Raw genomic sequence first — 56888 nt, 5'->3', positions numbered from 1 at the left:
ATATCCGTTTAAACCCTTTAATAGGATCTAGCTTTTCTAATTTCGGTTTGATGATTTCTGTTGAAAAGAGAAAGCCAACTTGTAAATAGTTACTGATAACGCCTGCCAGCATACCAACACCAAGGATTGGCATGAGAAGGAGCCCTGTTTCCTGAAGCAATTCCACGAATAGTTGATGAATATTAGATGTGCTAACTTTCATTAGCATGGTTGTTGAATAAAAACGTTCAATGAGCGCAATAATACGCTCTTTCATAAAAGGCCCAATAAAAAAGAATGATAAAAAGATTAATAGAAATGAGATGGCTGTATTGACGTCAGTACTTTTGGCAACCTGACCTTTTTTACGTGAATCTTGTCTCTTTTTCGGCGTTGCTTTTTCTGTTTTTTCACCTGCGAAAAATTGCAAGTCTAGTCTAAGTCTTGTCATCATGACGAACCACCGACCAATGCTAAGAAATTCCTCATGGTGAGTACAATCGTATCAAATGTATTTTGGACAACCCCGAAGATGACGCCCATACAGATGATGATCATAACAAAACTCACGCCCATTTTAATAGGAAGTCCGACAACAAAAACGTTCATCTGCGGTACTGTTCGTGCCACAATGCCCAGTGCCAAATCGACCAAAAACAAGCTGGCAACGACCGGTGCTGAGATTTGAAAGGCAATGATGAACATTTGGTTGAAGCTTTTTGCAATAAAATAAGCAAAGGATTCACTGCCGAAATTCAGTGCGTACTGATCAATTGCAATATATTGAAAGCTGTAAAAGATTCCATCAAGCAGCAGGTGGTGTGCATTGGTTGCTAGCATCAATAGCAATGTGACCGTATAAAAAAACTGCCCCATCAGCGGCGTTTGCGCGCCTGTTTGCGGATCAATCACATTGGCAATCGCAAAGCCCATTTGAAAATCAATAAATGAGCCGGCAATTTGAACAGCGGACACCATGATATATGCAATCAAACCAAGCAGAAGTCCGACCATTGCTTCTTTCACCGCAAGCATCATATAAAGACCGTCTATGTCGAGTGCTGGCGGTTCCTTAATCGTGCTAAAACTAATCACGGCTAAAAACAGCGAGAATCCAACTCTGTGTACAGCTGGGATCGTTCTATGCGCTAAAAGCGGTACTGTCACAAAAAAAGCGGTGATCCGAATAAAAACTAATAGAAATGCAGGGAATAATTCTATGATTGACATCGCTCGTTAACCTGCAAATCGATCTAAATTCGAGAACAGCTCTGTCGTAAAGGACACAATGGTTGACAGCATCCATGGACCAAACACAACAAGCCCGATAAGAACTGCAACAATTTTAGGAATGAACGCAAGCGTCTGTTCTTGAATTTGGGTTGTCGCCTGAAACACACTGACAATCAGTCCCACAATAAGAGCGAGCGCTAGAAGCGGCCCACTGACAAGCAATACCACATACACTGATCTTTCAGCCATCGTAATGACAAATTCTGAACTCATGTTTTAAGCACCTACTCTAAAAGCTTTGCAGCAAAGATTTAACAATCAAATACCATCCATCGACTAAAACAAATAACAATATTTTAAAAGGGAGCGATATCATAACCGGCGGAAGCATCATCATCCCCATTGACATCAGGACACTTGCGACCACCATGTCAATAATTAAAAATGGAATAAAGATCATGAAACCAATTTGAAATGCCGTCTTTAATTCTGAAATCGCAAAAGCGGGTACCATCGCCGTTAACGGAATATCTTTTATCGATTCAGGTGTATCCATTTTTGCGTAACTAAGAAATAAAGCCAAATCCTTCTGTCTCGTATGTTTACTCATAAACTCTTTAATGGGCACTTCGGCTTTTTCATATGCCTGATTGAGCGTAATGTCATCATTTAAAAGCGGCGTTAGCGCCTCTTTATTAATCTCTGAGAACGTGGGTGCCATGATAAAAAATGTGAGAAACAAAGCAAGCCCTACAAGCACTTGGTTTGGCGGCATTGAGTTGGTTGCAAGTGACGTTCTAACGAATGAAAGTACAATCACAATTCGTGTGAAACACGTCATTAAAATGAGAATGCCTGGTGCAACCGAAAATACGGTTAAAAGTAAAAGAAGACGGACAGACGTGCTAATATTCCCTGCACCGCTGGAATTAAATAAATCGATAAACTCATTCATTTTGTTTCGGGCCTTTCTTTCTGACTTCTGATTGGGTCTTTTTCAATTCGGCTAGCTGCGCCTTCAAATTGGCTGAAAAAGAAGAAGTGGTTGGCTGATTTTGTTTCTTTATCTGAGATGTGAATTTTTGAACGATTTTTGGTAAATCTGTTTTGCTTTCCATCGCTTCTTCATATTGTTTCACAATCGCTTCACATTCTTGTTCATCATCAATTTCTTTTAGCAGCTGGATTGAGTCCGCTACTCCGACAACTAATACTCGTTTGCCCACTTTGATAAGCTGGACTGAACGGTTTTGGCCAACCGTCGTTCCGCCAATATTTTCAACATAGCGAAATGGTTTAAGTAAGCGGTTTTGCTTACCAACAAATCTCACCAATCCATATATAAGCAGGATGACAAAAAGTAAGGCACCAATCATTTTGACAAAATCCATAATGGAGACAGAAGAAGAGGGAACTTCTTCTGCCGGATTCGTTTGATTGTTAGTGGTTGTCTTTTCTGTATCCTTTTTGCTGCCCTTCTCTTCTTTGATCCAGTCATTCACTGTGCCATTTTCAGGATCTTTCGTTTCAGCAAACAGTGAGGCAGGCTGTATCGTCAAGAAAAGCATAAAACTGATCATTGCTATACATATCAAACGTTTTTTCAACAAGTCTTACACCCTTTTTTAGCCTAACGTTTTATTAATTGCTTCAAGTACACGGTCTGCCTGGAACGGCTTCACGATAAAGTCTTTTGCACCTGCTTGGATCGCGTCAATAACCATTGACTGCTGCCCCATTGCAGAACACATGATGATCTTTGCAGAAGCGTCAATTTGTTTAATTTCTTTTAGTGCTGTGATCCCGTCCATTTCTGGCATTGTGATATCCATTGTGACAAGATCAGGAGATGTTTCTTTAAATTTTTCAACAGCTTGAGCGCCGTTTTCTGCTTCTCCTACTACATCAAATCCGTTTTTTACAAGAATATCCTTTATCATCATTCTCATGAATGCTGCATCATCTACGATTAATACCTTAGTAGCCATTTACTTATTCTCTCCCTATATGTTTGTTTATTTTAAATTAGAAAGTCTTTCTGACTGACTTAAAATATCAGTCACACGAACACCAAAGTTCTCATCAATGACAACGACTTCCCCTTTGGCGACGATTCGTTTGTTCACTAGAATGTCTACTGGCTCACCAGCAAGTTTGTCCAGTTCAATGATACTTCCTGCTGAAAGTTCAAGGACTTCTTTGACACTGCGCTGAGTTCTTCCAAGTTCCACCGTAATAGAAAGCGGAATATCCATCAGCATATCAAGATTTCCAAGGTGGTTTGTTGTATGCTGAGGCTCACTGAACGCTTCAAATTCAACAGGCGCTACATTGACAGGTGCTGCCGGCTTTGGCTTCGCCTGTCTTTTCGGCGGAGCAGCTTGCTGCGCTGGTGCAGACTGCGTTTGAGGTGCTGCCGGCTGAGGTTCAGGTGTGCTCACTTGCGTGTCTTGAACCGTCTCTTCCTCTTGCGCTGGGTCTGTTAATTCTGCGATTAAATCTTTCGCAAATGTAATAGGATAAAGCTGCATAATATTTGAATCAATGAGTTCACCTATTTTTAATCTGAAGGACACTTTGACAAGCATTTCTGCAGCTGGGATCCGGTCTGTTCCTTCTCCTTCTTTCACATCAAGTAATTCGACGCGAGGCGGAGAAATATCAATCTTTTTATTAAAGACCGTCGACATGGATGTCGCAGCAGAACCCATCATTTGGTTCATCGCTTCTTGAACTGCACTTAAGTGAATCTCACTTAAAGAAGGGTCAGCATTTGTCCCGTCTCCGCCCATCATTAAGTCCGCAATGACTGCTGCATCTGTTTGCTGGACGACAAGCAGGTTACTTGCGCTGAAGCCTTCCGTATAATTCACTTCAATCGCGACATACGGATGAGGAAATTCCTCATTCAACATACTTTTTTGAATCACTGTAACAGTTGGAGTGGTAATCTCCACTTTTTGATTTAATAGGGTTGAAAGTGCTGTAGCAGAGCTGCCGAATGAAATATTTCCGATTTCTCCAATAGCATCTTGCTCCATTGCAGAAAGGACTGTATCAGGCTCTATATCGTCATTGCTACCTCCTTTAAGGAGCGCATCAATTTCGTCTTGTGATAATTTACTTCCGTTATTCTCCATCTTCTTCACCTCTTATGTCGTGATCTAGAATTTGAATCGCCTGTTTCCGATTCACGCGGCCGGCCTGTCCCAAGAATTTCGGTTTATTTCCGACCATAACAGTAAGAGGCGCATTTACTGGTTTGTCCAAGGCAATACAATCACCAATTTCCAAATTCAAAAACTCTTCCACCGTCATTTCCGATTCCCCTAGCTCTGCGACTACCGGTATCTTTGCCGTCATAATCCGTTTTTCAATGGCCTTTGTTTCTTGTTGTTTTGGTTCATTTCGTTCAGACTGCATCCAGTAGTGTACAGACAGCTTTGGAATAATAGGCTCTAATACAACATGAGGAATACATAGGTTAATAACCCCGCTTACCTCACCAATTTGTGTATTAAGAGAAATGACGACAACTGTTTCGTTTGGTGACACCATTTGAACAAACTGGGGATTTACCTCGAAATCTGCCATTTCAGGCTCGATGTCGGTTATGGACTGCCACGCTTCTCTGTAATTTTCCAAAGCTCCCTCAAACATGTTTGAGATAATCTTTGTTTCGATTTCTGTAAGTGATTCTGTCTTATTATGACTAATGCCTATCCCGCCCATCAGCCTGTCCATCATGGCATAGCCGATTGTTGGGTTCACTTCAAGCATGATTCTTCCTTCAAGCGGGCTGACATAAAATAAGTTTAATAATGTCATATTAGGAATCGAACGAATAAATTCTTCGTATGGTACCTGGTCAACCGAGCTGACAGTAATTTGAATATATGATCTTAGTTGAGCTGAAAAGTGCGTGGTGAGCAGTCTAGCGAAGTTATCATGAATCCTTGTTAAACTTCGAATCTGGTCTTTCGAAAAGCGCAGTGCACGCTTAAAATCATACACCTTCACTTTTTTCGTCGTTTCTTCTTTTTTCAGCTCTTCTGCATCCATTTCACCAGTAGATATGGCGGATAATAATGCATCGATCTCATTCTGGGAAAGCACTTCTCCTGACATTTCTTCACCTCCATCGTGTCAATTAATCGCCTCTATTGCAGATTAAAGGAGGTTATATATACTTCTTTCACCTTGCCATCTTGCAAATAGTTATTCACTTTGTTTTTAACTAGTGTTTTAAAATGTTCTCTGCCTTTTTTGCCATCAAGTTCATCTGCATTCGTGTCTGATAAAATGTCGATTACGGCGTCTTTCACTTGAAAACTTCTTTTCTCAAGCTCTTCTTTTGCTTTTTCAGAGTCCGTTTCAATATTCAATACAAGTTTGACGGCATTTCCTTCAGACTTTAAATTAGTAATGATCTCAGGAATTTCAACAGAAGCTTTTACGACTTCATCTGCTGTTGGCTCTTTTTCAGCTTTTGCTTCGTCTGAGCCATTCACAAGAAAAATGATGCCTGCTCCTATTCCGCCGATGGCAATAATCATGATTAGCATTACTACGACTAATTTCTTCTTCATTCAAATTCCTCTATTCCTTGATTCAATGAAATAACTTGGATTTTTCTGTAGAAAGAAATGATTTTCTCTTGAAGCTGATCTTCATTTTCTTTCACAACGAATTTCTTTCCATTGGCTAATGTAATGGTCGTGTCTGGAAAGCTTTCGATTTGCTCGATATGGAGAGCGTTCAGCATAAATCCTTTGCCATTCAATCTTGTCACTTCAATCATATTAAGCAGAGAAGCGATCATCCGCTCCCCCTACCTCCTATCGTTTCAGATTCACAAGCTCTTGCAGGATTTCATCAGATGTTGTGATCGTCTTTGCATTCGATTGGAATCCACGCTGCGCGATTATCATTTCAGTAAACTCGTCTGTTAAATCAACGTTTGACATTTCAAGTTTCCCTGTTTGAAGTTCACCTGTTCCTTGACTTCCAGGAGCGATGGCATTACTTGGCGCACCGGAACTGAGTGTTTGGCGGTATAGGTTATCCCCAACTTTATCTAATCCTCCTGCATTACTGAATGACACAAGTGATACTTGCCCAACAGTACGAGAAACGTTGTTCTCAACAACAGAAACGGTCCCATCTGGCCCAACACTGACACTTGACACATTGTCTCGTGGAATGTTGATTTTTTGCCCATCCATGCCAAGTAGATAGTTTCCATCAGGTGTTGCCAAATCCCCATTTGAATCAGGTTTGAAGTTCCCTGTTCTTGTAAATAGGATTTCACCTTGCTTTTGAATACGGAAAAATCCATCTCCATTAATATAGAAATCAAATGGTTCGTCTGTATTTTGAGAAGAACCTGATTTCATGATTTTATCAATAGAAGATAAAGATGATCCTAAACCAATTTGTTTAGAGTTGATTGAGCCAGAGTTGTTCGTTGGTCCACCTGAGCTTGAAATTGTTTGACTGACCATATCTTTAAAAGTGATACGGCTTTTTTTGTATCCGTGTGTATTGACGTTGGCTACGTTGTTGGCTACCACATCTAATTTTGATTGGAAGTTTTTCATTCCGCTAATTCCTGAGTAAAGTGAGCGTAACATTTATTTTCCTCCTCGAATTACTTCGTTTTTTCTCCAACTGCTGTAACATCCCAAGGGCTGATTTTCGTTCCATCTTCTAAATACAAGAAGTATTCATTGTTTATGTTTTTAACAGACTTCACAGTGCCTGATATCTCTTTATCATCCAGTTTGCCCGATACTTCTTTACCAATCCAACCTACATATGTCGTAAACGGATCTTGGTGTGCAACAAAAGTAGACATGAGCTGATTCAGCTTGGTGATAGAATCGTTCATATTGGTTTGCTGTTCTAAAGATGAAAATGTTGCAAGCTGTGTGACAAACTCACGGTCATCTAGTGGGTTTGTCGGATCTTGGTTTTGAAGCTGTGTCAGCAATATTTTCAAGAATTGATCTTTGCCGAGCGTATCTGTTTTCTTTTCTGCTTTTGAAGAAATGTCTGTTTGTGCGACTGTTCTATTCGTAGCATCAACTGTTGCCATTAGATTTCCTCCTCTTCTTCATCTGACCCAACAAGAGCATCCAGTACATCTTGGAATTCTGCTTCCTGTTCATCAGGCTTTTGGAAATTCTGCCCTTTTGACTGTTGCTGCTTGTTTTCTTCGTTAAATTGTCCAAATAACGGCTGCTCATTTGATTGAAGCGGTATATGGAAACGGTCCACTTGAACCGACATATTCGGAAGCGCCTGCTTGAGCTGCGGAAGGTGATGCTCTAGCAGTTCTTTTGCTGCCTGTGTCGAAGCTGTAATTTTACTCGCATACATACCATTTTGCTTCGTCAGCTGAATCGTGATAAATCCGAGATTTTCTGGATTTAATCGAACTGTAAAGCGTCCGCTTGAGTTGCCAAATGGCGTGAATTTCATTTGCTTCCACGTATTTAGAATTTGCTGATCAACCGTTCCCGGCTTTTCATCAGTTGTTTGTGTCTGTTGAACAGGAGCTGCTGATTGCAGTTGAAAAAACTGCTTATGACCTGGCAACAGCGTATGAGTGATCGTTTTTTCAGAAGCAGGTGCAGCAGTGCTTTGTCCTTTGACAACTTCCTTTTTGATGAGCCATTCAAGAGAGTTAGCCCCTTTTGCAGGAGTAGCAAGAGTAGATTCTTGTCTTGGAGAGACCAATTCTTTTAACTCTCCTAAAGCAATCTTCAACTCTTTGTCTGACCCTTTTGCATTTGCCATCATATGGTCGATTAACTGATTAAAGTGTTTCAGCTCACTTTGAGACATCGAATTCAGCTTTGGTGCTGAACCCTGCGAGAAAAACTGCTCTTTTACTTGCTGAATCAGTTTCTCATCTACTCCATTTTTTGAAAGAAAGTGAATGAAGTCTTGACCCTTTGCTTCAATATCTTGCAGTAGCTTTGCATCAAAGCTGAGCGGTTGTTGATTGAGCAGTTGATATATGAAAAAGTGGACTTGTATGAGCTGCTCACTATGTTCAGAAGCTGGCTTATCCGTTTGATCACCGTAAATGGATGATTCCATTTTTTGAAATAGCTCTTCTAGTGACTTGAGATCAGACGAATCAAGCGTTTGACCTTGAAGTGTTTGAAGCGCGCTAAGAAGGTCTCCGTTGATGCCTTCTTCAGGCGATTGCATCCATTTTTCAATGATTTGCATCGCATCATTGATGGAAAGAGTGGCACCCGCTTTCTCAGCATCCACAAGGCCGCTTTGTGCACCTGCCCCGCTAAGTAATTGTTTAAACAACCCGCTTGCAGATGCCGCGCCGCTCCCCTTTGGTCCCGAGAGACCTTGAGACGATTGCTGTAAGGCTCCAATATCCAATAGCTTCACTTATTGTCCACCCCCATTTTCACTTTCTTCTTTTTTAGCAAGCTCTTTCGTAAACGTAGCTGCCTTCTGAGGTGTTAGTTTTGCTAATATGTCTGTTAGTTTATTTTTGCTCAGCTCTTCGAGGATCTTCAATGCCTCTTTATCACTTAATTCTGATAAAATTTTGGCGGATTTCCCTGCGTCCATGCTTTCATAGATACTGGCAATCTTCCCTTTCGGTTTCTGGTTAGAGGCTGCTGCCCCATCAGAAGTTGTCCCTGACGCATTATTACCTGATGTATCGCTCGATGAGCTGCTATTTGATGAACTGTCATCCGCTGACTTCTCATTCGCATCATTTTCAGATGTTTTTTCAAGTGAACTGATTTTTTGATTCAGTCTTTTAATCTCTTCATCACTTGTTTTTAAGTCTTTTTGTGCAATTTCAAGTTCATTCTTTTGCTCTTTAATGGTCTTTTTCAGTTCCTTCAATTCTGCATCGCTTTGATCATTATGTGAAGATGACGTTTTTGAGGTGTCATCTGAACCAACCAAACTGCTAACGCCCGGAATGTTCTGGAGCGGTTTCTTTAGATCAAAACCTGCCATAGAAAGGATTGTGCCAGCCACTAATACAAGCACAATCAATGGGATGATGACAATAAACAAGATCCATTGAAATTTACCGCCGCTTGATTCTTTCGTTTTTTCCTTCTTAGGCATTCATCTCGACTCCTAATGTCCTTGAAACATGAATTGGCTGATAGAGATATCATCCATTTCTTTCATTTCAATGGCCTTATGTTCAAGGGAAAACTTTTCGTACTGCTTTTCTTTCATTTTTTCAAACTTTTTAAACTCGATGTTTTTTTCAGTTAAATCAGATTGTTTTTCATTCATTTGATGGCGTTTCATGATCACAAGCTGCTGATAATGCTGAATCGTGTTATCTAAATTGGTCACAAATTGCTGATAATGACGCATTTCTTGAACACTCATACCACTTCTCAGCTTTTCTTCTTTGCTTTTTTCCATTAATTCTTTTTTACTCATATTTTCATAGAGTTTTTCAGCTACTTGCTCAAATGCCGAAACGGATTGTTGGTACGCTGCGAGTGACTTGTCTTTTTCACTTTCTTTCAGTTCTAAGAGCTTTTGAAATTTGTATTGATATCTCACTGTTTTCGTCAATCCTCTCTATTCATCAAACCGAGCAATACATTCACACTGTCTTCAATAGATACAGCCTCTTCTACATCCTGCTTCAAAAATGAAATCAGATGAGGATAAGCCTGCATGGCATCATCAATGTCTTTCGAGGAGCCTTTTTTATATGCTCCAATGTTAATGAGGTCTTCAGCGTTTTGATAAGTGGATAAAAGCTGGCGGAACCGGTTAGCCGCCTCCTTGTGATCATGACTTGCGATATTGCTCATAACACGGCTGATACTTTTCAGAATATTGACAGCAGGAAATTGTCCTTTGTTGGCTAAAGCACGATCAAGTACAATGTGGCCATCTAATATCCCCCTGACTGTATCAGCGATTGGCTCATTCATATCGTCACCATCAACAAGCACTGTGTAAAACGCTGTGATGGAACCAAGCTGATTCGTTCCAGTTCGTTCAAGTAATTTTGGCAGTATAGCGAACACTGAAGGTGTATAACCTTTTGTCGTTGGCGGTTCGCCAGTTGCAAGACCGATTTCCCTTTGTGCCATAGCGACCCGTGTAACAGAGTCCATCATGAACATGACATTTTTTCCTCTGTCTCTAAAATATTCCGCAATAGCTGTTGCTGTATAAGCAGCCTTCATTCTCGTCAGTGCAGGCTGATCAGAAGTTGCGACGACAACAATCGATCGCTTTAGTCCTTCGGCACCTAAGTCCTTTTCAATAAACTCACGAACTTCACGGCCACGCTCTCCAACAAGGGCAATGACATTGAGGTCTGCTTCTGTCTGCTTTGCAATCATCCCCATTAAGGTACTTTTTCCAACACCACTTCCGGCAAAAATACCGATCCTCTGACCTGTGCCGACTGTAAGCAGACTGTCGATCACTCTGACACCAACGCCCATTTTTTCACGAATAGGCGGCCTGTCCATCGGGTTTGGAGGTGACTGATCTGTCGAAACAGGTGCAAGTCCCTTTGGCAGCATACTGCCGTCCAGCGGTTCACCGAAGGCATCAACAACTTCGCCAATTAACCCAGTCCCAACTTTGACCTTCAGCGACTCACCTGTCGCTTCAACTAGACTTCCTGGTGAAATATTGGATGCTTCTACATAAGGCATGAGCAGAATATTTTCATCTCTAAACCCTACGACCTCTGCTTTTATTGGATCGTGCTTACGCCCCTTTTTATGAATGAGACACACGTCTCCGATAGAACTTTCCGGCCCCTTCGATTCAATCATCAGTCCAACAACTCGATTGACTTTACCAAATCGTTTATAAGGATCTGCGGTTTCAATCGTTTCTTTTAACACATCGATGTTCATTTGTGATCACCTGAATCAATGACTTCTAGTAGCTTTTCTTTCAACTGATTCATTTGTGTATCAACACTCGCTTCCACTTTTCCAAAGCTTGTTTCTACGTAACAAGTCCCTTTTGGCGCTTTTTCATCCGAGTAAATGGCAAGGTGTGTATCCTTTTGAAGGATTCTGATTAATTCGTCTTTATACTCCATCACATGATCGTAATGTTCAGGGTCAACATAGATGGAAATATCGTCATATTCTTTCACTTCAGAAATGACCTGCTTCACGAGAGCCAAAAATTGATCTTTCGTGTCCTCAGCCGAGTACCAAACACGTTTGGCGAGTTCAAAAGCCAGTTCCACAATTTTTTCTGCGGAGCTTTCAATTTTTTCTTCGTAATCCTGCTTGGCAAGACTGACAATGTCATTTGCTTGATCAAGAATTGATCGGTACTGACTCATCGCATCTGCTTCACCCTTTTGGAAGCCATCTTGGTAACCTGCTTGTTTCGCTTCTTCAATGAGCTGCATTCTTTCTTCTTCAAAATCAGCGCGGCGCTGATTGATTTCAGCCATTGTTTTTTCAAGCTCACTATTTGCTTGTTCTACTATACGGCTTGCTTGATCTTCAGCATCACTTAGTACAAGCTGCGACACTTCTGTTTCGTTAACAAGCTCTTCTTCATGATGTTCTTTTTTGAACTCCACTTGCTGCAAAGGAATTGTTTGCCGGCCTTGCTCAGGAATAACAGATGTTTCATGTTTGATAATCCTAGACAATGATATCGTCTCCTCCGCCTCGAGCTATGACGATTTCTCCAGCTTCCTCGAGTCGTCTTACGATGCTGACAATACGGGTTTGTGCTTCCTCGACATCTCTAAGCCGGACAGGTCCCATAAACTCCATTTCTTCTTTGAACGTCTCGACCATTCTCTGTGACATGTTGCGGAAGACAATTTCTTTGACCTCTTCGCTTGCCACTTTGAGTGCGAGCAACAAGTCATCATTTTCAACATCTCTGATCACGCGCTGAATCGCTCTACTGTCAAGAGTGACAATATCTTCAAAGACAAACATACGTTTCTTAATTTCATCAGCAAGCTCAGGATCTTGAATTTCAAGAGTGTCTAAAATGGTCTTCTCAGTCGCACGGTCTACACCATTTAGTACTTCTACAACCGCTTCGACTCCGCCCGTTTGCGTATAGTCTTGCGTAAAGGTTGAAGAAAGTTTTTGTTCAAGAATGCGTTCCACTTCATTGATGATCTCTGGAGATGTGCGATCCATTAAAGCAATACGTCTCGCAACCTCTGTTTGTACTTCCTCACCTAATTCAGATAAAATCTGCCCTGCTTGAACTGGATCTAAGTAGGAAAGGATGAGCGCAATGGTTTGTGGATGCTCATGCTGGATAAAGTTTAAGATTTGTTCTGGGTCAGCCTTTCGAGCAAAATCAAACGGTTTCACTTGAAGTGAGGATGTTAATCGGTTTAAGATACTATCCGCTTTGTCCTCACCAAGCGCTTTTTCAAGCACTTGTCGTGCGTACATAAGACCGCCTTGTGATATGTAGTCCTGCGCGATGGCGATGCTGTGAAATTCTTCAATGATTTCATCTTTTTTAGCAGTATCTACACTTCGTACATTGGAAATTTCCAATGTTAATTTTTCTATTTCGTCTTCAGACAGATGTTTGTATACAGATGCTGACACCTCTAGCCCTAAGGAAATCATTAGGATTGCTGCTTTTTGTCTGCCTGTTAGTCGATTTGAATCTTTTCTCGACATGTGTATTCCTCCTAATCCTCGGACAGCCAGCTGCGTAGCAATTTAGCAAAGTCTTCTGGTTTATCTTTTGCCATTTTTTCAAGCTGATTTTTCCTCACCATTTCTTCTGTTTCTGGTTCAGTGTCGATATCAGGAACATGGATTGGTGTATGTTCATCAAACTCAAACTCTTCTTCCTCTTCTTTTCTGCGTTTACGCACAAGAAGAATAATAAGAGCGATAATTGCAAGTAGTAGCACACCGCCTACAATATAAACCCAAATTGGAATATTGTTTGATGGGTTTTCTGCTGCAGTTTGCTGTTTACCGTCTAATTTTGATACAGATAAAACAATTTTGTTATCTAAGTCCGCTTGAGTGAGCACTTGACCATTTGTGTATTCTTTATCAATTGACGTGCTAATGATCGTTGAAAGAATCTTTTTAATATCATCTTGCCTTTCAGCTGTTAAAGAGTTCACATCGTTTGCAGTTGGTGGTTCGACCAATGCTTGAATGCCAACATCTCTAATTTTATAAGGGCTCTCTTTAATATCTTTATGAATGCGGTTGACTTCATAGTTGATACGATCTTCGCTCTTTTCGTAATCTCCGCTACCATTCGCTCCATCGGCGCCTTGATAGTTTGTGACATCATCGTCGCCTGTTCCAGCGGTTCCACCAGCTGCTGCACCATTTCCTGAATAAGTTTCAGCAATCTTTTCAGCACTGACAGCGATGCCTTGCATGTTTTCTTTATCAACTGGTTCTACAAGATCTTCTTTTCTTTTCTCTTCAGTAAAATCAATGTCTGTTGTGACCGATACAGCCACTTTTTCTTGACCCATCATTGTTCCGAGCAGCTGTTGAATTTTTCTTTGAAGGTTCTTTTCAATTTCTTCTTTTTTCTGCTGCTGTGCATCCATTCCACTTGCATAGGAATCGGAACTGCTGTTTAAGTCGTAGTAGTTGGAATCTTGGTCCATAATGACAATGTTTTCTGTCTTTAAATTCGGCACACTTTTTGAAATAAGATGATAAAGGCCTTTTACTTGCTGCGGCGAGAGCGTGTAGCCACGTTCAACTTGCAGCACAATGGATGCTGATGCATTACTTTGCTCTTCTCCAACAAAAACGGAATCTTTTGGCAGGTTAATCATAACTTTTGAATCTTTAATCCCATCAATCGTATTGATTAGATTGGATAGTTCTGTCTGAGTTGCGTCTACTTTCAGAACATCAAATTCATTATCTGTTAAACCGAAGCCGGAATTGTTCGCAAAGAAGGAGTAATCAATATTCCCTGTCTTAGGGAGACCCTCAGATGCGAGCGTTACTTTTAAAGTGTCGGCCTGCTTTTCTGGAACGAGAATCGTTGTTCCATTATTCGCAAGTTCCGATTTAACGTTTTTGCCATCCAGTTCCTGTTTGATTTGCCCAGCTTCTGCCTCAGACAAATCTCTAAACAATGGAACCATTTTTTCAGAAGAAGCAAAGATGCTAACAACCGTAATAATGATTGCTAGGGCAGCAACGCCGCCAATCATAAGTATTTTTTGTAATTTTGATCGATTTCGCCAAAACTCAACTGTCTTTGTTCTTAATTGCATTAAAGTACGATTCATCTTAACCCCCGGTCATTCCATTCAGTCTTTTTTTGTCCGTCAGCACCTCCTACATCTGCATTCTCATAATCTCTTGGTATGCTTCGACTGCTTTATTTCGAAACTCCGTTGCAGCTGTGAGTGTCACACTCGCTTTTTGCGAGGCAATCATGACTTCATCGAGATTGACATTTTTCCCTTGTGCAAGTGCATTTGTATACTGGTCTGATTTCAGCTGTGATTGATTTAATGCCTCAATGGAATTCTTCAGCACATCAGAGAAATTCGTTTGACTTTTAGGTGCAGCCGCATGAACGGACGATGCATTTGTCAATTCACTTGCTTGCTGAGCAGCTTGAAGCTGGAAAGGAGATATTGCGTTAACCAATTCTTTTCACCTTACTTTCCTATTTCTAAAGCTTTCATCAACATGCTTTTATTCGCATTTAGCGCGGTCACGTTTGCTTCATATGACCTTGAGCTGCTGATGAGGTCAACCATTTCCTTTAATGGATCAACATTAGGTGTTTGAACATATCCATTTTCATTGGCATCGGGATTTGTAGGATCATATTGAAGGTTGAATGGAGTTTCGTCTTCTGTAATCTTCGTTGCTTTCACGCCGTTTCCTAATTTACCGCTCGAATTCATGCTTGAGTTTAATATAGATGAAAACGATTCACCTGACGGCTGTAATGTGACGAGCTTACGTCTATAAGGCTCCCAGTTGCCATCAACCTGTTTCGCTCTTGTTGTATCCATGTTTGCAAGGTTAGAGGATACAACGTCCATTCTGAGCCTCTGTGCTGTTAATGCAGAGGCCGAAGCGTTAACGCCTGAAAAAATTGACATCACTTACCTCCTGTCAAAACTGTTTTAAGAGAATTGAATTTTCCACTCATTCTTTCAACCAACGCATTATACTGAATTTGGTTTTTAGCGAGTTCACTCATCTCTTGATCAATATCGACATTATTTCCGTTTTCTTGATATGAAGTACGGTTGCTCGAAACAACTGAATAATTAGACCCTGTTTTAGAAAAATCAATGTGACCTTGGTATGTTTTTTTAGCATCTAACTTGATCGACGCATCGTTTAGCATATCATGAAATGCGACGTTTTTCGACTTGTAGTTCGGTGTGTCTATATTCGCGATATTATTGCTTATGACTTTTTGCTTAACATTCGCTCTGCCCAAGGCATTCTCAAGGTTGCTTATCGTTCCAGAAAATATATCCAAAACCATATACCTCCAATCATATGTATTTCATTCCATTTAATCATGTCGAGATTTGTAAAACCATATGTTCATTGTAAGAAATAATAGGATTAAAGTCTATGATGTATATGTAAAAAAAACTCGTAATATATATCTATTTTACGAATAGGTATAAAGACCTAGATTCAAAGAACTAAGAATTGTAAGGGTTTTCTTGGAAAAAAGAGTGTCATTTTTCGGACAAATCCTCTTTTTTTATAAAAAAAACCCCTTTTCAGCTTGTATTTCTGCTGAAAAGGGGTTTTGATTAATGAGATTTTAAATTTTCAAGTTCAATTAAAAATTTGTTGTTTAACACTTTGATATACGTTCCCTTCATTCCAAGAGAACGAGATTCGATGACGCCTGCACTTTCTAACTTACGTAAGGCGTTCACGATCACTGAACGAGTGATTCCTACACGGTCAGCAATTTTACTTGCCACTAGAAGTCCTTCGTTGCCATCAAGTTCTTCAAAGATGTGCTCAATGGCTTCAAGCTCACTATATGAAAGAGAACTAATCGCCATTTGGACAACAGCTTTACTTCTTGCTTCTTCTTCGATTTCCTCTGATTTCTCACGAAGGATCTCCATTCCAACAACTGTTGCACCGTATTCAGCAAGAATTAAATCATCATCTTTGAATGTATCTTGCAAACGAGACAGGATTAACGTTCCTAAACGATCTCCTCCTCCGATAATTGGAACAATGGTTGTCAAACCTGATTCAAATAAATCACGGTTCTCAATCGGGAAAGCTGTATACTCACTGTTAATGTCAAGATTTGAAGATGTTTCAGGGATGTTAAATAGACTCTTTGTATATTCTTCAGGGAACTGACGGTCTTCAAGCATTTTCTTCATACGCGGATTTTCAATCTGCTGGTTGATCGAGTAGCCTAGAAGCTTCCCTCTTCTGCTTAATACGAAAATGTTTGAATCAATGACATCTCTCAAAGTTTCTGCCATTTCCTTAAAATTAACTGGTTTCCCCGCTGCATCTTGCAGCATTGAGTTAATAATCCTTGTTTTTTGTAGTAACGCCATATTAATGATCCTCCTAGATTACTTTATTCATTTGTTAAAGTATAAATTGACTTAAGTCTTTGTTATTTGCAATCTTTCCTAGCTTCTCTTCTACATACTGAGGGGTAATGGTCACTGTCCCTAGTGTAATATCAGGCGCCTCAAATGAAAGCTCTTCAAGCAGCTTTTCAAGTATAGTATGAAGCCTTCTTGCACCGATGTTATCTGTCTCCTGATTGACATGATAAGCCACTTCGGCAATCTTATGAATAGCATCGTCAGAAAATTCAAGAGATATACCTTCTGTTTCAAGTAAAGCTTTATATTGCTTTAATAATGCGTTATCTGGTTCCGTTAAGATTTTCACAAAGTCTTCGATACTTAATTTATCTAATTCTACACGAATTGGGAAGCGCCCTTGAAGCTCTGGAATCAAATCTGATGGTTTTGCCATATGAAATGCACCTGCTGCTACAAAAAGCACATGGTCTGTTTTCACTGCCCCATATTTCGTCATCACAGTTGAACCTTCTACAATCGGTAAAATATCACGTTGAACCCCTTCACGAGAAACATCTGCAGATGATGCACCACCGCTTTTGGCAATTTTGTCGATTTCGTCGATAAAAATAATCCCTTGCTGCTCTGCTTTATAGACAGCTTCTTGACTGACTTCATCCATGTCAATCAGTTTTGAAGCTTCCTCAGCAGTTAACGCCTTTCTTGCTTCTCTGACGGTCAGCTTTCTGCGTTTTTTCTTTTTAGGCATGAGATTGCCGAGCGCATCCTGCATGTTCATGCCCATTTGCTCCATACCCGAGCCCTGAAGCATATCAAACATGGATGGCTGCTGCTCTTCGACTTCGATCGTGACGTAATGATCTTCAAGTTCGCCCATAGCCAACTGATGAGCGATTCGCTTTCTTGTCGATTCAAGTTCAACTTCTTCACTTGATTGATCTCGATCACGGTCATCTTCATCAGAACCACCAAACAGCATCTCAAAAGGATTTTTCACAGACTGGCTTTTTTTCTTGCCAGGAACAAGCAAATGAACAAGACGTTTATTTGCTTGTTTTTCTGCTTCTTCTTGAACGTTTTTCATCTTTTCTTCTTTGACAATTCTGATCGCTGTCTCAACTAGATCTCTGACCATCGATTCTACATCACGGCCAACGTAACCAACTTCAGTAAACTTCGTCGCTTCCACTTTAATAAAAGGCGCACCAGAAATTTTTGCAATTCTGCGGGCAATCTCTGTTTTCCCCACACCTGTTGGGCCGATCATTAAAATGTTTTTCGGAACGACTTCATCCTTTAGCTTATCATGTAAAAGGCTTCTTCTGTAACGGTTTCTTAAAGCCACCGCCACTGCTTTTTTCGCATCAAGCTGACCAATAATGTATTGATCAAGCTTTTCAACTATCTCTCTTGGGGTGAACGGCTTTTTCTCCATACGTCTCATGTCCTTTCTATTCAAGCTCTTCTAAAGTGATTTGATCGTTCGTGTAGACACAGATTTCTCCAGCGGTTTCAAGAGCTGCCTTTGCAATATCTCTTGCTGTGAGGTGATCACCTGCATGTGTTTTGAGTGCTCTCCCGGCGCTAAGCGCATAATTGCCGCCTGAGCCGATGGCCAAAATACCGTCATCTGGTTCGATGACCTCTCCTGTCCCAGAGACAAGCAGGATGCTGTCTTTGTTCATAACGATCAGCATAGCCTCAAGCTGCCTGAGCATCTTGTCACTACGCCATTCTTTTGCTAGTTCTACGGCTGCTCGCTTTAAGTTACCACCATATTCTTCAAGCTTCGTTTCAAACTTTTCAAACAGTGTAAATGCATCTGCTACTGAACCTGCAAAACCTGCAAGCACCTTGCCTCCGAAAAGACGGCGCACTTTTTTTGCCGTGTGTTTCATCACGACAGCCTGCCCGAAAGTGACTTGACCGTCTCCAGCCATCGCACTTTTTCCTTTATGTTGAACGGCAAAGATGGTTGTTGCATGAAATGATGACATGAAAAAACCTCCTTTTAGGATCGTTTAAAAGCCCTTGGGTGATGAGACATGTACGTTTTCCTTAAAGAATCTTTTGACACATGCGTGTACACCTGAGTTGATGATAAATTCGAATGACCAAGAAGTTCTTGAACACTTCTCAAATCTGCCCCCTCATTTAAGAGGTGTGTGGCAAAGGTGTGCCTTAACATGTGAGGATGGATATGTAATGTGCCTGACGCCTTTTTCATTAGTTCAGTGAGAATGAATCGAACGCCTCTGTCTGTAAGAGGCGCCCCGCGCTGATTCAAAAATACATATGCATCAGCACGATCATTCCCCTTCGCTTTCAGCTTTAGCCTTCCATCCTCTAAATAAGTGATGAGCGCTTCATGAGCATATGAACCAAAAGGAACATACCGCTGCTTGCTGCCTTTCCCATGAACAAGCACTGTATCCATCGATAAATCAAGATCAGATTCTTTTAATGAACATAACTCACTGACCCTCATACCTGTTGCATAAAGAAGTTCTAAAATGGCTTGGTTTCTTTGCCCAAGCGGTGTGCTGACATCAGAAACTGTAAAAAGCTCTTTCAGTTCCTCTTCATACAAAAATGAAGGAATTCGCTTATCCTGCTTTGGTAAGCTAACGAGTAAAAAAGGATTTTCTTTCACAAGCTGTTCTCTTAATAGAAATTTATAAAAGCTGCGAAGCGCAGAGACTTTCTTACTAATCGTTCTTCTTGTCAGGCCTTTTTCATAAGCTTCTGTTAAATAAATTCTAATATCTTGATAGGATACCTCTTCAAAACCGTCTATTCCTTGAACGTTCATAAATCTGACAAACTCTTCAATCGCTTCTGTATATCCTGAGATGGTTAAAGCAGAATAGTTTTTTTCAATTTGCAGATATTCAATGAATAAGTGGACAAGACGCTGTTTATTCGTCATTTTTACACCTCTTTAAGGCTTTTAAATGGTATCACATATCTTGCTTTCCGTGCAATGATTTACTACAGAGATTTCGAAATAGTTTGAATAGTTTCGATTGCGCGCTTAGCGTACTCCGCATAACGCTCTTGTTTGTTTTTAATGCGAACACCAAGATCTTTCAACAAACCAAAATTCGCATTCATTGGCTGGAAGCTTTTCTTGTTTGTCGATGTGATGTAATAAGCCATGCTGCCGATCGCTGTTTCCTCCGGAAGTGTCACAAGCTCTTCTCCTTTGACAAAACGAGCGGCATTAATTCCAGCCACTAGCCCGGAAGCTGCAGACTCGACATAGCCTTCAACGCCTGTCATTTGTCCGGCAAAGAATAGATCTTCTCTATTTTTAAACTGATACGTTGGTTTTAAAAGACTTGGTGAGTTAATGAATGTATTGCGGTGCATCACGCCATAACGAACAATCTCTGCTTCTTCAAGACCTGGAATCAAGCGGAATACTTCCTTTTGGTCGCCCCACTTCAGATGTGTCTGGAAGCCGACGATGTTATATAAAGTACCTGCTGCATCATCTTGTCTTAATTGAACAACAGCATAAGGTCTTTTTCCTGTTTTCGGATCTTCAAGTCCTACTGGCTTCATCGGACCAAACAACATCGTTTTCTTTCCTCTTTTCGCCATGACTTCAATTGGCATACAGCCTTCAAAGAAGATTTCTTTTTCGAACTCTTTTAATGGCACAGTTTCAGCAGAAATAAGCGCGTCGTAAAAACGATCGAATTCTTCTTCTGTCATTGGACAGTTTAAATAAGCAGCTTCTCCTTTGTCATAACGTGATTTCAAGTACACCTTATCCATATCAATGCTATCTTTCTCTAGGATAGGTGCCGCTGCATCGTAGAAGTACAGATATTCTTCACCAGTTAACGATTTTAATTCTTTTGAAAGTGCTTCAGATGTAAGCGGGCCTGTCGCAATAATTGTTGGACCTTCTGGAATGCTTTGCACTTCTTCTTGAAAAACTGTCACATTCGGATGATTTTTTACGCGATCAGTAACGTTTGCTGCAAATTCATGACGATCTACTGCAAGCGCTCCGCCAGCAGGAACTGAGCTTTCATCTGCAGCTGCGATAATCGCTGAATCTAAATGACGCATTTCTTCCTTTAATACACCGACCGCATTTGTCAAAGCGTTGGCACGCAGTGAATTGCTGCATACAAGCTCTGCAAATTTATCTGTGTGGTGAGCTGGCGTTTGTTTGACAGGTCTCATTTCATACAAGTTGACTTTAATTCCGCGTTTAGCAATTTGCCATGCCGCTTCACTTCCAGCTAAACCTGCTCCGATCACATTTACAAATTGACTCATTGTACAACTCTCCTATTTCGTAAGTTCTGTTTGATGACATAAAAAAGCAGGTGAACAAGGTTGCTCACCGCTATTTTTGTTGTTCCTCTTTATAATCACAGTTCACACATTGAACTTGCATGCCTTTTTTCAGCTTTTTCTCTACAAGCATATTTTCGCATTTTGGACACTTTCTTTCAATCGGTTTGTCCCAAGAGACGAATTCACACTCTGGAAAACGATCACAGCCATAAAAAATGCGGCGCTTCTTAGATTTTCGTTCAACAATGTTTCCTTCATGACATGTCGGGCATTTCACACCAATATCTTTGACAATTGGTTTTGTGTTACGACAGTCAGGAAAGTTAGAGCAAGCCATGAACTTACCGTATCGACCCATTTTGTACACCATCGGATGTCCACACTCTTCACAGTCAACTCCGGCGTATTCAGGCTCAATCTCAACTTCTTGCATTTCTGCTTCCGCTTTTTCGACCCGTTTTGCAAAGTCTTGATAGAAGCTGTCGATAATGCGAACCCATTCGATCGTACCTTCTTCAACGCTATCAAGTTCTTTTTCCATTTTCGCTGTGAATTCCACGTTAATGATCTCAGGGAAGAATTCAATGATTAAGTTGAGAACAATTCCCCCAAGCTCTGTTGGGATAAACCGTTTATTATCAAGTGCGACATAGCCGCGCTTTTGAATCGTATCTAATGTTGGTGCATACGTAGACGGACGGCCTATACCTAGCTCTTCAAGCGTTTTGACAAGTCTTGCCTCAGTGTAGCGCGGAGGCGGCTGCGTGAAGTGCTGTTCAGGTTCGATATCTTTTGAAAGAACCGTATCACCTTCTTTAAGATCAGGCAGCATTTTGTCCTTTTCTTCTAGCTGGTCGTCTTTCCCTTCTACATATACTTTCATGAATCCAGGGAATTTCACTTTGCTTCCGTTAGCACGGAATGTAAGCCCGTTATTATCAAGGTCCACACTCATTGTATCAAGAACAGCCGAAGCCATTTGGCTTGCGACGAATCGTTCCCAAATCAATTTATACAGACGAAGCTGATCTCGGCTTAAGACATGTTTGACATCTGCTGGTTTTCTTAGCGTAGAAGTCGGCCTGATGGCTTCGTGAGCATCTTGTGCATTTTCATTCTTTTTAGCGGTTCGTTTTGTTGTATTTAAGAAATTCTTACCATACGTCTGATCAATGAAAGCAGATACTTCTTCAATCGCCGTATTGGAAATACGTGTTGAGTCTGTTCTCATGTATGTAATGAGTCCGACTGTACCTTCTTTACCAAGATCAATTCCTTCATATAATTGCTGTGCAATCATCATCGTCTTTTTCGCACGGAAGTTTAATTTTCTCGCAGCCTCCTGCTGTAAAGTAGATGTTGTAAACGGAACAGCTGGGTTGCGTTTACGCTCTTTTTTCGTCACTTTCTCTACAGAGAATTTGCTCCCTTTTAGTTTCGAAAGGATTTCTTTTACATCTTCTTTTGTTTTCAGTGGATGCTTTTTGCCATTGACGCCAAAGAAGCTCGCTTCGAAGCTTTCTTTTCCTTTTAGGAATGTACCGTCAATTGTCCAGTATTCTTCTGGTTTAAATTCATTAATTTCATTCTCGCGATCAATGATCAGGCGGAGTGCAACTGATTGAACACGACCGGCACTTAAGCCCTTTTTCACTTTCTTCCATAAAATCGGACTGATTTTATACCCAACGAGACGATCTAAGATCCGTCTTGCCTGCTGTGCATCAACTAAATCCATATTGATCATACGTGGATGCTTAAAGGAATCTTTAATAGCATCTTTTGTAATCTCGTTAAAGACAACGCGGCAGTCAGAAGAGAGGTCAAGGTCAAGGCTATGCGCTAAATGCCAAGCAATCGCTTCTCCCTCTCTATCGGGGTCAGCTGCGAGATAGACTTTCTTTGCTTTTTTCGCAGCTGTTTTTAATTCTTTTAATACGGGGCCTTTCCCGCGAATCGTAATATACCTCGGTTCGAAGTCATGCTCAGTGTCAACACCAAGCTGACTTTTCGGTAAATCTCTTATGTGCCCCATTGAAGCCTTTACTTTATACTTTTTACCTAAATAACGCTCAATCGTTTTCGCCTTGGCTGGCGACTCAACGATGACTAAATAATCAGCCATACTCAAAATCCCCCTTAAGAGGTGTTCTCTCTTTATACATTTCACAATTCATATTTATGTTAATTGCACCTATTTAACAGGCAATCATGAAAAATTCTTTATGATGAACATCATTATAAACACGAAAAACAAAGTGTAAACTTAAATCCTCACTATTATTAAATATTCCTATGTCTTTTGTCAAACGATATTTTTATAAGAGTTCAGTATATTGAACGCTGCGGAAGGAGAATTCCTCTAAAATATCCTTCGTTGAATGAACAAGCTTTGCTCCCTGCTGTATAAGTCTGGCTGGACCTGTGGAATTAGGATCAAAGATTGATCCTGCAACCGCAAATACCTCTTTGCCTTGCTCAAGTGCTTGATACGCGGTAATGAGTGAACCGCTCTTTTCTTTGCACTGAATCACGATGGTCCCACTTGTCAGCGCACTAATTAAACGATTCCTCAAAGGGAAATGCCACTTTTCTGGTTTGACATAAGGCGGATGCTCGGATAAAAGCAAATGATGCTGGCCCATGTATTCAGCCATTTGCACATGTTCCTTTGGGTATAAATGCTGAAATCCGCCTGCTATAATACCGATCGTTTTCCCTTTATTCCTAATGCACTCTTTATGTGCAAGTCCATCAATGCCTTTTGCTAAGCCACTGACAATCATCCAATCTTCCTTAACAAGTTCACCAACAATTTTCTTCACACATGCTTCTCCATAAGACGATGGAACACGCGTGCCTACTACACCTAAACTTTTTTCTTCATTTAAATATGACACGTTTCCTTTTAGGAATAACACAGGGGGAGGATCATAAATATGTTTTAGTGTGCTGGGATATAAGGGTGATGTGATGGGAATCATGTGAATGTTTTGCTTTAAATAGGCTTGAACGATGTGTTGAAAAATGGGGAATTCCTTTTCTTCGGCTTGTTTTAAGCGGGTAAAGTCGATTGTTTGTAATGATCGATCCTGTTTGAAATGATGTGTTTCTTCATTTATATATAGCTTAGGATCGACTTTCCACCATTTTGTTAACAAAGAGGGTGAGATGAGGCCTTTTAAGCGGTGAAAAATCATTCTTTCGGACACGTTGTACATACCATTCCTCCTGTTTAAGATAGAAAGAAGAAGACTTGTCAAAGAACAAGTCTTCTTGTGTCATTAATGCGTTTTACAAGCTTCGAAGAGATTCTTCTCTTTTAACACTTTAATTAAGGTTTCTCCCATGACAGATGGAGTCTCTGCCACTTCAATTCCACATTCACGCATTGTTTTTACTTTTTCATCAGCTGTCCCTTTACCACCGGAAATAATTGCACCAGCATGTCCCATGCGTTTTCCTGGAGGCGCCGTTTTACCGCCAATAAAGCCAACAACTGGTTTGGTCATATTTGCTTTTACCCATTCAGCTGCTTCTTCTTCAGCCGTACCGCCAATTTCTCCGATCATAATGACAGCATGTGTATCAGGGTCTTCATTGAAGGCTTTTAATACATCAATAAAGTTTGTCCCATTGACAGGGTCTCCGCCGATTCCTACAGCTGTCGATTGACCAACGCCAGCTTCTGAAAGCTGATGTACCGCTTCATATGTAAGCGTTCCGGAACGAGAAACAACCCCCACATGACCTTTTTTATGAATGTAGCCTGGCATGATCCCAATCTTACATTCTTCAGGTGTAATGACACCTGGGCAGTTAGGGCCAACAAGTCTTGTCTTTTTCCCTTCCATATACCGTTTTACTTTGACCATGTCAAGTACTGGAATATGTTCTGTAATACAAATGACTAGATCGACTTCTGCATCAACAGCCTCTAAAATGGCATCTGCTGCAAATGGTGCTGGTACATAGATAACAGAAGCATTTGCTCCAGTTGTTTGAACAGCTTCAGATACTGTATTAAATACAGGAACTCCTTCTACTTCAGTTCCACCTTTTCCAGGTGTGACACCGCCAACAATATTTGTTCCGTACTCAATCATTTGTTTTGTATGGAACAATGCGGTTGAACCGGTAATCCCCTGAACAATTACTCTCGTATTTTTATTAATAAATACACTCATTTAGGTTCCCTGCCTTTCTGCTCTACTTGACTAAAGATACAATCTTTTCTGCCCCGTCAGCCATAGACTCAGCAGAAGTGATATTTAAGCCTGAATCACTCAGGATTTTCTTCCCTAATTCAACGTTTGTTCCTTCAAGACGTACAACGAGTGGTAATGTTAAGCCGACTTGTTTCGTCGCTTCAACGACACCTTCTGCAATGACATCACATTTCATGATGCCGCCAAAAATGTTCACGAAAATCCCTTTTACATTTTGATCAGATAAGATGATTTTAAATGCTTCCGTTACTTTTTCAGCTGTTGCACCGCCGCCAACATCCAGGAAGTTTGCAGGGTCCCCGCCGTAATGCTTGATGATATCCATTGTAGACATCGCAAGACCAGCGCCATTGACCATACAGCCAATATTTCCATCTAGAGAAATGTAGCTTAGATCATATTTAGATGCTTCAATTTCTTTTGGATCCTCTTCATCAAGGTCACGGTATTCTAATATATCTTTTTGTCTATATAAGGCATTGCTATCAAAGTTTAATTTTGCATCAAGTGCCATGACTTTTCCATCGCCTGTTACAACAAGTGGATTAATCTCAGCAATTGAACAATCTTTTTCAATAAACGCATTGTAAAGACTTGTCATAAACTTAACAGCTTGGCCAACTAATTTTGTTGGAATATTAATTTTAAACGCTACTTCTCTCGCCTGATAGCCTTGCAATCCAATCGCTGGGTCGATGACCACTTTGACGATTTTTTCTGGCGTTTTTTCTGCTACTTCTTCAATTTCAGTACCGCCTTCTTCAGAAGCCATCAATACAATTCTTGATGTCGCTCTGTCCAAAACTAGCCCAACGTAGTACTCTTTTTGAATATCGCAGCCTTCTTCAATAAGTAAGCGTTTTATTTCGCGCCCCTCAGGCCCAGTTTGATGTGTGACAAGTGTTTTGCCGAGCAATTCCTCTGCAAACCCTTTCACTTCATCTTTTGTTTTTGCAATTTTTACCCCGCCTGCTTTGCCACGGCCGCCTGCATGAATCTGTGCTTTTACGACATATACAGAGCTTTCTAGCTCTTCTGATGCTTTCACTGCTTCATCAGGTGTAAATGCTACTTTACCATTTGGAACTGAAACCCCATATTTTCTTAGGATTTCTTTTCCTTGGTACTCATGGATATTCATTTCCCATCCTCCCAACATATGTAGAAACAAAAAATATAAAATAGACTGCGCTTTCATTTTAAAGAATAAAAAAGAGAATGTCTAGGGTTCTATGTAAAATCGTAAAATCCTTCTAAACATTCAAACTTTTATTTTATTAAAAATATAAATTTTTCATCCAAATCACTTATTTTACCTTATTTTTTCATTTTTTGATCTAACCTATAGATAAACGAAAATATTTCTGCTACAGTATCGTATAACGCTTCAGGGATCTCCTCATCCAGTGTTAAGTGGCGCATGAGTTCGACTAAATTACGGTCTTCTTGGATAGGAACTCCCGACTTTTTTGCTTCTTCAATAATATGGTCTGCCACATAGCCGCTACCTGTTGCGACGACTTTTGGCGCCTTTTGTTTTTCTTCATCATAATGTAGAGCGACCGCCCTTCTAAGCGGTTTTGAATCCTTCATACTCGTAAGTCCAGCCCTTTCTCGCTGATTTTATGAAAGTGTTCATCTAGAAAGTGAGACGGATCTACTGGCTCTTGTCTCTTCTTTGCTGTAATTCCCGTAAGGCTGTATCCTAAGGCATTTAAATTCTCCCGAACTGCTGGAATCATTGGATTAATGGTTCCTTGAAGTTCATGACCGGTTTCAACTGTAATTGACATGACCTTTTGCTGAATCGTACAGTCGATTAATGTTTCTTCGAGGTTTTCCATGTTTAAGTAAAACATAAGACGACACTGAGAAATATCAATAGAGCCATCTTTTTTCTTATGTCCTTTTAGAATAAAGGTTAAATCTTGAACACTATGTTTTGAAAAGAGCGGATAAGAGACCATCATTTGGCTGATGGTTTGATTCTCCTGCTGCACAAATAACTGCCCGTTCAATCTATGAAACAATTGATCGACTTCTTTTTTTACAGGCTCTGGTAAATCAGACTGTCTCACATCATTTAAGACGAGCTTTAATTGGTGAAGTTCCTGACTTTTTACATCCTGGCTGCCTTTTTCGAGTAGTTTCAGCATACCAATTTCATCACGTACACCGATTGCCTTTTTCATCGTCATGAGTAAATCGAGCACATCGGTTTTATTGCTTAATGCGGGTTCCGTCTGCTGTACCACCTGAGCCAATGCTTTCGCCTCTGTTTTTGACAGGAATGGAAATTCTTTTTGGAGCACAGATGCTCTTGCATCCGGCTGAGATCCTGCCTGCTGAAGCCCTTGCAGCAATGACGTGAGCTGTTTTAAGCTAGGCTCTTGCTGCCCATCTGCGCCTTGTTTTATTAAACTTGTAAGTATCCGCTCAATTTGCTGAGGCGGGATTTGCAGCTCTTTTGGACTTGTTGACTGCTGCACGTTAGATTGAAGAACTTGGGTCGTTTGACGCTCTTGAGCCAATGGATTCTGACTATTCTCTTTTGGTTGAGACAGATTGGACTGAGGCGTTACAGGTAGATTTCCTCCTTGCTTCGCCACCCCTTCTCTCGCTGCTAGAAGGACCGATAAGAGCTTTTCTGCATGGACAGACGTCTCAGCATCTATGACTGATCGAACGGCTTGTGTAAGCGCCTGTGTGGCGTCTGAGTGCTTCGGGAGCTGTGTTAAGCGTTCTAGCAGCGCTGTCATATCCTGATGAAGAGCAGAGGATGATTTCACAGCTAAAATTGATTGAAGCACTCCTTCCTGGATCGGCAAGTCTTTCTTTAAAGCAAATAGAAGTGCCTGGAGACCTTTTTTCACATCAGCTCCTTGAAGCTGTTCGATCCACTTCACTGCCGTTTTTAACTCTGTTTCGTTGATAACGGATTTTTCTTTTAAAAAAGCTGTGGCTGTTAGAATGTTTTCAAGTCCGTTTTTCAGAGAGAGACCTTCTAATAGTTTGGCAGCTGCATCCTTTAATGTCTTAGGATCTTGATCAAATTGCTGGACTGGCCTTAGTTTATTGAGGCTGTCTCCACCCTCTTGTTCAAATTGGAACCAATAAAATGCGTCTGCTTTAAGCTGAGCCGCTAGCTGTGCTTTTATTTTTGTTGAGCCTATTTGAACAAGGGATGTATCATCTCCAAGCATTTTCAGTACTTTACCGAGAATCAGCCGATGCACATTTTCCTTTCCTTCGGTGTTTAATGGAATAGATTCTGCCGCACTTAACCGGCTATTCAGTGCTGTATGTATGTCCTCAACTCTTGTCATCACAGGCAGCCTCCTTAGGTCAAAAATTTATGATATAACGGATTTCACTGGTGCAAACGATAATCGATGGATTGGGGCAGCTCCATGTGTTTGAATGGCAGCCAAATGCTCTTTTGTTCCGTACCCTTTATGTTTTTCAAATTGATACTCAGGGTACTTACGCCCGTATTCTTCCATCATCTGATCTCTTGTCACCTTTGCAATACATGCACCTGCTGCGATGGATGCACTTTTTGCATCTCCTTTGATGATATTCTCCTGGTGAATAGGAAGTGGGAGCGTCATGGCATCTATGAGTAGATAATCAGGTGTATGAGTTAACTGCTCCACCGCTCTCACCATCGCCAGTCTTGATGCCTCGTAAATATTGATTTCATCAATCGTAGCCGCATCAACAATGCCGATACCGATATCAAGTGCTTCTTTTTGGATCAGGTCATAATATGCCAATCTTTTTTTCTCAGATAATTGCTTTGAGTCGTTTAAACCGAGCAGGACTGTATCTTCCTTTAATATGACAGCTGCTGCTACAACGGGGCCTGCCAGCGGTCCTCTTCCTGCTTCATCTATTCCAGCAATACATGTGTATCCCTGCGCCTTAGCATTGTTTTCAAATTGCAGCATCTCATTCCATGCTGCATGAAGTTGCTGCTGCTTTTCTTTCTCTTTGTGCCACTTCTCTATCAGTTTTTGGACACTTTTTCTCTTATCATCTTTTACAAGTTCATGAATGTATGACTCGTCTTGTGAATGCTTTTCTATCAGTTCTTTTATTTGTTTCACTGTGTACATCAGCTTTTCGTCAGCCTCCTTCTTTATATCGGCAGTTTTCCGCAAAAAATAAAGACCCGCATGAGCTGCGTGTCTTTTAGCTTTCAGGCTTCTCAAAAGTGAGGGGACCAAATTTTTCTGTTCGAATATCCCGAATAATGATTTCGGTGGTTTTGTCGTAATTAATCAATCCACCGCTCATGAGACAGCCGCGCTTTGTACCTATTGCATCAAACAGCTCAGCCGTATCTTCAGGGATCTCCGTTAGGTCATAGCGTTTTTTTAATCGCTCTGGATAGTTTTCTTCTAGAAAGCGAAGTCCATATACAGCGACATCCTGTAAGTTGATGATAGAATCTTTGATCGCTCCAGTTACCGCTAGCCTGAGTCCTACTTTCTCATCTTCAAACTTCGGCCAGAGGATTCCAGGTGTATCGAGCAGTTCCAATTCTTTCCCTACCTTCACCCATTGCTGTGAGGTGGTAATACCAGGACGGTCTCCTGTTTTGGCAATGTTCTTTTTCGCTAAACGATTGATTAAGGTCGATTTCCCGACGTTGGGAATCCCGATAATCAGCGCCCGGATTGCACGTGGTTTAACACCTTTTGCTTTCATGCGGTCGAATTTTTCTTTTAAGATTTCTTTTGAAGTTGTGATGATCTGATTTAACCCTTGTCCATCGACAGAGTTAATAGCAAGTGACCGAACGCCTTGCTGCTCAAAGTGCGTCTGCCACTCTTTTGTCACACGAGGATCCGCTTTATCTGCTTTGTTTAATAGCATGATTTTGGGTTTGTTCTGAAGGATTTCTTCGATCATTGGGTTTCTAGAGGACATCGGAATTCTAGCATCAGTTAATTCAAATACGATGTCGATGAGCTTTAATTTTTCTGTGACTTCACGTCTTGCTTTTGCCATATGGCCTGGAAACCATTGAATCGTCATATGTGCACCTTCTCTTCTATCGATTATCTCTATACATCGTACAAAAAAAGAGCCTGTTACAGGTAACAAGCTCTTTCCTTTGATATCATTATCGTCTGATTTCTTTGATACGAGCCGCTTTACCGCGAAGTTCACGTAGGTAGTAAAGTTTCGCACGACGTACCTTACCGTGACGTACAACTTCGATGTTAGCGATTTTTGGTGTGTGTACAGGGAATGTACGCTCAACGCCTACACCGTAAGAAATCTTACGAACTGTGAAAGTTTCGCTGATTCCACCACCACGACGCTTAATTACAACACCTTCAAAGATCTGGATACGCTCACGAGTACCCTCGACAACTTTAACGTGTACACGTAAAGTGTCACCAGGACGGAACGCAGGAAGATCAGTGCGTAATTGTTCTTTTGTGATTTCTTCAATCAAATGTTGCATCGTTTTCAACTCCTTCCAACAGATGCTCATGTCCTCTTTCTTCATTGCAGCGGAACATCGTTTTCAAACTTGAATCGGCAAGCCGTCCAAGTCACAAGTAGTATCATACCATACCTCTATGCAGTGTGCAATACAATCTAGTCATTATGAAGCTGCCAAAGCCATCTTTTTTCTTCAACTGTTAACGTTTTGCAAGAATCGATCAAATCTGGCCGTCTTGTATAAGTTCGCTTCAAGGATTCTTTGCGCCGCCACTCTTCAATTTTGGCATGATTTCCAGAGAGGAGCACATCCGGCACTTTTAGTCCTTTATAATCGGCTGGCCTTGTGTAGTGAGGATGCTCTAGCAAACCTGTACTAAATGAATCTTCAATGTGAGACGCTTCTTTTCCAAGCACATGAGGCAAAAGCCTGACCACACTGTCTGCAATCATCATCGCTGGCAGCTCTCCGCCTGTGAGAACGAAATCTCCGATTGAGATTTCATCTGTGACAAGATGCTCCCTGATGCGCTCATCGTAGCCTTCATAATGGCCGCAAATGAACATAAGGTGTTCTTCTTTTGCAAGTTCCTCTGCCTTCTTTTGTGTATATCTTTCTCCTTGAGGACAGACAAGAATGATTCGGGGCTTCTTGCTTGCTTTCTTCGTCAAATCTTCTACCGCATCGAATACGGGCTGTGCTTTCAGTACCATACCAGCACCGCCGCCATACGGATAGTCATCTACTGTTTTATGCTTATGATCCGAATACTCTCTAAAATTGACAACATTGAATGAGACAGCTTCTTTCTCCTGTGCCTTTTTTAAGATCGATGAGTGGAGCACACCTTCGAACATTTCAGGAAAAAGTGTTAAGAAGTCGATTTTCATTCGTCAATGAGTCCTTCCATCACTTCAATGTGTATGGTTTTGGATGCGATATTGATCTTTTTGACGACAGATGGGATATAAGGAATCAGGGCATCTTTTTTGCCTTTTCTTCCGACCACCCAGACATCATTTGCCCCTGGTGTTAAAATCTCTTTGATTTGGCCGACAAGCTGATCCTCTTCATCGTATACTTCACAGCCAATGATTTGGTGGAAATAAAACTCTCCTTCATCTAAAGAGCCGAGATGTTCTTTTTCTACTTTTAAGATTGATTCTTTCAATAGCTCTGCTTCATTTAATGAGCTAATTTCTTCAAATGTGAGCAAATCAAACTGTTTGTGCTGTCGGTGTGATGCGACAGTGACTTTTAGCGGCTCCCCTTGACCTTGCTTAAAAATATAGAGGACGCTTCCTTTTTTGTAACGTTCTTCTGGGAAATCTGTCTTTGACACGACGCGTACTTCTCCGCGCACTCCGTGTGTATTGACAATCTTTCCAACATTCAACCATTCTTGTTCCATGTTCTCAATCACCCCTGACGTATTTCCACAATGGTGCCGTCTTTCACGACGATGACATTGTCTTGCATCTTGTCATCCCATTTATCACCTATGTTCACTTCAACCAGCGCATCCACTTCTGTCTCTTTCATTTCACTTCCAAGCGGTAAAATATGCAGCTGCTCTACTTGAAAGTCAATTTGCTGGATTTTCTCCTGCCGTTTATCGATGGCTTTTTGAAATTGAGGGATGGCTTCTTGCTGATGTGGTTCTTTTTCATGTTTTTTCAGTTGAAAATATAGTTGATTGCATTCACGTTCTAGTCTTTCTTTTTTCTCCAAAAAAGTCGTTAACAGTTTGTCCTTACTGCTTTCAGTTAATACTTGCATGACGGTGACATGTTGAATGATCTGCATCTTCCTTTTTGTCCCCCTATCCGAAGGCATTTGTCCTCTACATTATAACGAAAAATAGATTTAAACGTGTAAAAAAAGGGGAGGTCCTAAGCCCTCTCCCTTTTTAGTCAGCAATCTCAAGTTGAACTTTCTTAGAAGACTCTGCACTTGCTGCAAACATGACTGTTCGTATCGCTTTTGCTGTACGTCCCTGCTTTCCGATCACCTTTCCGGTATCTTCAGCATTGACAGACAGTGTGTAAATCACTTGCTCATCTTTTTTTAATGAAGATACGTGAATATCTTCAGGGAAATCAACAAGTGGCTCGACGATGGATACAATCAATTCTTCCAAGGACAGCTCATTCATTATTTGCTGTTTTTCGCATTATGAAATTTTTCAAGAATTCCTTGGCTTGAGAAAAGGTTGCGAACTGTATCAGATGGTTTCGCACCATTTTGAAGCCATTTAAGAGCTAATTCTTCGTTGATTTTCACCTCAGCTGGTGATAACACTGGATTGTATGTTCCAACTGTTTCGATGAAACGACCGTCACGTGGTGAACGAGAATCTGCTACTACAATACGATAGAAAGGAGATCTTTTTGATCCCATACGTTTTAAACGAATTTTTACTGCCATTTTACTAGCACCTCCGAAAATATTTCAACAAGATAGTATATTAACAATGATAAAAGGGTTTGTAAAGTGTTTTTTCTTAACAACGGTTTTATCATGTATAACCAATTACATAAATGGTAATTTAAAGCCTTTTTTCTTTCCTTTGGACATGTTGGTCATTTGCTTCATCATCTTTTTCATTTCGTCAAATTGCTTTAAAAGGCGATTGACTTCCTGTACAGATGTTCCGCTTCCTTTTGCAATCCGTTTTCTTCGGCTTGCATTGATGACCTCTGGCTGTTCTTTTTCCTCGGTCGTCATTGATTTTATGATCGCTTCGATGTGATTGAGCTGCTTTTCGTCTACTTGGACATTTTTGAGCCCTTTCATTTTACCGGCTCCCGGCATCATTTGGATCAATTCATCAAGTGGACCCATGTTACGAACTTGGCCAAGCTGCTCGAGGAAATCATCGAGTGTAAAGCTCATGGTCCGCATTTTTTGTTCAAGCTCTTTCGCTTTATCTTGGTCCACGTTTGCCTGTGCTTTTTCAATCAGTGTAAGCACATCTCCCATGCCAAGAATTCTTGAAGCCATCCGTTCTGGGTGGAATGGTTCAATCGCGTCAAGCTTTTCACCTAGCGCGGCGAATTTAATCGGCGTATTGGTGACAGCTCGAATGGAAAGTGCTGCACCGCCTCGTGTATCCCCGTCTAGTTTCGTTAGAACGACACCTGTTAAACCAAGCTGTTCATTAAAGCTTTTCGCTACATTGACAGCATCTTGACCTGTCATAGAGTCAACAACAAGGAAAATTTCTTCTGGACTCGCTACTTCTTTTACTTTCTGAAGTTCATCCATCAATTCTTCATCAATATGAAGGCGTCCTGCTGTATCTAAAATGACATAATCATGGTGTTCTTCTTTTGCTTTTTCAATTGCCTGTTTGGCAATCTCGACAGGACTGACTTGATCACCTAATGAAAACACAGGCATATCAAGCTGTTTCCCTAGCGTTTGAAGCTGCTGGATCGCTGCTGGTCTGTAAATGTCTGCAGCCACCATCATCGGCTGGCGATTATGTTTTTTGCGAAGTAAATTGGCAAGCTTCCCAGTTGTAGTGGTTTTACCTGCACCTTGAAGACCAACCATCATAATGACGGTCGGAGATTTTTTCGCTACAGCGATTTTACTCTCTTCCCCGCCCATTAATTCAGTGAGTTCTTCTTTTACAACTTTAATGACCTGTTGTCCAGGGGTAAGGCTTTTCATGACCTCTTGTCCAACTGCCCGCTCACTTACTTTTTTCACAAAGTCTTTGACTACTTTAAAATTGACGTCAGCTTCAAGAAGGGCAAGGCGTACCTCGCGCATCATTTCTTTTACATCTTGTTCTGACACTTTTCCTTTGCCGCGGATTTTTGAAATCGTCTGCTGCAGTCGGTCGGCTAATCCTTCAAATGCCATACTGTGCCGCCTCCTAATCTAATTTCTCAAGCGATTCAATTAAAGCTTCTGCTTCTTCCATCTGAGCGGAATCTGCTACGAGCTCTCTCATTTTTTTGAGAAGTTCTTTACGATCTTTAAATTTCTTAAACAAGAGCAGCTTTTCTTCATATTGTTCAAGCATCGCTTCAGTCCGTTTAATATTATCATAAACAGCCTGTCTTGATACTTCATATTCATCCGCAATTTCACCGAGGGAAAAATCGTCTAGGTAGTAAAGCGACATGTAGCTCTTTTGCTTTGCGGTTAACAACGATTGATAGAAGTCAAACAAGTAGTTCATTCTCGTTGTTTTTTCAAGCGTCATGGGCTCTCTCCCCTTTGTTAAGTTCATTCCCTTTACATCAACTAAGTTTACACGGTTCTCTACTGTGTGTCAAGTTTTTATCTTGTCACTGCATGAAGCGACGTATAAATAAAAATGCCAGCAGTCTTTGCCGGCATTTTTGTTAGTCCTCTTGATCAATCACGTCTGAGAATAATCCATACACATACGATTCTGCATCGAATTCTTGCAGATCGTCTACCTTTTCACCTAAACCGACGAGCTTCACGGGGATGTTTAGCTCATTTCGAATTGCAAGGACAATCCCGCCTTTTGCAGTCCCGTCAAGCTTTGTTAAAGCAATTCCTGTCACATTCGTCGCTTTAGAAAATTCCTTCGCTTGTGCCATCGCATTTTGACCCGTTGTTGCATCAAGAGCGAGTAGCACTTCATGCGGTGCATCTGGAACCTCACGTTCAATGACTCTCTTGACCTTCTCTAGCTCTTTCATCAAGTTGACTTTGTTTTGAAGTCTTCCTGCTGTATCACAGATAAGGACATCCGCATTTTTCGCTTTTGCTGATTGAACGGCATCATAGATCACCGCTGCTGGATCAGAGCCAGCCGTCTGTTTAACAACAGGGACACCTGAACGCTCCCCCCATACTTCAAGCTGCTCTATCGCACCGGCACGGAACGTATCACCTGCTGCCAAAATGACGGATTTCCCTTCATTTTTCAGCTTATTTGCAAGTTTGCCGATCGTCGTTGTTTTCCCAACGCCATTGACACCCACAAATAAAATGATATTTAATCGCCCGTCTTCAATATTCAGCGCAGAGATTTGTTCCTCTCCGCTATTGTAGATTTCAACCAGTTTTTCAGAGATGACTGATTGTACTTCACTTGGGTCTTGAATGTTTCTTAGTTTCACTTCTTTTTTCAGCTCATCAATCAGTTCCATCACCGTTGTGAAACCGACATCCGCGCCGATTAAAACCTCTTCTAACTCTTCAAAAAAGTCTTCATCGACTTTACGGTAGCGAGAAATTAGTTCGTTTACTCTTCCTTGAAAGGAGTTTCTCGTTTTTTCAAGACCATCTTTAAACTTTTCTGATACTGAATCGGTTTGCTGCGTAAATTTTTCTTTTAATTTCTTAAAAAAGCTCATTTGGTTCAAAAACCTCCTTTAATTACTGGACAAGTTCTTTCGTTTCTTCTAGTTTGACAGATACAAGTTTTGAAACGCCTGACTCCTGCATCGTAACACCGTAGAGCACATCTGCTTCTTCCATTGTTCCTTTGCGGTGCGTAATGACTATGAATTGTGTTTCCTCGCTGTATTTTTTTAAATATTGTGCAAAGCGGAAAACATTGGCTTCATCAAGCGCCGCTTCTACCTCATCTAACACGCAGAATGGAACAGGTCTGACTTTTAAAATAGAGAATAGTAAAGCGATCGCTGTTAATGCTCTCTCTCCGCCTGAAAGAAGGCTTAAGTTTTGCAGCTTTTTCCCTGGCGGCTGCGCGACAATATCAACGCCAGAGTTTAGTAAATCGTTTGGATCTGTCAGCTTAAGATCTGCTTTCCCGCCGCCAAATAATGCTTGGAAAACTGATTCAAAATGCCCGCGAATTTGCGAGAATGTTTCAGAGAAGCGCTTTGTCATCTCTTGATCCATTTCTTCGATCACTTGGAATAATGTATTTTTCGCTTCTGTCAGATCGTTTCGCTGCTCTGTTAAGAAGAGATAGCGTTCATTTACTCGTTCATACTCATCAATGCTGCCTAAGTTCACTGTTCCTAGCTCTTCAATGGCTAATTTGATCAGCTTCACTCGTTTTCTTGCTTCATCTGGCGATAACGTTAGATGATACATCTCTTTTGCCCCTTCAAACGAAAGAGCATACTCTTCGTTCAAATAAGCGATGAGGTTGTCGAGCTCAACTTCCATACGGCCAAGCTTAATTTCTTCATCTTTTAAACTTGTGGTGAGCTGCTTGTAAAGACGTTTTTGTTCTTTCAGTTCACGTTCAGCAAATTCTAACGTTTCAGAAAGAGCAAGACGCTGTTTACGCCGCTCTGAAATGAGTGTAGTTGTTTTGTTTTTGTTTTCCAGTTTCTCTTTCGCCGCTTCTTCCAGCTGTTCTGCCCCGCTTGAGCTAGACGTCATTTCACTTGTTAAGAGTGACAGATCTTCTTTTGTTTCCGTCAGCGTTTGTTCAGCCTCTTCTAATTCGGCCATTAAGCTCGAAAGTTTTTCTTGTTCATTTGCTAAGGACTGCTCTTTTTTGGCAAGTGAGATTTTCAGTTCAGTTAATTCGGCAGAAATGGTTTCTTTCGTTGAGCTTTGGGTCTGCTTACGCTTTGTTAATGTATTGATCTCTTGATCTAGGGTGGTCAATTTCTCCCCTATAGAAACTTCAAGTGCTGCCTGCTTTTTGTCCTTATCCGTAAGTTCAGTAGAACGCAGCTGCAATTCTTCTTTTTCTTGATCATAGAGTTCAAGGTGAGCATTAATATTTTTTTCTGCTACTTGCAGTTCGTATAGCTTCCCTTTGAGCTCTTGCTGCTGTTCTCGAAGCGTTTCTCCCCGCTGACGCAGTTCGTTTAATTGGCTTTCGTTTGTTGCAATCAATTGTTTTGTTTCTTTTGTTTCCTTTTCAAGGATCGTTGTTTTTTCTTCCATTTCAACGAGCTGCTTTGTTAATGTTTCGATTTCACGGTTTCTTGAAAGAAGGGAGTTGTTCTTTTTCTTTACACCGCCACCGGTCATTGAACCGCCTGGGTTTACAACATCTCCATCAAGGGTCACGATGCGATAGCGATGACCAAGCATTTTTGCCAGTTCATTGGCGCCTTTTAAGTCTTTAACGATCAGAACCGTTCCAAGCAAGTTCTGAATCACCTTTTGATACTTTTCGTCAAAGGAAACAAGGTGACTCGCTACACCAATAAATGTAGCATGTTGCTCGGCTGTTTGGACGTCTCTATGCTGAATGGTGCGTTCTTTGATCACATTCATTGGCAGGAAGGTCGCACGTCCAAAGGAGTGCTGCTTTAAGTATGCAATTGCTTGTCGCGCTGCGGATTCGTTTTCTGTGACGACGTGCTGCGTTGCTGCACCTAACGCGATTTCAATCGCTGTCTCATGCTGCTGATCTGTTTGAATTAGCTCTGCAATGGCACCGTGAATACCACCTAACCGCTCCTTTGCCTTTAAGACCTCTTTTACTCCTTGGAAAAAGCCTGAGAAGTCTTCCTGCATGGATTCTAGCATCTCTTTTTTTGATTTTGCCTGCTGCACATATTGATAGGCTTGGTAAAGAGCCGTTTCTTTTTTCTCGTATTGACGTTTCATTTGCTCAAGCTTTTGTTCCGCTTCTCTAAAACGCTTGACTTGAGCCAAAATGTCTTCTTCTAGTGCTGAAAGCTGCTGCTCAGCCTCTGTTTTTTTCTCTTTGACAGACACACGTTCTTCAATGTGTTTTTGGTTGTTTTGCGTGAGCCGATCCAGCTGCATAGCCGCTTGGCGCTGCTGTTCTTCTAATAATTTGCGTTCATTGCGGATGGAAGCCTGTTCATTGAGCAGATCAAAATAATCGCTTTTTAGCTGTTCAATTTGACCTTCCACATCTTCACTATGGAGCGATAGTTGATGTTGCTTTGTTTTCACTTCATCTTTTAGCTGCTGCACTTCTTTTTGAAGGCTGTCCCGCGTAATTTTTTGCTGCTGAATCTTTTCGGTTAGCTGCGCCTGCTTTTCAGTTAAGCGAATGAGCGTTTCTTCTAGCTGTCCTTGGTTTGCGGCTGCATTTTTCTTCCGTTCTTTTAGTACTTCTTTTTTACCTTCAAGCTTTTCTAACTCCTCACTTGTGAAAAGAAGAACTTCTTGCAGGTCATTAATTGATTCGTCAAGTGCTTGAATGCGGTCTCTTGATTCTTCAATTTTGGCTTCTTTTGCTTGAATATCTGTGGATTGCTTCATTTCATCTTGTTTGAAGCGCTCGACAGCTTCACCAAGTGTTGTCCATTTTTCATGAAGTGCTTCGATGTCATGGACAGTTAAGGCGATTTCGACATTTTCAAGCTCTTCTTTTTTTTGCAAATAGTCCTTTGCAATAGATGCCTGCATTCTTAATGGTTCTACTTGATCTTCTAGTTCATGCAGAATATCTTCTACTCGGTTTAAGTTGTCCTGCGTTTCAAACAGTTTATTCTCGGCTTTTTTCTTTCTTGTTTTATATTTCAAAACACCAGCCGCTTCTTCAAAGATGCTTCTTCTCTCTTCTGCCTTACTAGATAGAATTTCTTCTACCTTCCCTTGACTGATGATCGAAAAAGCTTCCTTTCCAAGACCTGAATCCATGAAAAGATCAATAATATCTTTTAAGCGGACAGATTGATTGTTTATGAGAAATTCACTTTCTCCTGAACGATAGACTCTTCTTGTCACACTGACTTCGTGAAAATCGATCGGTAAAAAGTGATCTTCGTTATCTAATGTTAAAGTCACTTCTGCTAGATTGACTCTTTTTCTTGAGTCGCTTCCTGCAAAAATGATGTCTTCCATTTTTCCTCCGCGGAGGCTTTTCGCTGATTGTTCTCCAAGAACCCAGCGGATAGCATCGGTAATATTACTTTTGCCGCTTCCGTTTGGTCCAACAACAGCGGTGACCCCTTTGACAAAGTCCACGGTCACTCGCTGTGCAAAAGATTTGAATCCTATCACGTCTAAACGTTTGAGGAACATGAGAGTGATCCTCCTTATGTATTTAAAGTACTATTATCTTACCATATGAAGTGAAAAAAGATGATGGAAAACAGAGTGAAATCCCCCTGAATGACGAGGGGGATTTTATTGGTTCATATGATGTTTCTGCAATTTAGCAAGTGCTTCCTGTGCAGCATGCTGTTCTGCTTCTTTTTTACTGCGGCCATTTCCAATTCCAAGCACTTCTCCGCGAAGGGAGACATTTGCTTCAAATTCCCGGTTGTGTGCTGGTCCTTTTTCATGCAGGATGTGGTATTCGAGTACACCTTTTCCATCGCGCTGAACGAATTCTTGCAGCTGGCTTTTAAAGTCCATGACATGCGAGAACGCTCCATCATTAATTTTCGGATAAACATAGGCTTCTAGAAATCGCTCCACTGGCTCAAGCCCTTGATCTAAATAAAGTGCTCCGATAAACGCCTCAAATACGTCCGCTAAAAGTGCTGGGCGTTTTCTCCCGCCTGTCATTTCTTCGCCTTTTCCTAAAAGAACAAGTTCTCCGAAGGACAGCTCATGTGCCAGAGACACAAGTGACGGTTCACATACGATCGCTGCTCTTAGTTTTGTTAAATCTCCCTCGCTCATCGCAGGATATTTCGCAAATAAAAATTGAGAGATCGTCAATTCTAAAACAGCATCTCCTAGAAATTCAAGTCTTTCATTATCCTCGTATGGCTTTTTCCGGTGTTCATTCACATAAGAGGAATGCGTAAACGCTTGATATAGAAGTTTTTCATTTTGAAAGTGTACAGAAATGCGCTGCTGGAATTCTCTAAATTGCTCTAGTTTTTTGCTCTGTTTCTGTTTGTCTTTATAGTGTTTTGGCATAGCAACCTCCAGGTAGGCTTAATCGCCTTTAAGGATACTGATTATATGGAGTCTCTCTTTCTACATGCAAGGAAACATTGCTCCTTAGCATCTGAAAAAGGCTGACAATTGATCAGCTGAATATGTTGAAACTAACATAAATTTTGAAAGTCCCGTCATGAAAACAGACGGGACTTTGTTACGCTTATTGCTGGCTATTTATGTAGTTCACAGCGTCACCGACTGTTGCAATTTTTTCAGCATCTTCGTCAGAAATTTCCATATCGAACTCATCTTCAAGTTCCATAACTAGCTCAACTACATCAAGGGAATCAGCGCCTAAATCTTCTTTAAATGAAGCTTCCATTTTCACGTCAGCCTCATCAACGCCAAGGCGGTCTACAATAATTTTTGATACACGCTCTAATACGTCTGCCATTGCCTTTCACCTCCCCTCAAAGTATTATAGTTGATTCGTTTTTAAAAAACTAGAGAAAACCTAATGAAATTTTGATATTTCTTAGGACATGACCATTCCGCCATCTACTTGGATGGTTTGGCCTGTAATATAACCTGCTCCTTCTGAAGCTAAAAAGACAACAACGTTGCTAATATCTTCAGGTGCACCAAAGCGTGCAAGCGGGATTTGTTTGAGCATTTCAGTCTGTACATTCTCATCAAGCTTGTCTGTCATATCTGTTGAAATAAAGCCTGGTGCTACTGCATTGACTGTAATATGACGGGTTGCTAGCTCTTTTGCTGTTGTTTTCGTTAATCCGATGACACCAGCTTTTGCTGCAACATAGTTTGCTTGTCCAGGATTTCCACATACGCCAACTACCGAAGCCAAGTTGATGATTCTTCCGCTGCGCTGTTTCATCATTTGACGTGTCACGGCTTTTGTACAGTTAAAGACACCTTTTAAGTTTATGTTAATGACGTCATCCCATTCATTTTCTTTCATTCTCATGAGCAGGTTATCCTTTGTGATCCCTGCATTATTGACAAGAATGTCAATTGAACCAAATGTGTCAATCGCTTGTTTCATGAGCGATTGTACTTCTTCAGCATTTGAAACATCAGCTTTAACGGCAAATGCCTGCTGGCCAAGTGCTTTGATTTCGTCTACGACTTCATTTGCTTTTGCTTCGTTTCCAGAATAGTTGACGACAACATTCGCACCATTCTTTGCTAAATCGATCGCAATAGAACGGCCAATCCCGCGTGATGCACCTGTTACAACGGCTGTTTTATTTGTAAGCATCAAGAATCCTCCTTCAATGTTTGAATGGCTGCTTCAATTGTTTCCTGATCTGAAACTGAAATAGTTGTCAGGCGGCGATTGACCTTTTTCACAAGACCTGAAAGCACTTTGCTCGGACCAATTTCAATAAACGTTGTCACGCCCAAATCAATCAGACGTTCCACGCTTTCTTCAAATCGAACAGGAGAATACAATTGTTCAATGAGCTTTGTCTCAATAGCATCACGAGATGTAACGATGTCTGCTGTCACATTTGAGATCACTGGAGTTTTGGCATCTGTAATGTTTAGCTTTGACAGAATATCTGTGAATTTTTCAGCGGCTGGTTTCATTAAGGCAGAATGGAAAGGTCCACTCACTTCAAGGGCAATCGCACGTTTTGCGCCTTTTTCTTTCGCTTTCTCTGAAGCGAGTTCGACCCCTTTTGCTGTACCAGAGATCACGATTTGACCAGGACAGTTTAAGTTAGCGAGTTCTACAAGATGACCGCTCTCTGTCACTTCTTTTGTCACTTCTAAAAGCGCAGCTTGATCTAAGCCAAGGATCGCTGCCATAGCGCCTTCTCCTGCTGGAACAGCCTCATTCATTAATTCGCCGCGCTTTCTTACGGCATACACAGCATCTTGAAACGAAAGTGCGCCTGCTGCAACGAGGGCCGTATATTCACCAAGGCTATGTCCTGCTGCGTAATCTGCTTTGATTCCGCTCTCTTCAAATTTCTTTAAGATGGCGATACTTGTCGTTAAAAGAGCTGGCTGCGCGTTATAAGTGAGCGTCAGCTTTTCTGCATCTCCTTCAAAAATCATTGAAGATAAGTCAAAACCGAGGGTCTTGTCTGCTTCTTCAAATACAGCTTTAGATACTGCTTCTTGGTCAAATAAATCTTTTCCCATGCCAATTTTTTGAGAGCCTTGGCCAGGGAATAAAAATGCAATTTTAGTCATGCTGCTATACCTCCATTAAGACTCGTTCGTGGTTTCTTTTTGGACTTCTTGATGAATGATGGCTGAAACATCTTTTTCTACAATATCACGTGCCTGACGAATGGCATGAAAAATGGCGTTTTCATCAGAGGAACCGTGCGCTTTAATGACAGGTGCCTTTAAACCAAATAAAGCGGCACCACCATATTCGGAGTAATCCATTTTAGACTTCATCTGCATCAATTTCGGCTTCAGCATGCCAGCCGCTATTTTTGCTGTGAAGCTGGATGTTAATGTTTCTTTCAGCATTTTAAATACTGAAAGAGCTGTGCCTTCAATCGTTTTCAGGGCGATATTTCCTGTGAAACCATCTGTGACAACGACATCAGCTACACCTTCTAGTAAATCACGAGACTCCACATTTCCTACGAAATTCAAATTTGATGCTTTCAATAATTCAAAGGTTTTTTTCGTGAGATCGTTGCCTTTTTTATCTTCTGTTCCTACATTTAACAATCCTACACGCGGATTGCTCTTTGGAAAAACACGCTCTGCGTAGATTGAACCCATCATGGCATATTGCATTAGGTGTTCTGGTTTGGCATCAACGTTTGCGCCGACATCTAGTAATAAAAACCCACTGCCATCAAGTGTTGGCAGTGTTGGAGCAAGTGCCGGTCTATCGATGCCATCAATTCTTCCTACGATAAACAGTCCTGCTGTCATGAGTGCGCCAGTGTTTCCTGCTGAAATACAAGCATCTGCTCGTCCTTCGGATACTTCTTGCGCCATTTTCACCATAGATGAATCCTTTTTACGCCTGACTGCACGCACTGGTTCATCTGTCGGTTCAATGACTTCTTTTGCATCTAAAATCGTGATGCGCTCGTTATTTGTTATGTATGGTTTGATTTTATTTTCATCGCCGACAAGTGTAATCTCGATATCTGAAAATGCCGTTAAGCTTTTTTGCACACCGTCAATAATGGCTTTAGGGGCATGGTCTCCCCCCATTGCATCGACTGCAATTCTCATATTACGTGCCACCTTTTACTTTTGTTTTGAGCGATACATGACGAAGTCACCTGAGAAGACAACTTCCTCACCGACATAGCTGTTTACTTCAACTACAGTTCTGCCTTTTTCTTTATCATGCGAGGCTACTTTGGCTTTTGAGACAACTCGTTCGCCTTGTTTAACCTGCCTTGTAAATTTAATATTCGCTTTTGCTGTTAAAGCCAGTTCATCGTCAATGACCGCTACTGCAAGCGAATTTGCCTGGGCGAAGAGATGATGTCCCCTGGCAATTTGGTTTCGGCTAAATACATGCTCTTTTCTCACTTCTAAAATGGAAATGGCTTGGTCATCAAGCTCTACATCAATCATTTCTCCAATCACTTCATCCAGCGGAAGTGACTTCACTTCATCCTCTAATGTCTTTTCGGCCACATGCTTAATTCTTTCGCGTAATTCAGGAATTGACAGTTCCAAACGATCAAGACGAACCGTTTGAATACTTACACCGAATTTACTTGCCAATTCTTCATCAGTAATGAACGGAGTCGAGCTGATCGTTTGCTGGAGAAGCTTTTGACGTTCTTTTTTATTTAGTTTCATATGCAGACACCATCCGTACATTTATGACTAGGTACTAATAGTAGTATATAATCTCATAGATGATAAATCAATCCTTGTTTCAAAAAGACAAGAAAATTCCTCCAGCGCTTGATCAGCTTAATTTATCTCCGCCCAGCACCCCGCTGTCTACAAGTGTTTGCCGAAGTTCTTTGTATTCGGGATCTGTCCAAAATGCATCTGATTGCACAAGTTCTGCCGCATCTTTTCTAGCGGTTTCCAGTGCTCTGTAGTCATGAACCATATCTGCTACTTTAAATTCAGGCATTCCGCTTTGTTTTTTACCGAAGAAATCACCGGGTCCTCTTAGCTCTAAGTCTTTTTCAGACAGCTCAAAGCCGTCGGTTGTTTCGGACATAATCCTCATCCGCTCTTTCCCGGTTTCCGATTTTGGATCCGCCATTAAAACACAAAATGATTGATGCTCTCCGCGTCCAACCCGGCCTCTGAGCTGATGAAGCTGAGACAGTCCGAAGCGGTCTGCATCGTAAATGACCATGATGGTGGCATTCGGCACGTTGACACCCACTTCAACGACTGTGGTTGAAACGAGAATTTGTACTTCATTTGCTGTAAAGTCTCTCATCACCTGATCTTTTTCATCGCTTGCTAGTTTCCCGTGCATTAAGCCGATCGACCACTTACCGCGGTATGCCTCTGTCAGCATGCTGTGGACATCAATCGCATTTTGCACATCTAGCTTGTCTGATTCTTCTATGAGTGGACAAATAATATATGCCTGTCTTCCTTTTTTCAGCTCTTTATCCACAAATGCAAGAATCCTCTCAAGCATGTCATGCTTGACCCAATACGTTTCGATCTGTTTTCTGCCGGCTGGTAATTCATCAATGACGGAAACGTCCATTTCCCCAAAAACAGTGATCGCAAGTGTGCGCGGAATAGGTGTGGCAGTCATGAATAAGACATCTGGGTCCTGCCCTTTACTTCTTAGTTTTTTCCTTTGTTCGACGCCAAACCGGTGCTGCTCATCTGTGATAACAAGACCGAGCTGCTGAAATTCGACTTCATCTTGGATGAGCGCATGCGTTCCGACTAATATATCAATCTCGCCCTCTTTTAGACGTTCCAGCAATTCTCTGCGGCGCTTTCCTTTTACAGAGCTTGTGAGTAGAGCGATATTTAGTCCCCATTTTTCAAACAGCTGATAAAGGGAATCTGCATGCTGCTCTGCCAAAATCTCTGTTGGAACCATTAATGCACCTTGATAGCCTGATAAATGAGCGGCATATAGTGCAATAGCTGCAACAGCTGTTTTCCCTGAACCTACATCCCCTTGAAGCAGACGGTTCATCCGGTACGGGGACGCCATATCAGACATAATTTCATCAAGCACTCTTGATTGTGCCTTCGTCAGCGGAAATGGCAGGCTGTGAACAAACTCAAAAACAGCGTCTTTAGAAAACGGATGCTGGATGCCCGATGTTTTTTCTCGCTCTTTCTTTCTGATGGCCTGCATCTTCAGCTGGAAAATAAGAAATTCCTCGTACACAAAGCGTCGTCTTGCTTGCTTGAGCGAGTCTCTTGTTTCTGGCAGGTGAATGGTTTTTAATGCTTCCTGATAGGACATGAGTTTATAGGTAGAGACAAGCTGCTTTGGCAGTGGATCTTCAGCTTTATCTACATAAAGTGTCAAGGCTTGTTTTACAAAACGCCTCATCATCTTCACGGTTACATTTTCTTTTACTGAATAAACAGGCTCTATACTGCCATCCTGCTCGTGTGTCCCTTTTTTAAATTCCTGCACCATGATGGATTGACGGTTTTTATCCCATTTCCCAGTAACGGATACCGTATCACCTAACACAAGGCTTCGTTTTAAATAAGGGCGATTGAAGCAAATCGCTGTGATGAGAAAACGCCCGACAAGCAGCCTGAATGTCAGCCTGCTTCGTTTTTTTCCATAATAGGTGAGGACGGGCTCACTGTGCACTTTCCCTTCAACTGTGACACGTTCGTCATGCTTTACTTCTTCTAAGTTACGAAGCTCATAGTCGTCATATCGATAAGGAAAGTAGCCAAGTAAATCGGCTACTGTGTGAATTCCAAGTTCATTGAGTGTTTTTTCGGTTTCTTCTCCAATCCCCTTGAGGACAGAGACGTTATCTTGCAGTTTCTGTATCACGAGATGAGGTCACACCTCCGAAAATCTTCTTTTCAAGCTCTCTTGCTGTTGGTGTTGCAGCAAGTCCGCCTTGTGCTGTTTCGCGAAGTGCCGTTGGCATAGTTTGACCGATTTTATACATCGCATCAATGACTTCATCACATGGGATACGGCTTGTGATGCCGGCAAGTGCCATATCTGCTGCGATCATCGCATTTGATGCACCCATTGCGTTTCGTTTTACGCACGGTACCTCGACAAGTCCAGCTACTGGGTCACAAACAAGTCCAAGCATATTTTTCAGTGTAATCGCCATTGCTTCAGCCGATTGCTGAGGTGTACCGCCTGCCATTTCGACAATGGCTGCTGCCGCCATCCCCGAGGCTGAACCTACCTCAGCCTGACAGCCGCCTGCTGCACCAGAGATGCTCGCATTATTGGCCACAACAAAACCAAATGCGCCAGAAGTGAATAGGAATCTGACCATTTGTTCCTTTGTTGGCTTTAATGTTTGTTTTACTGCAAATAATGTACCTGGCACAACACCTGCTGAGCCTGCTGTAGGCGTTGCACAGATCGTCCCCATTGCGGCATTGACTTCATTTGTTGCCACTGCCTTACTAACAGCATCTAATATCGTATGACCAGACAGTGTTTTGCCGGATGCGATATACGCTTGAAGTTTGACCGCATCTCCGCCTGTTAAACCGGATAATGATTTCACACCTTTCAGCCCGTTTTCTACGGCCTGCTCCATCACTTCTAGGTTGCGGTACATCTGGGAAAAAATATCTTCACGCGACTTCCCTGTCACTTCCATTTCTTGCGTAATCATGATTTCTGAAATGGAGGTATTGCGTTCTTTTGTTAGCTGCACGAGTTCTTTGACGTTTTTAAACATCATTCATAACCTCCTTGTTGTTACTCTGCAATTTGTGTGACTTGAATAATGTTTGGCAGCGTTTCAAGCTCCGATAAGGCAGCTGGGTCAATATTTTGATCCACTTCAATGGTCATCAGAGCCTCTTGCCCGACATCTTTACGCGCCACTTCCATATGACCGATGTTGATGGCAAATTTCGCTAAAACGTTGGCAACTGCCGCAATCGTGCCGTAGCGATCGTTATGAACCACAAGAATGGCAGGATGATTCCCTGAAAGTCTGAGCTCAAAGCCATTCAGTTCAGTAATTTCAATTTTACCACCGCCGATGGAAATCCCGATTAATTCAAGGCTTCCGTTCGCATCTGATATCTCTACTTTTGCTGTATTCGGATGCGCTGGTACCGCATCTTCTTCTTTAAATTCAATGTCGATCCCTTTGCTTTTTGCAATATCGATCGCTGTTTTGATGCGTTCATCAAATGTATCAAAGTCAAGAACACCGCCGATCATGGCGACATCTGTACCATGTCCTTTATACGTATCTTTAAAAGAGCCATAAAATGAAACGACTATTCGCTTCGGTTCTCTTCCAAATAAGCTGCGAGCCACTCTTCCTATTCGAGCCGCACCCGCTGTGTGCGAACTTGATGGACCAATCATGACGGGTCCAATAATATCAAACACACTTCTAAATTTCATAGGTCTTCCCCTCTCATAACCACTCACATATTGGTTTGGTTCTTTCTTTAGACTAATGGATTCAATCGTTTCCCGCAACTCATTTCACCGTTGAATCGTTAGTAAAAAATTGCAAAAGAAGAAGAAGGGCTTGATTTGCCCTTCTTTCGTTATTCCACAGCCAAAATATATGAATAAAGCGGCTGCTTTCCATCGTGGACTTCAACTTCTATATCTTCAAATGTTTCTTCAATAAAGGCTTCTAACTCATCCATCTCTTCAGATGATGCATCTTCCCCTTTAATGATCGTAACAATCTCATCATCTTCTGTCACCATGTTGGTCAAAAGTTCTTTTGCTGCATCTAATTGATTTTTCGCAGTTAAGGTGATTTTTCCGTTAAAGAGACCCATATAATCTCCTTTGGCAATGTCGATTCCATCAATTTGGGTATCTCTCACCGCAAAGGTAATTTGGCCGCTTTTCACGTGGTCAATCGCTTCTAGCATCGCCGCTTCGTTGTCTTCATTTGAAGCTGCTTCATTGAGAGAAAGAAGTGCCGACATTCCTTGAGGAACGGTCTTCGTTGGAATGACAACAACCTCACGACTTGAGACAGTTGCCGCCTGTTTCGCTGCCATGACAATATTAGAATTATTAGGTAAGATAAAGACGGTTTCGGCATGTACGCTTTCAATTGCTGTGACAATGTCTTCTGTGCTCGGGTTCATTGTCTGTCCGCCTTCAATGACGACGGAAGCTCCGATACTTTTAAACAAGTCAGCAATTCCTTCCCCCATTGCGACACTGACGACTCCAAAGCGCTGTTTTTCAGCAGCAGGTGCCTTTGGTGCAGCGGGCGCATGTTCTTTTTCTTCGTTCACAATCGAGCTATGCTGCTCTCTCATGTTTTCAATTTTCATATTGATCAGACTGCCGTAGCGCTGTGCATAGGATAAGACATCTCCAGGCTGCTCTGCATGAATATGAACTTTCGCCAGCGTTTCATCAGATACCACAAGTAGTGAATCTCCGAATTCGCTTAAGTCTTCTCTGAAGGCATTCTCATCAAAGGACTGTTTGTCTTCTTCAAATTTCACCATAAATTCAGTACAATAACCAAATTCAATATCTTCGGTGTTCATATGGCTTTGTGCACTTTTATGATGCTCTGCACTGACAAGTTCTTTGAGCGTTGGCAAAGAGGCCGCTTTCAGATGGAGATCCTCTCCTCTTAATGAAGCAAGGAAACCTTCATATACGCAGAGAAGTCCCTTACCTCCACTATCGACAACGCCTACTTCTTTTAAAACAGGAAGTAGATCTGGCGTTCGATCAAGTGATGCTCTCGCTTCCTCAATCGTTAACTCAAGAACGCGGTCAATGTCATTTTCGGTTGCTGAAACAGCAACCGCTTTCTTTGCTGCATCCTTTGCGACCGTTAAGATGGTCCCTTCAATCGGTTTCATCACGGCTTTATAGGCTGTATCAACACCGGCCTGCAAGGCAAGGGCAAATTCTTTGGCGTCAATCGTCTCTTTTTGTTCTATATTTTTACTGAAACCTCTAAAGAGCTGTGATAGGATTACGCCTGAGTTTCCTCTTGCGCCCATCAATAGCCCTTTTGACAAGGCCAAGCCGACCTTCCCAATATGATCGGTATTTGTTTCTTCAACTGCTTTTGCCCCTGAAGTCATTGACAAATTCATATTTGTCCCCGTGTCTCCGTCTGGCACTGGAAAAACATTTAACGCATCCACAATTTGTGCGTTTTGAGAAAGATGGTGAGCACCTGCAAGAATCATTTTTGCAAATGAGCGGCCATCAAGATTTCTAATAGACAATATATTTCCTCCTTACTACGGGTTCGTAACTCTTACTCCTTGTACATAAATGTTGACCGAATCAACAGAAAGTCCAACTGTGTGAGAAATCGTATATTTGACTTTCGTTTGAACATTATGTGCGACTTCTGATATTTTTGTACCGTAGCTGACGATGATGTACATATCAATATGAATGCGGTCTTCTTTTTGACGCACAAGAACACCCCGGCTGAAGTTCTCTTTACGGAGAATATCCGTCAAGCCGTCCTTGATTTGATTTTTGGACGCCATCCCAACAATACCATAGCAATCGATCGCAGCGCCTCCTGCCACCATTGCAATGACTTCATTTGATATATCAATTTGTCCGTATTTCGTTCTAAGTTCAATGGACACATTGGTTCCCCCTTTTTGAGAAATTGCCCTGAGTTATCACTATTTTACTATAAGACCCTTCTTTTTAAAAGAAATCATTCAATCCGACCCAATCCTACTTATACTATAGCCTTGATTTTTTATCAAGATGTCAAGGTATTTTTCTTGAAAGAGGAGTAAACAATCCTTGCAAACCCCTTGAAGCTGTGGTAAATTATTAAAGTATCTTGAGGCATCTCTAAGTACGTATATGAAGAATATGATGATGTTTTCGCAGTTAGGAGGGAAACAAATGGCACGTAAATGCGTTATCACAGGCAGAAAAACAAAAGCTGGGAACAATCGTTCTCACGCAATGAACTCTACAAAACGTACATGGGGCGCGAACCTTCAAAAAGTTCGTATTCTAGTGGACGGTAAGCCTAAAAGAGTATATGTATCAGCTCGAGCTTTGAAATCTGGTAAAGTTGAGCGTGTATAAGCAAGAGTAAACGCCTGCTACAATTCATTGTAGCAGGCGTTTTTATGTGGAAATAAAGGAGATTACTCATTAATCTTTCTTAAATGAACCAAGCATCGCACGGACAATGCCGCCAAGAAATCTAGGCAGTTTGATTGTATAAAATTTCATTTTGTCCCCCTCCTAAAAGTACCGCTTGCAGCACAATTGAGCTTAATCAGCCATCCACATTGATAGGTTGGTCAATCTTTGCTTCTTACCATTATTAATATGCCTTCATGAAAAGAAAAAGTACCATTTGAGTGGATGAGTTCGTTACTAATACATAGTGTGGAACCAGGCTCAATATGACAATTTTTCAGAGGATATTTGAAACCTTTTAATGTTAGCTTTTCAACCGGTGTTCCAAAGGGTAGAAACGACACATATTGTTTATCCTGATCTTCTTTTATTTCGTATGTACCAGGTTCAAACATTTGAATGATATTTTGTTTGTCTACAAGGGTGATATTCTGCTTGTGCTGAATTCCTTTGTAAAGAAGATGGATATTTCCTAGAAAATGATCCGCCCTTCCTCCTGTAATACCATAGATGTAAATATGTGCTGGGTGCTGACTCAGTGCCCAGTTCAGTGCAAGCTCTAAATCGGTTTCATCCTTTTCAGCTTGAAATACATTCAGGGCAGGCAATTTCTCTTTCAGCTTCTGAAGCTCTTCTTCTGTCACACTGTCAAAATCACCAAAAGCTTTGGCTGGGATGATGCCTTGCTCTAGTAAGAAGAGGGTTCCACGGTCTACGCCAATCCAGAGAATATCCTCCTGTGATGCTTCACGTTCAAGTGGCGGGATGTATTCAAAAGGACCGCCAGCTACGATATGTATGTGCATGATATACGCTCCTCTCCATGTAAAAAGAACCAAAGATCACAATGACTTTGGTTCCTTCCTTTACGCTTCTCGAATTGCCTGGATCGCTGCTGCGCGGTTGTCTTTACCGTATACCGCAGAGCCCGCTACTAGTAAATTAGCGCCTGCTTCTTTGCAGCTCTTTGCAGTCTCTACGTTGACACCGCCGTCTATTTCTATCAGTAAATCGGTTAAGCCCTTTTGTTCACTCAGTGCTTTTACTTCTTTTACCTTCGTGAGGACAGATGGAATAAATGCCTGTCCCCCGAAACCAGGGTTGACTGTCATGAATAACACAAGGTCCACATCTTCTAATACATGCTCAATGTGAGAAACAGGTGTGTGCGGATTCAAGACGACCCCTGCTTTTACACCTTGTTCTTTCATATGTTGTATTGTTCGGTGTAAGTGCGGACAAGCTTCCACATGAACAGAGATAATATCAGCGCCTGCTTTTGCGAATGCAGGAATATACCGATCTGGCTGCTCAATCATTAAGTGAACATCAAGCGGAAGACGCGTATGCGGTCTAATCGCTTCGACGACATTTGGCCCAAATGTCATATTCGGAACAAAATGACCGTCCATGACATCGATATGAATGTAATCTGCACCGCCTTGTTCCACATCACGGATATCTTTCTCCAAATTGGCAAAATCTGCTGATAAAATGGAAGGGGCAATATAAACCATGATTTAGTACCTCGGCTTTCTGTCTTTGATTTCAGTTAAAAACTCTAAATAATGTTGATAGCGATATTCTTTGATTTGATCATGCTCGACCGCATCTTTTATCGCACAGCCAGGCTCTTTCACATGCAGGCAGCCTCGAAATTTGCAATCTGCACTTCGGTCTCTAATCTCTAAAAAGTATAGACCTAGATCTTCTGCTTCGATACCAGTAAATTCGAGCGAGCTAAAGCCCGGAGTATCTGCAATGAGCCCGTCTGCTGTTCGAATGAGTTCGACATGTCTTGTCGTATGCTTTCCTCGTCCGAGATGGGATGAGATATCATCTGTTTTCAGCGCCAATTCAGGACTCATCGCATTTAAAAGGGAGGATTTGCCTACACCAGACTGACCGGCAAATACCGTGATTTTATTGTGGAAATGCGGGGTCAGCTTCTCAATGCCATCTCCTTCAATCGTAGAGGTTAGATGAACATCATAGCCCATTTGCCGATAGTCGTCTGCATATGCCTCGATCGTTTCACGCTCTTCGTCTGTTTTCAATAAGTCCATTTTTGTGATGCAGATAATCGGCTCAATATGATTGGCTTCAACAAGTACTAAAAATCTGTCTAAGAGTGATGTGCTAAAGGTTGGTTCTGCTGCTGAGAAAACAAGTACCGCTTGATCGACGTTACTAATAGGCGGACGAACAAGTTCGTTTGTCCGTTCTTTTACTTCTAATAAGTAGCCTTCTTTATCATTGTCTGCTTGATACACGACGTAATCGCCAACAAGAGGTGTAATTTTGTTTTTTCGAAAGATGCCTCTCGCTCTGCACTGAACCACTTTTCCACTCTCTTGCGACTCATCCAGCACATAGTAGAATCCGCTTAATGCTTTTATAATTTTGCCCTCAGGCATAAAGTCCCTCCTTTATTCATCATCAGGGTATTCGATCGTTTTCGAGCTGACGACTTTATCATCCACCGTCACTTGATAATATCCTTTTTGACCTGGTTCAATCTTAAATTTAATGGTCCGTTCAGTCGGCGCAGTGATTTTAAAGCTTTCGTATGAATCAGAGATGCTATGCTCCGCATCATCAATGGAAATTTGGACATTCATCTCCTGCCCTTCCGCTTCTGGTTCATAAGGGATCGCAATCTTTTCAGTCACCGTTTTGGCTGGTTTTTCCTTCGGTCCAAGAGAGAATGTAATCTTGACCGTGTCACCTGGTTTAACAGCCGTCCCTGCTCCCGGTTCCTGCTTCATGACCTCACCTTTTGGCACATCGTCAGAATGCGCTTCTTTTTCATCGAGCTTTAAACCGTTATCCTCTAAATAATTCGATGCCGCTTGCTTACTATACGTCGTTAAATCACGTAATGTAATATCGGCAGGACCTATGCTGACAGTCAACGTGACCTCTTCATCTGCTGCTACAAGCTCAGTATTCGCTGAAGGACTCTGTTCCATGACAATCCCAGACTCGGTGTCATTATCATTCACTTCCTCCACAACGACCTGTTTAAACCCTTTTTTCTCTAATATTTCTTTTGCTTTATCGACCTTTTCGCCTGTAACATCAGGTAATTCGGTCTTTTCCTTGCCAGTACTTTCGTAAAGCTGAATCTCTGTTCCTTCTTTGACCTTTGTGCCGATTTTCGGGTCTGTTTTGACGACGAGACCTTTTTCAATTTTCTCATCAGCGATCTCTATTGACTCCGAAGCGACGGTGAACCCAGCTTTCTTTAAGGTATCTTCTGCTTTTTCAACCGTCATGCCAGATACGTCTGTGACTTCCACATCTTTTGGAAAAAGCAGCCCTGGAAACACAGTGATGGCTAAAATTGTCGCAGCAGTCAATATAAATAAGATGGATGCCACAATCCATGGCCATTTTTTTCGTTTCTTTTTCGGCTTTTGTTTCTTTTTTTTCTTCGGTTTTTGAGCCGAGTGGACGGATGTTTTTTCATTGTCTTGATCAATTTGATGATCTTGAATGATTGGGATCGCTTTCGTTGCTTCATGGTCTTCTTCAATAACAAAGCGTTTTTCTTTTAGTCTGGCTGGATCGAAAGCGGTTTTTAAGTCTTTTTGCATTTCAGATGCATCTTCATATCGATAAAATGGATCTTTGGCCATCGCCTTTAAAATGATGTTTTCCACGCTTTGTGGAACAGAAGGATTCCATCTTCTCACAGATGGTGGCTCTGATTGCAAATGCTTCAGTGCAACACTGACAGCCGATTCCCCTTCAAATGGCATGCGTCCTGAGATGAGTTCATAGAGCACAATCCCAAGCGAATAGATGTCTGACTTTTTCGTTGCAAGTCCCCCGCGTGCTTGTTCTGGAGACAAGTAGTGCACGGAGCCTAGGACAGAATTTGTATGGGTAATGGTCGCTGAGCTGAGTGCCATGGCAATCCCAAAATCAGTGACTTTGATGTTCCCCATATTGTCTATTAATATATTGTGAGGCTTAATGTCACGGTGAACGAGCTGTTTCGCATGGGCTTCTTCCATCGCCGCAACGACTTGCTCCATGATGCGAACGGCTTCTTTCGGATGAAGCGGGCCATTGGCGTGTATGTATTCCTTCAGCGTCATTCCCTCGACATATTCCATGACAATATAATAAATGTCATCTTCTTCCCCGACATCGTAGATGCTGACAATATTCGAATGATCTAAGCTTGCAGCTGACTGCGCTTCCCTCCGGAAACGTCTAATAAAATCATCATCGCTCGCAAAGTCAAACCGCAAAATTTTAATCGCTACTTCGCGATCTAAAATCATATCCTCCGCCAAATAGACGTTTGCCATTCCGCCTCCGCCTATGACGCGAAGAATCTGATAACGGCCGCTGATCCTTTTTCCGATCAACACTTGCTGTCACCCTCCTCTGGCTGGGAGGAGATTTCTAACAATACTGCTGTAATGTTATCTTCACCGCCGTTGTCATTCGCTGTTTGTATTAACTCTGTTACTTTTTCCTCTGGTGCGGTCGTTTGCGTTAATATATGAGTCAAATTCTCTTCTTCTACTTTATTCGATAGACCATCTGAGCAAAGCAAGATTTGATCTCCTGGGTCCACTTCAAAAGTGCGTGCATCAATTTGAACACGTTTATCTGTTCCTAATGCTTTCGTGAGCACATTTTTTCTTGGATGATATTCTGCATCCGCTTTTGAAATTTCACCCGTTTTCACAAGCTCATTCACGAGTGAATGATCATCTGTTAATTGGGTCAGCGCTCCTTCTCTTAGCAGGTAGCAGCGGCTGTCTCCAATATGCGCAATTGTGACCGTTTGCAAATGAACGAGCGCGCATACAATGGTCGTCCCCATTCCTTGGCACTCCTCATTGTTTTGCGCATGTTCATAAACTTGGTCATTAATGTCACTGATTTTTGAGATTAACCAGCTTTCTTGATCGGCTGGCTTTTCTGGAATTGAAGATGTTTCTTCCCAGTATTCTTTTAAAGAAGAGACTGCCATCTTGCTGGCGACATCACCAGCAAGATGACCTCCCATGCCGTCTGCTACAACAGCGAGAAGTGAATCTTCTTTTGCTTCAAAAATACCTGCATCATCTTCATTATGCTGACGGACTTTTCCTGTATCGGTAAGAAAGGCTGCCCTTATCAACATTCGTCACCTCGTCTCTTCCTGACGCTCCTTCGCTCTTAGCTGACCGCAAGCAGCATCAATGTCATGGCCTTGCTCTCGTCTAATCGTTACGTTTACGCCTCGTTCTTTCAGCGTTTTTTCAAATAGGAAGATTTGTTCTCTAGGTGTTCTCACATAATCTCTCTCTGGTACATAGTTCACCGGAATGAGGTTCACGTGGCACTTAATTCCTTTTAATAGGTCTGCAAGTTCTTCTGCATGGTGAACTTGATCATTTACTCCGCCAAACAGGCCGTATTCAAAGCTGACACGTCTACCCGTCTTTTGAATGTAGTATTCGATGGCTTCCATTAATTTTGGCAGCTTATATGCCTTATTGATCGGCATTAGGCGGCTTCTGATCTCTGTGTTCGGTGCGTGCAATGACACAGCAAAGTTGATTTGCATTTGCTCATCAGCGAATTGATAGATCTTTGGAATGATTCCGCTTGTCGAAACCGTAATATGGCGTGCACCAATATTTAAGCCATGATCATGGTTGATGATTTTAAGGAAAGCAAGCATTTCTTCAAAGTTATCAAACGGTTCGCCAATTCCCATGATGACAACAGAGCTGACTCTCTCGTCTGTTTCGTCAAGTGCCTGCTGTACTTTCAATACTTGTGCAACGATTTCTCCGGCTTCAAGGTTTCGTTTTAAACCGCCAAGTGTAGATGCACAGAATGTACAGCCAATTCTACAGCCAACCTGTGTTGTCACGCAGACAGAGTTTCCATATTCATGACGCATAAGCACTGTTTCAATTGTATAACCATCATGCAGTTCAAATAAAAACTTGATCGTTCCGTCTTGAGACGTTTGTTTGATCACGGTTTTTAATGTTGTGATTGTAAATTGAGCTTTTAATTTTTCTCTTAAATCTTTGGAGAGGTTAGACATTTCATCAAAGGATGTCACACGTTTCTCATAAA

General features: G+C 41.5%; 64 protein-coding genes (2 of these 64 cut by a window edge). 1 reads left to right on the top strand and 63 read right to left on the bottom strand.

Going from position 1 to position 56888, the window contains the following annotated elements:
- The 56 genes from flhB to NST39_RS08160 form a co-directional block, all read right to left on the bottom strand.
- A protein-coding gene (gene flhB / locus NST39_RS08435; RefSeq protein ID WP_065097282.1) for a flagellar biosynthesis protein FlhB crosses the window boundary here: on the bottom strand, positions 1-433 show its beginning. It extends 656 nt beyond the left edge of the window; only the first 433 of its 1089 coding nucleotides appear in the window; its start codon is at positions 431-433; the stop codon falls past the left edge of the window.
- Positions 430-1209 (bottom strand): flagellar biosynthetic protein FliR, encoded by a 780-nt coding sequence (gene fliR, locus NST39_RS08430; RefSeq protein ID WP_044141913.1) that lies wholly within the window; start codon positions 1207-1209, stop codon positions 430-432. The genes flhB and fliR overlap by 4 nt, the downstream gene beginning before the upstream one ends.
- Positions 1210-1215: 6 nt before the next feature.
- A complete protein-coding gene (gene fliQ / locus NST39_RS08425; RefSeq protein WP_003211206.1) occupies positions 1216-1485 on the bottom strand; it encodes a flagellar biosynthesis protein FliQ in 270 nt (89 codons plus the stop codon).
- Between the two features lie 16 nt (positions 1486-1501).
- The gene (gene fliP / locus NST39_RS08420) at positions 1502-2167 is read right to left on the bottom strand and encodes a flagellar type III secretion system pore protein FliP (RefSeq protein ID WP_007499580.1); all 666 of its coding nucleotides are present in this window, start codon (positions 2165-2167) and stop codon (positions 1502-1504) included.
- Complete coding sequence (gene fliZ, locus NST39_RS08415; protein ID WP_341027860.1) at positions 2160-2819, bottom strand: flagella biosynthesis regulatory protein FliZ; 660 nt, start codon at positions 2817-2819, stop codon at positions 2160-2162. Before fliZ ends, fliP begins: the two co-directional genes overlap by 8 nt.
- Before the next feature lie 18 nt (positions 2820-2837).
- A complete protein-coding gene (locus NST39_RS08410) occupies positions 2838-3200 on the bottom strand; it encodes a response regulator (RefSeq protein ID WP_003212360.1) in 363 nt (120 codons plus the stop codon).
- Between the two features lie 27 nt (positions 3201-3227).
- Positions 3228-4352: a flagellar motor switch phosphatase FliY gene (fliY, locus tag NST39_RS08405; RefSeq protein WP_341027859.1), complete on the bottom strand. Its 1125-nt coding sequence runs from the start codon at positions 4350-4352 to the stop codon at positions 3228-3230.
- The gene (gene fliM, locus NST39_RS08400) at positions 4342-5340 is read right to left on the bottom strand and encodes a flagellar motor switch protein FliM (RefSeq protein WP_003212239.1); all 999 of its coding nucleotides are present in this window, start codon (positions 5338-5340) and stop codon (positions 4342-4344) included. The genes fliY and fliM overlap by 11 nt, the downstream gene beginning before the upstream one ends.
- A gap of 32 nt (positions 5341-5372) precedes the next feature.
- Positions 5373-5801 (bottom strand): flagellar basal body-associated protein FliL, encoded by a 429-nt coding sequence (fliL, locus tag NST39_RS08395; protein WP_044141917.1) that lies wholly within the window; start codon positions 5799-5801, stop codon positions 5373-5375.
- On the bottom strand, positions 5798-6013 hold the full coding sequence (locus NST39_RS08390; protein WP_012009963.1) for a flagellar FlbD family protein: 216 nt from the start codon (positions 6011-6013) through the stop codon (positions 5798-5800). The genes fliL and NST39_RS08390 overlap by 4 nt, the downstream gene beginning before the upstream one ends.
- A gap of 37 nt (positions 6014-6050) precedes the next feature.
- Entirely contained in the window at positions 6051-6845 is a 795-nt protein-coding gene (gene flgG / locus NST39_RS08385) for a flagellar basal body rod protein FlgG (protein ID WP_339207149.1), read from the bottom strand.
- Positions 6846-6862: 17 nt separating this feature from the next.
- Complete coding sequence (gene flgD / locus NST39_RS08380; RefSeq protein WP_065097279.1) at positions 6863-7309, bottom strand: flagellar hook assembly protein FlgD; 447 nt, start codon at positions 7307-7309, stop codon at positions 6863-6865.
- Positions 7309-8631: a flagellar hook-length control protein FliK gene (fliK, locus tag NST39_RS08375; RefSeq protein WP_341027856.1), complete on the bottom strand. Its 1323-nt coding sequence runs from the start codon at positions 8629-8631 to the stop codon at positions 7309-7311. The genes flgD and fliK overlap by 1 nt, the downstream gene beginning before the upstream one ends.
- Positions 8632-9333: a MotE family protein gene (locus tag NST39_RS08370; RefSeq protein ID WP_340910802.1), complete on the bottom strand. Its 702-nt coding sequence runs from the start codon at positions 9331-9333 to the stop codon at positions 8632-8634. It abuts the gene before it with no gap.
- A 12-nt stretch (positions 9334-9345) separates the two neighbouring features.
- Positions 9346-9789, bottom strand: coding sequence for a flagellar export protein FliJ (fliJ, locus tag NST39_RS08365; RefSeq protein ID WP_034620036.1), 444 nt, complete (start codon positions 9787-9789; stop codon positions 9346-9348).
- 8 nt (positions 9790-9797) lie between these two features.
- Positions 9798-11114 carry a flagellar protein export ATPase FliI gene (gene fliI / locus NST39_RS08360; protein WP_044141922.1) on the bottom strand — a complete coding sequence of 439 codons (1317 nt, stop codon included), beginning with the start codon at positions 11112-11114 and terminating at the stop codon, positions 9798-9800.
- Positions 11111-11875 carry a flagellar assembly protein FliH gene (gene fliH, locus NST39_RS08355; protein ID WP_003212485.1) on the bottom strand — a complete coding sequence of 255 codons (765 nt, stop codon included), beginning with the start codon at positions 11873-11875 and terminating at the stop codon, positions 11111-11113. Before fliH ends, fliI begins: the two co-directional genes overlap by 4 nt.
- Entirely contained in the window at positions 11868-12884 is a 1017-nt protein-coding gene (gene fliG / locus NST39_RS08350) for a flagellar motor switch protein FliG (RefSeq protein WP_003210883.1), read from the bottom strand. The genes fliH and fliG overlap by 8 nt, the downstream gene beginning before the upstream one ends.
- Positions 12885-12895: 11 nt before the next feature.
- Positions 12896-14488 (bottom strand): flagellar basal-body MS-ring/collar protein FliF, encoded by a 1593-nt coding sequence (gene fliF / locus NST39_RS08345; RefSeq protein WP_044141925.1) that lies wholly within the window; start codon positions 14486-14488, stop codon positions 12896-12898.
- A 49-nt stretch (positions 14489-14537) separates the two neighbouring features.
- Positions 14538-14855 carry a flagellar hook-basal body complex protein FliE gene (gene fliE / locus NST39_RS08340; RefSeq protein ID WP_065097275.1) on the bottom strand — a complete coding sequence of 106 codons (318 nt, stop codon included), beginning with the start codon at positions 14853-14855 and terminating at the stop codon, positions 14538-14540.
- An 11-nt stretch (positions 14856-14866) separates the two neighbouring features.
- Positions 14867-15319 carry a flagellar basal body rod protein FlgC gene (gene flgC, locus NST39_RS08335; RefSeq protein ID WP_012009953.1) on the bottom strand — a complete coding sequence of 151 codons (453 nt, stop codon included), beginning with the start codon at positions 15317-15319 and terminating at the stop codon, positions 14867-14869.
- On the bottom strand, positions 15319-15708 hold the full coding sequence (flgB, locus tag NST39_RS08330; RefSeq protein ID WP_012009952.1) for a flagellar basal body rod protein FlgB: 390 nt from the start codon (positions 15706-15708) through the stop codon (positions 15319-15321). Before flgB ends, flgC begins: the two co-directional genes overlap by 1 nt.
- Before the next feature lie 286 nt (positions 15709-15994).
- Positions 15995-16774, bottom strand: a complete 780-nt coding sequence (codY, locus tag NST39_RS08325; RefSeq protein WP_003210838.1) for a GTP-sensing pleiotropic transcriptional regulator CodY — start codon at positions 16772-16774, stop codon at positions 15995-15997.
- 34 nt (positions 16775-16808) lie between these two features.
- Entirely contained in the window at positions 16809-18209 is a 1401-nt protein-coding gene (gene hslU, locus NST39_RS08320) for an HslU--HslV peptidase ATPase subunit (protein WP_106067465.1), read from the bottom strand.
- A gap of 16 nt (positions 18210-18225) precedes the next feature.
- On the bottom strand, positions 18226-18771 hold the full coding sequence (gene hslV, locus NST39_RS08315; RefSeq protein ID WP_003211247.1) for an ATP-dependent protease subunit HslV: 546 nt from the start codon (positions 18769-18771) through the stop codon (positions 18226-18228).
- 14 nt (positions 18772-18785) lie between these two features.
- Positions 18786-19703 (bottom strand): tyrosine recombinase XerC, encoded by a 918-nt coding sequence (gene xerC / locus NST39_RS08310; RefSeq protein WP_341027851.1) that lies wholly within the window; start codon positions 19701-19703, stop codon positions 18786-18788.
- A gap of 62 nt (positions 19704-19765) precedes the next feature.
- Entirely contained in the window at positions 19766-21070 is a 1305-nt protein-coding gene (trmFO, locus tag NST39_RS08305) for an FADH(2)-oxidizing methylenetetrahydrofolate--tRNA-(uracil(54)-C(5))-methyltransferase TrmFO (RefSeq protein WP_003212444.1), read from the bottom strand.
- Positions 21071-21140: 70 nt separating this feature from the next.
- Entirely contained in the window at positions 21141-23216 is a 2076-nt protein-coding gene (gene topA / locus NST39_RS08300) for a type I DNA topoisomerase (RefSeq protein ID WP_044141928.1), read from the bottom strand.
- Positions 23217-23409: 193 nt separating this feature from the next.
- Complete coding sequence (gene dprA, locus NST39_RS08295; RefSeq protein ID WP_341027849.1) at positions 23410-24312, bottom strand: DNA-processing protein DprA; 903 nt, start codon at positions 24310-24312, stop codon at positions 23410-23412.
- 63 nt (positions 24313-24375) lie between these two features.
- Positions 24376-25278, bottom strand: coding sequence for a succinate--CoA ligase subunit alpha (sucD, locus tag NST39_RS08290; protein ID WP_003212080.1), 903 nt, complete (start codon positions 25276-25278; stop codon positions 24376-24378).
- Positions 25279-25300: 22 nt separating this feature from the next.
- The gene (gene sucC, locus NST39_RS08285; RefSeq protein WP_012009945.1) at positions 25301-26461 is read right to left on the bottom strand and encodes an ADP-forming succinate--CoA ligase subunit beta; all 1161 of its coding nucleotides are present in this window, start codon (positions 26459-26461) and stop codon (positions 25301-25303) included.
- 176 nt (positions 26462-26637) lie between these two features.
- A complete protein-coding gene (locus NST39_RS08280; protein ID WP_003211418.1) occupies positions 26638-26913 on the bottom strand; it encodes a FlhB-like flagellar biosynthesis protein in 276 nt (91 codons plus the stop codon).
- Positions 26910-28646, bottom strand: a complete 1737-nt coding sequence (locus tag NST39_RS08275) for a glycosyltransferase (protein WP_341027848.1) — start codon at positions 28644-28646, stop codon at positions 26910-26912. The genes NST39_RS08280 and NST39_RS08275 overlap by 4 nt, the downstream gene beginning before the upstream one ends.
- 27 nt (positions 28647-28673) lie before the next feature.
- Positions 28674-29438: a ribonuclease HII gene (locus tag NST39_RS08270; RefSeq protein WP_044141931.1), complete on the bottom strand. Its 765-nt coding sequence runs from the start codon at positions 29436-29438 to the stop codon at positions 28674-28676.
- Positions 29439-29514: 76 nt separating this feature from the next.
- Positions 29515-30363 carry a ribosome biogenesis GTPase YlqF gene (gene ylqF / locus NST39_RS08265; protein WP_341027844.1) on the bottom strand — a complete coding sequence of 283 codons (849 nt, stop codon included), beginning with the start codon at positions 30361-30363 and terminating at the stop codon, positions 29515-29517.
- 88 nt (positions 30364-30451) lie between these two features.
- Positions 30452-30799 carry a 50S ribosomal protein L19 gene (rplS, locus tag NST39_RS08260; RefSeq protein ID WP_003212364.1) on the bottom strand — a complete coding sequence of 116 codons (348 nt, stop codon included), beginning with the start codon at positions 30797-30799 and terminating at the stop codon, positions 30452-30454.
- 137 nt (positions 30800-30936) lie between these two features.
- Positions 30937-31671 carry a tRNA (guanosine(37)-N1)-methyltransferase TrmD gene (gene trmD, locus NST39_RS08255; protein WP_335351648.1) on the bottom strand — a complete coding sequence of 245 codons (735 nt, stop codon included), beginning with the start codon at positions 31669-31671 and terminating at the stop codon, positions 30937-30939.
- Positions 31668-32192: a ribosome maturation factor RimM gene (gene rimM / locus NST39_RS08250; RefSeq protein WP_185107240.1), complete on the bottom strand. Its 525-nt coding sequence runs from the start codon at positions 32190-32192 to the stop codon at positions 31668-31670. Before rimM ends, trmD begins: the two co-directional genes overlap by 4 nt.
- 8 nt (positions 32193-32200) lie before the next feature.
- Complete coding sequence (locus NST39_RS08245; RefSeq protein ID WP_003211186.1) at positions 32201-32587, bottom strand: YlqD family protein; 387 nt, start codon at positions 32585-32587, stop codon at positions 32201-32203.
- 103 nt (positions 32588-32690) lie between these two features.
- A complete protein-coding gene (locus NST39_RS08240; protein ID WP_106049298.1) occupies positions 32691-32936 on the bottom strand; it encodes a KH domain-containing protein in 246 nt (81 codons plus the stop codon).
- Entirely contained in the window at positions 32936-33208 is a 273-nt protein-coding gene (rpsP, locus tag NST39_RS08235; RefSeq protein ID WP_003212139.1) for a 30S ribosomal protein S16, read from the bottom strand. Before rpsP ends, NST39_RS08240 begins: the two co-directional genes overlap by 1 nt.
- Positions 33209-33313: 105 nt before the next feature.
- Positions 33314-34654 carry a signal recognition particle protein gene (gene ffh / locus NST39_RS08230; protein WP_003211019.1) on the bottom strand — a complete coding sequence of 447 codons (1341 nt, stop codon included), beginning with the start codon at positions 34652-34654 and terminating at the stop codon, positions 33314-33316.
- A gap of 13 nt (positions 34655-34667) precedes the next feature.
- Positions 34668-35000: a putative DNA-binding protein gene (locus NST39_RS08225; RefSeq protein ID WP_044141934.1), complete on the bottom strand. Its 333-nt coding sequence runs from the start codon at positions 34998-35000 to the stop codon at positions 34668-34670.
- 142 nt (positions 35001-35142) lie between these two features.
- Entirely contained in the window at positions 35143-36129 is a 987-nt protein-coding gene (gene ftsY, locus NST39_RS08220) for a signal recognition particle-docking protein FtsY (protein ID WP_034662411.1), read from the bottom strand.
- Between the two features lie 22 nt (positions 36130-36151).
- Complete coding sequence (gene smc, locus NST39_RS08215) at positions 36152-39712, bottom strand: chromosome segregation protein SMC (protein ID WP_341027840.1); 3561 nt, start codon at positions 39710-39712, stop codon at positions 36152-36154.
- 105 nt (positions 39713-39817) lie between these two features.
- Entirely contained in the window at positions 39818-40561 is a 744-nt protein-coding gene (rnc, locus tag NST39_RS08210) for a ribonuclease III (RefSeq protein ID WP_044141936.1), read from the bottom strand.
- Positions 40562-40745: 184 nt separating this feature from the next.
- On the bottom strand, positions 40746-40979 hold the full coding sequence (gene acpP, locus NST39_RS08205) for an acyl carrier protein (RefSeq protein ID WP_003212028.1): 234 nt from the start codon (positions 40977-40979) through the stop codon (positions 40746-40748).
- An 81-nt stretch (positions 40980-41060) separates the two neighbouring features.
- Positions 41061-41804, bottom strand: coding sequence for a 3-oxoacyl-[acyl-carrier-protein] reductase (gene fabG, locus NST39_RS08200; protein ID WP_050945057.1), 744 nt, complete (start codon positions 41802-41804; stop codon positions 41061-41063).
- Positions 41804-42748, bottom strand: coding sequence for an ACP S-malonyltransferase (gene fabD / locus NST39_RS08195; protein ID WP_341027838.1), 945 nt, complete (start codon positions 42746-42748; stop codon positions 41804-41806). The genes fabG and fabD overlap by 1 nt, the downstream gene beginning before the upstream one ends.
- A gap of 15 nt (positions 42749-42763) precedes the next feature.
- Entirely contained in the window at positions 42764-43762 is a 999-nt protein-coding gene (plsX, locus tag NST39_RS08190) for a phosphate acyltransferase PlsX (protein WP_044141939.1), read from the bottom strand.
- Between the two features lie 15 nt (positions 43763-43777).
- The gene (gene fapR, locus NST39_RS08185; protein ID WP_003210820.1) at positions 43778-44344 is read right to left on the bottom strand and encodes a transcription factor FapR; all 567 of its coding nucleotides are present in this window, start codon (positions 44342-44344) and stop codon (positions 43778-43780) included.
- 112 nt (positions 44345-44456) lie between these two features.
- A complete protein-coding gene (recG, locus tag NST39_RS08180) occupies positions 44457-46505 on the bottom strand; it encodes an ATP-dependent DNA helicase RecG (protein WP_065097263.1) in 2049 nt (682 codons plus the stop codon).
- A complete protein-coding gene (gene sdaAA, locus NST39_RS08175) occupies positions 46483-47385 on the bottom strand; it encodes an L-serine ammonia-lyase, iron-sulfur-dependent, subunit alpha (protein WP_341029956.1) in 903 nt (300 codons plus the stop codon). Before sdaAA ends, recG begins: the two co-directional genes overlap by 23 nt.
- A gap of 20 nt (positions 47386-47405) precedes the next feature.
- On the bottom strand, positions 47406-48068 hold the full coding sequence (sdaAB, locus tag NST39_RS08170) for an L-serine ammonia-lyase, iron-sulfur-dependent subunit beta (protein ID WP_003212160.1): 663 nt from the start codon (positions 48066-48068) through the stop codon (positions 47406-47408).
- A gap of 149 nt (positions 48069-48217) precedes the next feature.
- Entirely contained in the window at positions 48218-49891 is a 1674-nt protein-coding gene (locus NST39_RS08165; protein ID WP_126741192.1) for a DAK2 domain-containing protein, read from the bottom strand.
- Between the two features lie 15 nt (positions 49892-49906).
- Entirely contained in the window at positions 49907-50269 is a 363-nt protein-coding gene (locus tag NST39_RS08160; RefSeq protein WP_003211680.1) for an Asp23/Gls24 family envelope stress response protein, read from the bottom strand.
- 271 nt (positions 50270-50540) lie between these two features.
- Between NST39_RS08160 and rpmB the strand changes: the two genes are divergently transcribed.
- Complete coding sequence (gene rpmB / locus NST39_RS08155) at positions 50541-50729, top strand: 50S ribosomal protein L28 (RefSeq protein WP_003212514.1); 189 nt, start codon at positions 50541-50543, stop codon at positions 50727-50729.
- 69 nt (positions 50730-50798) lie between these two features.
- Here rpmB and spoVM read toward each other — a convergent pair whose 3' ends face one another.
- The 7 genes from spoVM to rlmN form a co-directional block, all read right to left on the bottom strand.
- Complete coding sequence (spoVM, locus tag NST39_RS08150) at positions 50799-50879, bottom strand: stage V sporulation protein SpoVM (RefSeq protein WP_008354550.1); 81 nt, start codon at positions 50877-50879, stop codon at positions 50799-50801.
- Positions 50880-50950: 71 nt separating this feature from the next.
- Positions 50951-51595, bottom strand: a complete 645-nt coding sequence (locus NST39_RS08145; RefSeq protein ID WP_341027836.1) for a thiamine diphosphokinase — start codon at positions 51593-51595, stop codon at positions 50951-50953.
- Between the two features lie 60 nt (positions 51596-51655).
- Positions 51656-52306 (bottom strand): ribulose-phosphate 3-epimerase, encoded by a 651-nt coding sequence (rpe, locus tag NST39_RS08140; RefSeq protein ID WP_058014015.1) that lies wholly within the window; start codon positions 52304-52306, stop codon positions 51656-51658.
- Positions 52307-52309: 3 nt separating this feature from the next.
- Positions 52310-53206 carry a ribosome small subunit-dependent GTPase A gene (gene rsgA / locus NST39_RS08135; RefSeq protein ID WP_340961135.1) on the bottom strand — a complete coding sequence of 299 codons (897 nt, stop codon included), beginning with the start codon at positions 53204-53206 and terminating at the stop codon, positions 52310-52312.
- 12 nt (positions 53207-53218) lie between these two features.
- Positions 53219-55174, bottom strand: coding sequence for a Stk1 family PASTA domain-containing Ser/Thr kinase (gene pknB, locus NST39_RS08130; RefSeq protein WP_341027834.1), 1956 nt, complete (start codon positions 55172-55174; stop codon positions 53219-53221).
- Positions 55168-55938 (bottom strand): Stp1/IreP family PP2C-type Ser/Thr phosphatase, encoded by a 771-nt coding sequence (locus NST39_RS08125; RefSeq protein WP_044141946.1) that lies wholly within the window; start codon positions 55936-55938, stop codon positions 55168-55170. The genes pknB and NST39_RS08125 overlap by 7 nt, the downstream gene beginning before the upstream one ends.
- A gap of 3 nt (positions 55939-55941) precedes the next feature.
- A protein-coding gene (rlmN, locus tag NST39_RS08120; protein ID WP_265208346.1) for a 23S rRNA (adenine(2503)-C(2))-methyltransferase RlmN crosses the window boundary here: on the bottom strand, positions 55942-56888 show its 3' portion. It continues 136 nt past the right edge of the window; the window shows 947 of its 1083 coding nt (coding positions 137-1083); its start codon lies beyond the right edge, outside the window; it ends in the stop codon at positions 55942-55944.

Origin of the sequence: Bacillus sp. FSL W8-0645, assembly GCF_038007905.1 — a bacterium.
In the GTDB taxonomy this organism is placed as follows: Bacteria; Bacillota; Bacilli; order Bacillales; family Bacillaceae; genus Bacillus; species Bacillus pumilus.
Note: the sequence above shows the minus strand (reverse complement) of the source record. Positions and strands in the feature narration are given on the sequence as shown.

What these genes read in the sequence shown, in the direction of transcription:
- trmFO (WP_003212444.1), bottom strand. Translation starts at nt 21,070, where the DNA reads ATGAGTCAATTTGTAAATGTGATCGGAGCAGGTTTAGCTGGAAGTGAA.
- hslU (WP_106067465.1), bottom strand. Translation starts at nt 18,209, where the DNA reads ATGGAGAAAAAGCCGTTCACCCCAAGAGAGATAGTTGAAAAGCTTGAT.
- plsX (WP_044141939.1), bottom strand. Translation starts at nt 43,762, where the DNA reads ATGAGAATTGCAGTCGATGCAATGGGGGGAGACCATGCCCCTAAAGCC.
- codY (WP_003210838.1), bottom strand. Translation starts at nt 16,774, where the DNA reads ATGGCGTTACTACAAAAAACAAGGATTATTAACTCAATGCTGCAAGAT.
- spoVM (WP_008354550.1), bottom strand. Translation starts at nt 50,879, where the DNA reads ATGAAATTTTATACAATCAAACTGCCTAGATTTCTTGGCGGCATTGTC.
- fliR (WP_044141913.1), bottom strand. Translation starts at nt 1,209, where the DNA reads ATGTCAATCATAGAATTATTCCCTGCATTTCTATTAGTTTTTATTCGG.
- rnc (WP_044141936.1), bottom strand. Translation starts at nt 40,561, where the DNA reads ATGCCAAAACACTATAAAGACAAACAGAAACAGAGCAAAAAACTAGAG.
- NST39_RS08145 (WP_341027836.1), bottom strand. Translation starts at nt 51,595, where the DNA reads ATGCACATACATATCGTAGCTGGCGGTCCTTTTGAATACATCCCGCCA.
- rpsP (WP_003212139.1), bottom strand. Translation starts at nt 33,208, where the DNA reads ATGGCAGTAAAAATTCGTTTAAAACGTATGGGATCAAAAAGATCTCCT.
- fliQ (WP_003211206.1), bottom strand. Translation starts at nt 1,485, where the DNA reads ATGAGTTCAGAATTTGTCATTACGATGGCTGAAAGATCAGTGTATGTG.
- fliY (WP_341027859.1), bottom strand. Translation starts at nt 4,352, where the DNA reads ATGGAGAATAACGGAAGTAAATTATCACAAGACGAAATTGATGCGCTC.
- fliL (WP_044141917.1), bottom strand. Translation starts at nt 5,801, where the DNA reads ATGAAGAAGAAATTAGTCGTAGTAATGCTAATCATGATTATTGCCATC.
- fliP (WP_007499580.1), bottom strand. Translation starts at nt 2,167, where the DNA reads ATGAATGAGTTTATCGATTTATTTAATTCCAGCGGTGCAGGGAATATT.
- ftsY (WP_034662411.1), bottom strand. Translation starts at nt 36,129, where the DNA reads ATGAGCTTTTTTAAGAAATTAAAAGAAAAATTTACGCAGCAAACCGAT.
- sucD (WP_003212080.1), bottom strand. Translation starts at nt 25,278, where the DNA reads ATGAGTGTATTTATTAATAAAAATACGAGAGTAATTGTTCAGGGGATT.
- fliI (WP_044141922.1), bottom strand. Translation starts at nt 11,114, where the DNA reads ATGAACATCGATGTGTTAAAAGAAACGATTGAAACCGCAGATCCTTAT.
- NST39_RS08125 (WP_044141946.1), bottom strand. Translation starts at nt 55,938, where the DNA reads ATGTTGATAAGGGCAGCCTTTCTTACCGATACAGGAAAAGTCCGTCAG.
- sdaAA (WP_341029956.1), bottom strand. Translation starts at nt 47,385, where the DNA reads ATGTTTAAAAACGTCAAAGAACTCGTGCAGCTAACAAAAGAACGCAAT.
- rpe (WP_058014015.1), bottom strand. Translation starts at nt 52,306, where the DNA reads ATGGTTTATATTGCCCCTTCCATTTTATCAGCAGATTTTGCCAATTTG.
- ffh (WP_003211019.1), bottom strand. Translation starts at nt 34,654, where the DNA reads ATGGCATTTGAAGGATTAGCCGACCGACTGCAGCAGACGATTTCAAAA.
- fapR (WP_003210820.1), bottom strand. Translation starts at nt 44,344, where the DNA reads ATGAAACTAAATAAAAAAGAACGTCAAAAGCTTCTCCAGCAAACGATC.
- flgG (WP_339207149.1), bottom strand. Translation starts at nt 6,845, where the DNA reads ATGTTACGCTCACTTTACTCAGGAATTAGCGGAATGAAAAACTTCCAA.
- topA (WP_044141928.1), bottom strand. Translation starts at nt 23,216, where the DNA reads ATGGCTGATTATTTAGTCATCGTTGAGTCGCCAGCCAAGGCGAAAACG.
- NST39_RS08370 (WP_340910802.1), bottom strand. Translation starts at nt 9,333, where the DNA reads ATGCCTAAGAAGGAAAAAACGAAAGAATCAAGCGGCGGTAAATTTCAA.
- NST39_RS08410 (WP_003212360.1), bottom strand. Translation starts at nt 3,200, where the DNA reads ATGGCTACTAAGGTATTAATCGTAGATGATGCAGCATTCATGAGAATG.
- fabD (WP_341027838.1), bottom strand. Translation starts at nt 42,748, where the DNA reads ATGACTAAAATTGCATTTTTATTCCCTGGCCAAGGCTCTCAAAAAATT.
- acpP (WP_003212028.1), bottom strand. Translation starts at nt 40,979, where the DNA reads ATGGCAGACGTATTAGAGCGTGTATCAAAAATTATTGTAGACCGCCTT.
- hslV (WP_003211247.1), bottom strand. Translation starts at nt 18,771, where the DNA reads ATGTCATCATTTCATGCAACAACCATCTTTGCCGTTCAACATAAAGGA.
- fliM (WP_003212239.1), bottom strand. Translation starts at nt 5,340, where the DNA reads ATGTCAGGAGAAGTGCTTTCCCAGAATGAGATCGATGCATTATTATCC.
- rimM (WP_185107240.1), bottom strand. Translation starts at nt 32,192, where the DNA reads ATGGAACAAGAATGGTTGAATGTTGGAAAGATTGTCAATACACACGGA.
- trmD (WP_335351648.1), bottom strand. Translation starts at nt 31,671, where the DNA reads ATGAAAATCGACTTCTTAACACTTTTTCCTGAAATGTTCGAAGGTGTG.
- NST39_RS08225 (WP_044141934.1), bottom strand. Translation starts at nt 35,000, where the DNA reads ATGACGCTTGAAAAAACAACGAGAATGAACTACTTGTTTGACTTCTAT.
- NST39_RS08275 (WP_341027848.1), bottom strand. Translation starts at nt 28,646, where the DNA reads ATGACAAGAGTTGAGGACATACATACAGCACTGAATAGCCGGTTAAGT.
- flgC (WP_012009953.1), bottom strand. Translation starts at nt 15,319, where the DNA reads ATGTCAATTTTTTCAGGCGTTAACGCTTCGGCCTCTGCATTAACAGCA.
- flgD (WP_065097279.1), bottom strand. Translation starts at nt 7,309, where the DNA reads ATGGCAACAGTTGATGCTACGAATAGAACAGTCGCACAAACAGACATT.
- NST39_RS08245 (WP_003211186.1), bottom strand. Translation starts at nt 32,587, where the DNA reads ATGCAGATCATTCAACATGTCACCGTCATGCAAGTATTAACTGAAAGC.
- NST39_RS08240 (WP_106049298.1), bottom strand. Translation starts at nt 32,936, where the DNA reads ATGAATGAGCTGTCCTTGGAAGAATTGATTGTATCCATCGTCGAGCCA.
- smc (WP_341027840.1), bottom strand. Translation starts at nt 39,712, where the DNA reads ATGTTCCTCAAACGTTTAGACGTGATAGGATTCAAATCTTTTGCACAG.
- rpmB (WP_003212514.1), top strand. Translation starts at nt 50,541, where the DNA reads ATGGCACGTAAATGCGTTATCACAGGCAGAAAAACAAAAGCTGGGAAC.
- sdaAB (WP_003212160.1), bottom strand. Translation starts at nt 48,068, where the DNA reads ATGAAATTTAGAAGTGTGTTTGATATTATTGGACCCGTCATGATTGGT.
- rplS (WP_003212364.1), bottom strand. Translation starts at nt 30,799, where the DNA reads ATGCAACATTTGATTGAAGAAATCACAAAAGAACAATTACGCACTGAT.
- sucC (WP_012009945.1), bottom strand. Translation starts at nt 26,461, where the DNA reads ATGAATATCCATGAGTACCAAGGAAAAGAAATCCTAAGAAAATATGGG.
- ylqF (WP_341027844.1), bottom strand. Translation starts at nt 30,363, where the DNA reads ATGACGATTCAATGGTTTCCAGGCCATATGGCAAAAGCAAGACGTGAA.
- NST39_RS08270 (WP_044141931.1), bottom strand. Translation starts at nt 29,438, where the DNA reads ATGTACACAGTGAAACAAATAAAAGAACTGATAGAAAAGCATTCACAA.
- NST39_RS08390 (WP_012009963.1), bottom strand. Translation starts at nt 6,013, where the DNA reads ATGATTGAAGTGACAAGATTGAATGGCAAAGGATTTATGCTGAACGCT.
- xerC (WP_341027851.1), bottom strand. Translation starts at nt 19,703, where the DNA reads ATGACGAATAAACAGCGTCTTGTCCACTTATTCATTGAATATCTGCAA.
- fliF (WP_044141925.1), bottom strand. Translation starts at nt 14,488, where the DNA reads ATGAATCGTACTTTAATGCAATTAAGAACAAAGACAGTTGAGTTTTGG.
- dprA (WP_341027849.1), bottom strand. Translation starts at nt 24,312, where the DNA reads ATGTACAACGTGTCCGAAAGAATGATTTTTCACCGCTTAAAAGGCCTC.
- rsgA (WP_340961135.1), bottom strand. Translation starts at nt 53,206, where the DNA reads ATGCCTGAGGGCAAAATTATAAAAGCATTAAGCGGATTCTACTATGTG.
- fabG (WP_050945057.1), bottom strand. Translation starts at nt 41,804, where the DNA reads ATGCTTACAAATAAAACAGCCGTTGTAACAGGTGCATCACGCGGGATT.
- NST39_RS08280 (WP_003211418.1), bottom strand. Translation starts at nt 26,913, where the DNA reads ATGAAGGATTCAAAACCGCTTAGAAGGGCGGTCGCTCTACATTATGAT.
- fliG (WP_003210883.1), bottom strand. Translation starts at nt 12,884, where the DNA reads ATGTCGAGAAAAGATTCAAATCGACTAACAGGCAGACAAAAAGCAGCA.